Genomic DNA, 55,118 nt, shown 5'->3' with positions numbered 1-55,118 from the left:
CTCCGCCGGCCTGACCTCCGACTCGCGCCTGGTGCGCGCATATAGAGGAGAGCGCTCAGACGCGACGCCCGTGTGGTTCATGCGGCAGGCGGGGCGGTCGCTGCCCGAGTATCGTGACCTGCGCGTCGGCACGCGCATGCTCGACGCGTGCCTCGACCCGGCGATGGCCGCCGAGATCACGCTGCAGCCGGTGCGCCGTCACCAGGTCGACGCGGGCATCTTCTTCAGCGACATCGTCGTGCCGCTCAAGCTCGTGGGCGTCGACGTCGAGATCCAGCCGGGCCGCGGGCCCGTCTTCACGAGGGGCTACGCGGATGCCGCGGGCGTCGCCGACCTCACGGCGATCGACCCTGCGCGGCTCGACGAGGCATCCGCCCCCATCGCCGAAGCGGTCGGGCGCGTGGTCGCCGAGTTGAATACGACGGTGCCCGCGGGGCCGGTTTCGACAGGTTCGACCAGCGGGGGCAGCACCCCGCTCATCGGCTTCGCCGGTGCCCCGTTCACGCTCGCGGCGTACCTCGCCGAGGGTGGCCCGTCGAAGGACCACCTCGCCGCGCGCACGCTCATGCACGCCGATCCCGGCGCTTGGCGCGCACTCATGGACTGGACGGCCGAGCTCACCGGACGCTTCCTGCGCACGCAAGTGCTCGCCGGGGCATCCGCCGCCCAGCTCTTCGACTCGTGGGCCGGCGCGCTCTCGCTCGCCGACTACGAGGCGCACGTCGCACCCGCCTCGGCGAAGGCGCTGAGCTTCGTGCACGACCTCGCCTACGAGACGCCGGATGCCTCGGGCGACGGCGGCGCCGACGCCCGGATGACCCGCAGCGTGCCCGTCGTGCACTTCGGCGTCGGCACCGGCGAGCTGCTCGGTGCGATGCACGGCATCGGGGTCGACACCGTCGGGGTCGACTACCGCATCCCGCTCGATGTCGCCGTCGAGCGCGTCGGCGACGGCGTTCCCCTGCAGGGCAACCTCGACCCGGCGCTGCTCGCCGCCCCGTGGCCCGTGCTCGAGGCCGCGGTGCGCGACGTGCTGCGCCGCGGCCAGGCGGCGCCGGCCCACGTCTTCAACCTCGGCCACGGCGTGCCGCCCGAGACCGATCCGACGGTGCTGACCCGCATCGTCGAGCTCGTGCACGAGGCCTCGGCATGACCGACGCGCCCGACGCTGGTCGAGACCCCGTGAATGGTCTCGATACGCTCGCTTCGCTCACTACTCGGCCAACAGAGTCCACAGCCGACGTCGTCGTGATCGGCGGCGGGGTCGCAGGCCTCGTCGCCGCACTCGAGTGCGCGAAGGTCGGCCTGCGGGTCACCGTGTTCGAGCGGCGCGACGAGCTGGGCGGATGCGTCGGCCGCATCGAACTCGACGGCCTGACGCTCGACAGTGGCGCCGAATCCTTCGCGACCAGGGGCGGCGCGGTCGCCGAACTGCTCGGCTCGCTCGAGCTCGATGGAGAGATCGAGAGCCCGAACCCGGCGGGCGCCTGGCTCGTCATGCCCGGTGCGCACGGCCGCCCCGACGCCGCGCCCCTGCCGAAGACCGGCATGCTCGGCATCCCCGCGAACCCGCTCGGCGACGACGTGCGGCGCATCATCGGCTGGGGTGGGGCGATCCGCGCGTACGGCGACCGCATCATGCCGATCCTCCGCATCGGCCGCGCCCACAGCCTCGGCCAGCTCGTGCGCTCGCGCATGGGCCAGGCCGTGCTCGACCGGCTCGTCACGCCGATCTCCGCCGGCGTCTACTCGACCGACCCGAACGACCTCGACCTCGACGTCGTCGCCCCCGGGCTCAACGAGGCGATGACCCGCATGGGATCGCTCTCGGGCGGAGTCGGGCAACTCGTCGAGGAGCGCAAGGCCGGGGGAGCTGTGCGCGGCATCCGCGGCGGCATGCACCGACTCGTCGACGCGCTCGAACGCGAACTCGGGCGGTTCGGCGTGACGGTCGTGCGCAGGGCCGAGGTCACGGGTCTCGAGCGAGCGGCAGGCGCGGGTGAGCCGTCGTCGACCGGCTCGACGAGCACCGGTGAGTCGGAGGAATCCGAGGCAACCCGATGGCTCGTCACCGCGTCGACCGAGGCCGGCGAACTGATCGTGAGCGCCCCCGAGGTCGTGCTCGCCGCTTCCGGGCACGCCGCACTCGAGCTCGTCGGCGCCGCCCTCGACGGCTGGGCGGGTGCATCGACCGAGGAGTGGCCGGCTGCGGCATCCGTCGAACTCGTCACGCTCGTGCTCGACGCACCCGAACTCGATCGCGCCCCGCGCGGCACCGGGGTGCTCGTCGCCGCCGGCACCCCCGGCGTGCAGGCCAAGGCACTCACCCACTCGACGGCGAAGTGGAATTGGCTCGCCGAGGCGGCGGACGGCCGGCACGTCGTGCGTCTCTCCTATGGTCGCGCCGGCGCGCCGAATCCGCTCGACGGGCTCTCCGACACCGAGGTCGCCGAACTCGCGCTCGCCGATGCATCGCTTCTCCTGGGCGCGACCGTCGATGAGGGGATGCTCCGCGCCTCCGGCCGGACGCAGTGGCGCGACGCGCTCTCGCAAGCCGCCCTCGGCCAGCGCGATCGGGTGCGTGCACTCGAGGACGCGCTCGCCACTGAGCCCGGCATCGAGGCCGCCGGATCATGGGTGGCCGGCACGGGGCTCGCCTCGGTCGTGCCCCACGCACTCGAGGTCGCACGGCGCATCAGGCACCGTCGGGTGCAGCTCGACGGCATCGCATAGCCGGAGCGGAATATTTCAACGCAACCCCCTTGCGCCGATTGGTGCGGGGTCTACGCTGGAAACGTCGCTGTGGTGAACCACAGGGGGAGATGGGGTGCACATGAAAGGCAAGATCCTCTTCGTCGTCGGTCTCGGCATCGGTTACGTGCTCGGTACGCGAGCCGGTCGTGAACGCTACGAGCAGATTCGAAAGGCCGCCGAGGGCGTGTGGAACACGCCGGCCGTGCAGCAGGGCGTCGACACCGTCAAGGGGTTCGCCGCCGAAAAGGTCGGCGATCTCTCCGACACCGTGCTCGACGGTGTGAAGTCGCTCATCGGCAACGCCTCGCGGGGCTCAGGCGCGACCAAGCGCGACGTCGACGGTGCGGCGAAGACAGTGAAGGCGAACGTCTCGAAGACCGCGAAGACGGCGAAGTCCAGCGTCGACGACGCGGCATCCGACGCGAAGGGCACCGCGAAGACCGCCGCGAAACGCACGTCGAGCGGCACCGCCAAGTCGACTCGCACCCCGGCGGCCACCCGTGGCACGGCGGCCGAGGGCACGGCCAAGCCCGCGACATCCGACGACTCGTGAACGTGGAGGTGATCGCGCGATGACCACACCCTCGAACGACGACCGCTCGCTCTTCACGCTCATCGGAGATCTGCCCGAGACGATCTCCTCGCTCGTGCGCGCCGAGATCGACCAGATCAAGGCCGAGGTCTCCTACAAGGTCAAGCACTTCGGCATCGGCTCGGGCCTCGTCGCCGGTGCCGCGGTCGTCGGCATCTTCCTGCTCTTCACACTGATCGTCACCGGCATCTTCGCGCTCGCGCTCGTGATGCCGGCGTGGGCCGCAGCACTCACCGTCTCCGGTGCGTTGCTGCTGATCATCGTCATCCTGCTCTTGATCGCCTACGTCAACTTCAAGCGGGGCTCGGAGCCCCTCGAGTCCGTCGAGAGCCTGAAGGCCGACCTCGACGCCATGAAGGGAACAGGTGACTATGACCGCCGCTCCTGACGCCAACGGACCCCGCCCCTCGAAGCGCGATGCCGCATCCCGCGAACGCAACCTCACGCGTCTGCAGGCGAAGGCCGCGTCGCAGCAGGCGCGTGCCGAGTTCGCCGAGACCCTCAACGCCCTCGAAGACAAGCTCAATGTGCCGAAGCAGGCGGGCATCAAGGCCGAGCAGGCGAAGGTGAGACTGCGCCGGTTCGCCGATGAGCAGCCCGTGGCCGCGATCGCCGCCGCCGTGGGTCTCGTCGCGGTGGTCGGCGTCACCGTGTGGCTCGTCGTGCGTTCGAAGCTCGACTGAGCGCGCCGACGATTCACAGCGAACCAGAGCGAGCGGATGCCCCGGTGCCGACGTCACGACGCGATGCCGGTACTCCGGCTGCAACAGAGACCGCGGTCGATCGGGTCGCCGGTCTCGTGCGCGCCGACATCCTGAGCGGGGTGCTCCCGCCCGACGCCCCGCTTCGGGAAGAAGCCTCGTCTGAGCAATACGGCGTCTCGCGGCACACCGTGCGGGCGGCGTTCCAGCGGTTGGTGGCCGAGCGCCTCGCTGTCGCCGAGGCCTACCGCGGGGTGCGCGTGGCGAGCTTCGACCGCGCCCACGTCATCGCGCTGCAGCAGCTGCGTGCCGCGCTCGAGGTCGAGGCGGTGCGCATCGTGGGCGAGCGCCACGGCGAAGCGTGGCCCGAGCCCGTGCTGGCTCCGGCGCGCGACGCCCTCGACCGACTCGACGCGCTCACCCGGCCGAACGGGCCTGCGACTCCAGACACCGCACCCACCGAGTTGCCCGATTCTGTACGCAGTCGGGCAACTCGGGAAGTGGAGCCGGTCGACTGGCTCGAGGTCGAGCGCATACACGCGGACTTCCATCGGGCGATCGTCGCGGCATCCGCGAGCCCCCGAATCATCGAGGCTCACGCCGCCCTCGGCAGCGAACTGCTGCTGTTCCTCCTGCACGTGCGCCCGCACTACACGCTCGAGAGCCTCATCGCCGAGCATCGCACCCTGCTCGAGGAGCTGCCCACGCGCGGGCCGGCCGCACTGCGCGAGCACCTCGAGCACTCGACGTTGCTGCTCGTGGGCGAGTAGGACTCCGGCTTCGCGCCGGTCGATCGGAAGGATTCGACGATGACGTCGGAACAGAACTCCAAGGCTGCAGCTGCCGATCGTGAAGCAAACGCGGTGACGGCATTCGCCGACCGCATCTTCGCATCGGCTCTCGGCGGCATCGAACTGCTCAGCATCTACCTCGGCGACCGTCTCGGCTGGTATCGCGCCCTCGCCGCGGGCGAGCCGCTCGACGCGCCGACGCTCGCCGCGCGCACCGGCACCCACGAGCGCTATGTGCTCGAATGGCTCGAGCACCAGGCCGTGAGCGGTCTCCTCACCGTCGATGATGCGCACGCTTCGGCATCCGCCCGTCGGTTCACCCTGCCGCCCGCGCACGCCGAGGTGCTCGTCGACGCCGACTCGCTCGACTACCTCGCGCCGCTCGGTCGGTTCCTCGCAGCGACGGCAGGCCAGCTCCCTGCACTGCTCGACGCGTACCGAACGGGCAGCGGGGTCTCGTGGGCGCAGCTCGGCGACGATGCCCGCGACGCGCAGGGCGACATCAACCGCCCGTGGTTCCTGCGGCAGCTCGCGCTCGCGTTCGCCGGGGTTCCCTCAGTGAACTCGGTGCTCTCCCGCCCGGGTGCCCGGATCGCGGATGTCGGCAGTGGGCACGGCTGGTCGGCGATCGGGATCGCGCAAGGGTATCCGGACGCTCGTGTGGAGGGGTTCGACATCGACGAGCCCTCGATCACGGCGGCGCGCGAACATGCGCAGGCGGCGGGAGTCGCCGATCGCGTTCGGTTCCATCACGTCGCCGGCGAGGCGCTCCCCGAGGAAGCCGTCTTCGACGCCGTATTCGTCTTCGAGGCGCTGCACGACATGCCGCGACCGGTCGAGGTGCTCGAGGCGATCCGACGCGCCGCACGCCCCGACGGCGTGGTCGTGATCATGGACGAGGCCGTCGCAACCGAGTTCGCGCCCGACGGCGACGAGACGGAGCGGATCATGTACGGGTACAGCCTCTTCATGTGCCTGCCCGACAGTCTCTCCACGCCCGGGTCGGTCGGCACCGGCACGGTGATGCGGCAGTCGACCCTCGAGCGGTATGCGAGGGAGGCGGGCTTCGCGGGCATCGAAGCGCTGCCGATCGAGGGCTTCGCGTCGTTCCGGTTCACGCGGCTCCTGCGCTGAACGGGCAGTCGCGGCATCCGCGAGCCCTCGAAATCGTCGGAGGCTGACCGGCTCAGGCCATGATGGCGGCGTACCAGATGAGCAGCAACGTCACGAGGAACCCGACGACGTAGTTGATGCCGAGGAATCGCTTCCAGCCGGCGTTCGCGCGCCCCGATGAGGCATCGGTGACGCCCGTGAAGGGTGCTGCCACGGCGAGGTACGGCACCACGAGCAGGGCCGCGAGCGGCCCGGGCCACGACGTCGCGAGCATGAGCAGCCCCGCGAGTGTCCACGCGCCGATCGCGAACTGCACCGTGCGACGGGCGCCGAGCGCCGTGGCGATCGAGGCGATGCCGCCCGCCCGGTCGGGCACCACATCCTGTACCGCTCCGAACGCGTGGCTCGCGACACCCCACGCCAGGAAGGCGAGCAGCAATGCGAGGAGCGGCGGCGTGAACGCCGCGCCGGCAAGCACGAGCCCGTAGACCGCAGGGCTCACGAAGTGCACGCTCGAGGTCAGCGAGTCGAGGAAGGGCACCTCCTTGAACCGCAGCCCCGGCACCGAGTACGCGGCGACCGCGAAGAGACTCACCGCGAGCACCGCCCACGATGCCGGCCCGCCGAGCGCGACGAGCACCACGACGAAGGGCGCGCACGTCGCGATCGCGGCGATGATCGTGAGCCGGTGCCGGTCGGGCACGAGCAGCGCGCCTTCGACGCCGCCCTTGCGTGGGTTCGCGGCATCCGATGCGTAGTCGAAGACATCGTTCACCCCGTACATCGCGAGATTGTAGGGCACGAGGAAGAACAGGGTGCCCACGATGAAGGCGACATCGACCTCGCGGGTCGTGAGCAGGTATGCGGCCGCGAACGGGAACGCGGTGTTCACCCAGCTGAGCGGGCGGGAGGCGGTGAGGAGGTCGGCGACCGCGTGCCGGCGGCGGGTGTCAGTCGGCATCGGTCGGCCGCCTTCCGAGGAGGTTCCACAGTCCGCTGAGGAGCAGGATCCCGGCGACGGGATACGCGAGGTCCTCGATGGGTGCGAGTCCGAGACGAGCCCCCCAGATGTGCGCATCGGAGTAGTCGAACAGGCCCGCCCCGATCATGATCGAGTCGAAGGCGACGGTCAGCACCACGAGTACGAGCGCGGAGATCACGACCGCTCGCCCGTGGCCGCGCGGCGCACGTCGCCACCCGGGCGCCGCGACGACGATGGCCACCGAGAGGAAGACCGCCGAGAGCAGCAGGTAGGTCACCGGCGCACCGCCTCCTTCGCCGCGATCAGGCGCACGACGCCGGTGTAGAGCACGAGCGTGAGATAGCAGAGGAAGGTGAGGAACACGAGCTCCTCGAGAGGCAGTTCCGGTGCGAGCAGGATGCCGGTGCTCACGGTGTTCTCGGCCTTGTGGAAGATGCCGAGGCCGATGCCGGCCAGGTCCCACGCGAGGAAGAACACGAGACCGGCGGCGAGGACGACGGTCGCGCGCCAGCGCCGGCCGGCCGCACCGAACACCAGATGGAAACGCACGTCGAGCAGCACCATGCACGCGATGCCGCCGAGCAGCACACCGAGGTAGGCGAGGTTCATGCCGGCACGCTCCGCACCGCAGGCTCGACGAGCGGCCCTGCACTGGGATCGCCGCGCAGGGCCTTCGCCACGAGCTCGGCGCTGATGAGGCACATGGGCAGCCCGATGCCGGGAACGGTGGTCGCGCCCGCGAAGTAGAGGTCGTGCACCGTCTTCGATGCCGTGCGCCCGCGCAGGAACGCGCTCTGACGGAGCACGTGCGCCGGCCCGAGTGCAGAACCGCGCCACGAGTTGAACTCCGACTCGAAGTCGCCCGGCCCCACGGTGCGGCGCACGATCACGCGTTCGGCGAGCTCGGGGATGTCGGCCCACGCCGAGATCTGCGCGATCGCCGCATCGGCGATGCGCTCGACGGCCTCCTCACCGGCGCCATCGATGCCGCCACGCCCGATGCCGGGGTCGGCCGGAACCGGCACGAGTACGAACAGGTTCTCGTCACCGGTGGGCGCCACCGACGGGTCGGTCGCGCTCGACTTGCACACGTAGAGCGAGGCCGGGTCGGGCACCGACGGGTTTGCACCGAAGATGCGGTCGAAGTTCTCCGCCCAGTCCTCGGTGAAGAGCAGGTTGTGGTGCAGCAGCTGCGGCAATCCGCCCCGCACGCCGAGCATCACGAGTACGGCGCTCGGCCCAGGGTCGGCCCGGCGCCACGAGGCATCCGACCGACTGCGCGACTCGGCCGGCAGCAACGTCGTCTCGGTGTGGTGCAGGTCGGCCGTGGAGACGACCAGATCGGCCTCGACCGAATGCTCGACGCCCTGCGAATCCTGGTAGCGGATGCCGCGAGCCGCCGCCGCTTCGACCTGGATCTGCGTCACCCGAGCTCCCGTCACGATGCGAGCGCCGGATTGCTGCGCCAACCGCGCGACGCTGTCGATGACCTCGCGGAACCCGCCGAGAGGGTAGAAGACGCCGTCGTCGAGGTCGAAGTGGCTCATCAGGTGGTACATGCTCGGTGCCGCCGACGGCGAGGTACCGAGGAAGACGGCGGGATAGCCGAGCACCTGCCGCAAGCGCCCGTCTCGGAAGCGGCGGGCGACGAACCGGTCGAGCGGTTGCAGCAGCAGACGGCCGAGACGGCCCAGCCGCCGCAGCACCGGCGGCACGAGCAACGTGCCCGTCGACGAGAAGTCGTTGTAGAGGAAATGGTCGAGCGCGAGCCGCGTGGTCTCCTCTGCCGAGTCGAGGTAGCGCTCGAGCGCTCTGCCGGCGCCTGGTTCGATCGCCTCGAATGCCGCGGCGGCCCGTGTGCGGTCGGCGACCACGTCGAGGGGGTCGTCATGACGCTCGAAGAACACCCGGTAGCCGGGCTCGAGTCGCTCGAGCTCGAGCTCGGCGGCGGCGCTCGTGCCCATCAGCCGGTAGAAGTGCTCGAACACCTCGGGCATGAGGTACCACGACGGGCCCGTGTCGAAGCGGAAGCCCGCGGCGTCCCACCGCCCGGCTCGACCCCCGACCGAGTCGTGCGTCTCGTAGACGGTCACCTCGTGGCCGTCGCGGGCGAGCAGCGCGGCAGTCGCGAGGCCCGCGATGCCGGCGCCGATGACGGCGACCCGGCTCATGTCCCGGCCTCGGGGGCCGGCGCGTGCACAGCCTCGGGCGACCGCGACCGCGATCTGGAACGCGATCTGGAACGCGATCCGGAACGCGATCCGGACCGCGACCCGGCGGCACCAGCGAGCAGCAGGACCTTCTGCGCAGTCGGCACTCGCACCCGGGTGATGAGAAGCTCCCTCGCCGGCGTGCGACGCAGCCTCTCGGAAAGCGCAGAGAACAGTGCGTGCGCTGCGGCGACGGCCCTGCGGCATCCGCCCGGCAGTTCGGCAACGACCTGGCCGGCGATCGCGAGGTCGCGGTCGATGTCGTCGAGCAGTCTCGTCTTCTCGGCCTCGCCCAGGTGCGCCGGGTCGATGCCGGGGAAGTAGCGACGTCCGAGCGATTCGTAGTCGTCAGCGAGATCGCGCAGGAAGTTGACCTTCTGGAATGCGGCGCCGAGGTGCCGGGCGCCGCGCTGCCAGCGCTGATCCCGGTTCGCATCGACGGGCAGCCCTTCGCTGAACGCGCGCAGGCACATCAGGCCGACCACTTCGGCCGAGCCGTACACGTACTCGCGCATCTCGTCGTCGTCGAAGTCGACGGGGTCGAGGTCGCGTCGCATCGAGGCGAAGAACGGGCGGGTCAGCTCGACGCCGAAGTTCGTGGTGCGCGCGGTCTGCGCGAAGGCGTGCACGATGAGGTTCGAGCTGTACCCGCAGGCGACGGCCTGCTCGGTCTCCGCCTCGAGTGCGTCGAGCATCGCGCGGCGCTCGGCCGGCCCGAGACCCGCCTCTTCGGCCGGGCCGTCGACGATCTCGTCGGCGATGCGCACGAGTGCGTAGATATCGGCCACGTGGGCGCGCACCGGGCGAGAGCACAATCGGCTCGCGAGGCCGAACGAGGTCGAGTAGTGCGAGATCACCTGGGCGGAGCCGAGGCGCGCGGTGCGGTCGTAGAGGGCGAGCCCGCTCGTCGGCGCCGTCATCGGGCGCGCTCCACGCACTCCCGAGCCGTCGCGGTCAGCCCGTCTCGAAGGTGCTGCGGCAGCGGTGCCGCGGCGATGGCGTCGACGGCATCGCCGCAGCGCGCGTCGATGAGCCGTTCGACCTTCTCGCGGGCGCCGCTCGTCTCGATCGCCGTGCGCAGTCTCGCCGCGGCCTCCTCATCGAGCTCGGGGCGGCCGAAGTCATCTGCGACGGCCGCCCAGCTCGCGTGCTCGCGCGCGTACGCGACGAGCAGGGTCTCTTTACCCTCCCGCAGGTCGCCGAGGGTCGTCTTGCCGGTCATCGCCATGGTGCCGTAGACGCCGAGCACGTCGTCGCGCAACTGGAAGGCGACGCCGAGGTGCCGACCGATCTCGCCGAGCCGAGCGACGGCGGCTGCGGAGGCGCCGCCGAGCACCGCCCCGGCCTGCAAGGGCGCGCTGAACGAGTACGACGCCGTCTTGTTCTCGATCATCGCAAGGATGTCGCGCTCGCCGGGTGCAGCGCCGGCATGGCGCACATCGGCGTGCTCGCCGGCCGCGGCGAGGAAGACGCCCTCGTCGATGATCTCGAGCAGGGAGCTGCGTACGTTGCGCGGTGCATCGAGCTCGGCGATCAAGCGGTGTGCGCCGCTGATGAGCAGGTCGCCGGCGAGAATCGCGGATGCCTCTCCGTATTCGTGTGCACGGGCGTTCGTCAGTCCTCGGCCGACGCCGTCGAGCGCGAAGAGACCCGCGACGTTCGGCGCCCCTCGGCGCACGAGGTCGTGGTCGATGACGTCGTCGTGCATGAGGAAGGCGGTGTGCAGGAGCTCGAAGGCGGCGGCGAGACGCACGGCCTCCGTCGTGGGAGTGCCGGCGAACGCCGCGTGGGCGGCGAGCACGAGATCCGGCCGGATGCGCTTGCCGCCGGTCGCCCCATCGCGCGCGGCCTCCCACAGGCGCACGTAGGCGTCACCGTGCGCTCCCGCACGCGCGAGGCGGGCGGCGAAGAACTCGTCGAGGACACCATCGAGCTCGACGGACGTGCCGCCGCTGCGTTCCAGCGGCCGGTCGAGGGTCGTGCCGATCATGAGGCGATCGCCCCGCGCTGCTCGAGCGAGCCGCCCAAGAAGGGCAGCAACTGCGCCTGCAGCACGAGCCACGGGCTGAACGCCCACGGCGCGTGCTCGATCGCCGGCGCGAGCTGTCGGGGATGCACCCATGCGTAGTCCATGACCTCGCCCGGGTGCGGCTCGGGCACTGAGCTCGTGTACGCCGTGTAGACGGGGCACAGCTCGTTCTCCACGACACCCGAGGCATCCGTCGCCCGGTAGTGGAAGAAGGGGAGCACCGGCTCGATGCGGTCGAGGGGCAGGCCGAGTTCGAAGTCGCCGCGGCGGCGGATCGCGTGCACGAGTGTCTCGGCGGGTGCCGGGTGGCCGCAGAACGAGTTGGTCCAGACGCCGGGCCACGCCTGCTTCGTGAGGGCGCGCCGCGTGACGAGGAGCTCATCACGCTCGTTGAACACATGGCAGGAGAACGCGAGATGTCGTGCGGTGTCGGCGCCGTGCACGCTCGACTTGGGCGCCCGGCCGATGGGCCGATCGTCGACGTCGAGCAGCACAACCTCTTCGATGTCGCTGAGGGTCATGCTGGTCTCCAATCTTTGCTGCTTCGGCTAGTAGGTTGCTTAGCGAGAAATATACATGACTGGCTAGAATTACTCCATGGCAACTGAGCGGGAGTCCCGGCACGACATCGCCGCCGCGATGCACGACCCCCGCATCTCCGACCGCGACGAGCAGCTCGTCAGCCGCGCCGGCCTCGACGACGAGCAGGTCGACCAGATCGTCCGCGTCATGCAGGGCCTGCGAGGCTGGCACGAGACCGAACGCCGCATGAGCGAGGCCTCGCGCCGGTACATGAAGCTCAATGCCACCGACATGCGCGCCCTGCGGTTCCTCATCGCCGCGCGGAACCAGGGCGAGATCGTCACTCCCGGGGCGCTCAGCGAGTACCTCGGTATTTCGAGCGCGTCGACGACGAAGCTCCTCGATCGGCTCGAGCGCGGCGATCACGTGGTGCGGGCGCCGCATCCGACCGATCGACGGGCGCTCGCCATCTCGGTCACGGACGCCACGCGCATCGTCGCCCGCGAGTCGGTCGGACGGCAGCACGCACGACGATTCGCGGCGGCCGCCGAGCTCACCTCGGATGAACGCGAGATCGTGATCCGCTTCCTCGAAGCGCTCAGCGCGACCGAGTTCGATCAGGTCTGAACAGGTGCGTCCCCGGAGGCAACGGAGGCGCGCTCCCACGATGCGACCGGCCCATCGACGACGCTGAAGAGCGGATGCGGGTCGGGCGCCTCGACTCCGGCGCAGCGCAACGCGAGCTCGGGGGATCGGGTCGTCAGCTTCTGCACGAGGTGGTGCCACTCGAGGTCCAGCTGCCCACTCGTGACGGCGATCAGCACCGGCACCTCGCTGCGCCGGTGCACCTTGCTCGCGTCGAAGCGATAGCCGCGGGCCGTCGCCTCATCGGCCACGCCTGCGAGGTAGTCGCCGATCGCCCCGAGCGCATCGGGTGCCGCACGGAACCGCTCGAGCTGCGGATGCCTCGTGTACCCGCGGGTCGCACCCTCGAGCACCGCCTGGGCGAGCAGCGCCTCGCGCCAGCACGCCGTGAGCCCCTGGCGATCGAGGTAGCGCGGATGCAACGACCAGATCCTCATCCGTCGAGGGTACGTCGCGCACACGCAAGCCCGTACGTCCACCCCGTCTGCCGCTTTTGGCCGTTCAGGAGGAAAGAGGGAGACTGGAGGCATGTCTTCCCCCGCTGCCCGAGCGGCAGCCGACGCACTCCGTCCCGAATCCGAAGCCGGCGAGTCTCCTGAGGGGTTCACGGTGTTCGCCGTGCTCCGCCGGGACCCGGCGAAGCCCGATGACTACGACGGCCACGACGTGCGCCGCATCGTCGACGAGCTCGACGGCGTCATCTCGCTCGTCGAGAACGAGGGCGTCACTCTGCGCGGCATCTACGACGTCTCCGGCCTGCGCGCCGACGCCGACGTCATGCTGTGGCTGCACGGCCCGACCGCCGAGGGGCTGCAGTGGGCGCTCCGCGAGCTGCGCCGTGCGCGCATCCTGAAGCACCTCCTGCCGACGTGGAACGCCATGGGCGTGCACCGCGACGCCGAGTTCAACAAGTCGCACGTGCCGGGGTTCCTGCGCGGTATCGAGCCGAAGGCCTGGCTCACGATCTACCCGTTCGTGCGCAGCTACGAGTGGTACCTCCTTCCGGAGGAGGAGCGCAGCCGCATGCTCGCCGACCACGGCCGTAAGGGCGCGGCGTTCCGCGGCGCGATCGCCAACACCGTCAGCGCCTTCGCCCTCGGCGACTACGAGTGGCTGCTGCCGATCGAATCCGACGAGCTCACCGAGCTCGTCGACCTGATGCGCGAGCTGCGCGCCACCGACGCGCGGCGCCACGTGCGCGAAGAGGTGCCGTTCTACACCGGCCGCCGTATCACCACCGCCGAGCTCATCGAGGTATTGCAGTAATGGCACACTACGACGCGATCCTGCTCTCATCGTTCGGCGGCCCCGAGGGCCAAGACGACGTCATCCCGTTCCTCCGCAACGTCACCGCCGGTCGCGGCATCCCCGACGAACGGCTCGAAGAGGTCGCCCACCACTACCGCCACTTCGGCGGGGTGAGCCCCATCAACGAGCAGAACCGCCGGCTGAAGGCTGCGCTCGAGGTCGAGCTCGCCGCTCGCGGCGTCGAGCTGCCCGTGTACTGGGGCAACCGCAACTGGGCGCCGTACTTCGGCGACGTCGTGCGCGAGGCGTCGGCGGCCGGGCACACCGAGCTGCTCGGCCTCGTCACGAGCGCCTACACGAGCTATTCGGGCGTCGGCCAGTACCGTGAAGACTTCGTGAAGGCGACCGCGGGCACGGATGTCGCGATCGACCGCGTCCGCGAGTACTTCGACCACCCGGGCTTCGTGCAGCCGTTCACCGAGGGCGTGACGGATGCCGCAGCGTCGCTCGCTGCCGAAGGCGTCGCGCCCGAACGCATCCACGTGCTCTTCGTCACCCACTCCATTCCGACCAGCGCAGCGGATGCCTCGGGGCCGTCGTTCGGCGCGGGCGGCGCGTACGTCGCGCAGCACTTGGCCGTGGCATCCGTCGTCGGCGAAGCCGCCGCGCCGGCTTCGCCGTGGTCGCTCGTCTACCAGTCGCGCTCGGGCAGCCCCAGCACGCCGTGGCTCGAGCCCGACATCAACGACGCGATCGGCGAGCTCGCCGTGGGCGGCCTCGCCGACGCGATCGTGATCGTGCCGTTCGGGTTCGTCAGCGACCACATGGAGGTCATGTGGGACCTCGACAACGAGGCCGTCGAGTCCGCCGGTGAGCATGGGCTGAAGGTTCGCCGTGTGCCGACCCCCGGCGTGCACCCCGCATACGTGTCGGGTCTCGTCGACCTCGTGCTCGAGCGCCTGAACGACGTGCCCGACGCGGAGCGACCGCACCTCACGACCCTCGGGCCGTGGCCCGACCACGCCCGCATCGCCGGCGGTGCCGTCGTCTCGTCGGCCCCTGAGCCCGTTGCGGGCTCGCAGGGGGCGACCTCGCGATGACCGCCGTCATCCGCGTCGGCACCAGGGGCAGTGCGCTCGCGATGGCCCAGACCCGCCAGATCACGGAGCGGCTCGCCAAGGCCGCCGAGGCCGAGATCGAACTCGTGCCGATCACGACGCAGGGCGACACCTCGCGGGCGTCGCTCGCGACGATCGGCGGCACGGGCGTGTTCGCGGCCGCCCTTCGCGAGGCGCTCCTCGCCGGCGAGTGCGACCTCGTCGTGCACTCGCTGAAAGACCTGCCGACCGCCGAGCACGAGGGCTTGCGGCTCGGTGCCGTGCCGAAGCGCGCCGATGCGCGCGACGCCCTGTGCGCGCGCGACGGACTCACGCTCGCGACGCTGCCCGAGGGCGCACGCGTCGGCACCGGGTCGCCCCGACGGATCGCGCAGCTCGCCGCCGCCCGCCCTGACGTCGTCGCCGTCGACCTGCGCGGCAACGTCGACACGCGCCTCGGCAAGGTCGAGTCGGGTGAGCTCGACGCAGTGATCTTGGCCGCCGCGGGTCTCGGTCGCCTCGGGCGATCGGATGCCGCGACCGACCTCCTCCCGCTCGGCGTCTGGCCGACCGCCCCGGGCCAAGGCGCCCTCGCCCTCGAGGTGCGGCGCGAGCTCGGTGACCATGCGCTCGAGCGTGCGCTCGAGGCGATCGACCACCAGACGACGCGGGCGACTGTGCTCGCCGAGCGTCTGGTGCTCGCGGGCCTCGAGGCGGGTTGTTCTGCCCCCATCGGTGCCACAGCGTTCATGGAGGACGAACTTCTGTTCCTGACGGCGACCGTGTACAGTGCCGACGGGACCCGGCAGCTCGCGAGCTCGCACGCGGCCACCCCCGACAGCCGCTCGGCCGCCGACTTGGCGGATGCGGCGCGCGAGGTCGCTGAACGCGTCGTCGCGGAACTCCTCGGCAACGGCGCCGCCGAACTTGCACCACCTGAGGAGTCGCTGTGAGCGAATTCGAATCGATGACGGGTGCCATCAACCTGCCTGCTTCGGCCGGCAAGCCTCTCGCCGGCTGGCGAGTGCTCGTGCCGCGCGGCGGGCCCTGGGGCGATGGTGTCGCCGCGGCATTGCGTGTGCGTGGCGCTTCGCCCGTGATCGCGCCGATGATCAACTTCGCGCCGACCGACGACCAGCCCGCTCTCGAAGCCGCACTCGCGAAGCTCGCCGCCGGAGATTTCGATTGGGTCACGATCACGAGCGCGACGACCGTCGACGTGCTCTCGACCTACAACGCGGTCATCCCCGAGACGACGAAAGTCGCAGCGGTCGGCGAGACCACCGCTGCCGCTCTCGTCGCAGCCGGGTACCACGCCGACATCGTGCCGTCCGAAGACAACTCTGCTCGCGGTCTGCTCGAGGAGTGGGAGGCGGCGACCGAGGGCCGACTGGGTCTTCGCGTGCTCGCGTTGCGTTCGGCGATCGCCAAGCAGGTGCTCTCGATCGGGCTCGCCCGCGCCGGCCACCACGTCGAGGCCGTCGTGGCGTACCGCACCGTTGGCGTGCCGGTGTCGGCGAAGGTCGCCGACGACGTGCGCTCCGGCCGCGTCAATGCCGTGCTCGTGACATCCGGCAGTGTGGCAGAACAGGTGCAGCAGCAGCTCGGGCCGATCCCCGAGTCGATCCTCGTCGCGGCCATCGGCCCGCAGACCAAGAAGGACGCCGCCCAGGTCGGCCTCCGCGTCGACGTCGTGGCGCGCGAGCGCACCGCCGACTCCCTCATCGACGCGGTCGTCGACGCGGCGACCGCGAAGGCCTGACGCGCACGCGCGTCCGCCGGCGTGCCCGCCCGCCCGCGTGCCCGCTCCGCCCCGCCCGCCCGCGTGCTCGCGTGCGTTCCCGGGGTCACTTTCCGCCAGAATCATGCGCCCGCACGCTCGTGGATGTCCGAAAAGCACCCCCGTGGCACGTCGGCGACCGCCTGACGCGCACACCCCCCGGCTCTCGCACAGGGCCCGCAACGTAGGCTGATCGGGTGAGTTCCACGCCCGTTCCCCGTGTCCGCCCGCGCCGTCTGCGTGAGACACCGGCCCTGCGCCGGCTCGTCTCCGAGACCCGGTTGCATCCCGCCGAGCTCGTGCTCCCGATCTTCGTGCGCGAGGGCGCGAGCGCCCCGGTGCCGATCGGCTCGATGCCGGGCGTCGTGCAGCACTCGCTCGAGAGCCTGCCCGACGCCATCGAGCAGGCCGCGGCCGCGGGCGTCGGCGGCGTGATGCTCTTCGGCGTGCCAGAGGTGCGCGACGCGCGCGGCTCGGGTGCCACCGACCCCGACGGCATTCTCAACGTTGCGACGAGGGTCGCCGCCGAAGCATCCGCCGGCCGCCTCGTCGTGCAGACCGATCTCTGCCTCGACGAGTTCACCGACCACGGCCACTGCGGTGTGCTCGACGAGCAGGGCAGGGTCGACAACGACGCGACGCTCGAGCGATACACGGCGATGGCGCTCGAGCAGTCGCGCGCCGGCTCGGAGATGCTCGGTCTGAGCGGCATGATGGACGGCCAGGTCGCCGCCGTGCGCGAGGCGCTCGACGAGGGCGGCCACCAGCACACGGCGATCCTCGCGTACTCGGCGAAGTACGCGAGCGCCTACTACGGCCCGTTCCGGGAAGCGGTCGAGTCGACGCTCGAAGGCGACCGTCGCTCGTACCAGCTCGACCCCGGCAACCGTCGTGAGGGGCTGCGCGAGGCGATGATCGACATCGACGAGGGCGCCGACGTCGTCATGGTGAAGCCCGCAGGCAGCTACCTCGACGTGCTCGCCGACGTCGCCGCGGCATCCGAGGTGCCGGTCTGGGCGTACCAGGTGTCGGGGGAGTACGCGATGATCGAGGCCGCCGCCGCGCACGGCTGGATCGGTCGCAAGCGCGCCGTCATCGAGTCGGTGCGGGGCATCCGCCGTGCCGGCGCCGACGCCGTGCTCACCTACTGGGCCGTCGAACTCGCCGAGTGGATCCGCGACGGAGACGCCGCATGACCGCGATCGCCACCGCGCACACGAACGACGAGCTCTTCGCGCGCGCCCAGGCTGCGATCCCCGGCGGGGTGAACTCGCCGGTGCGCGCGTTCCGCTCGGTCGGAGGCACGCCGCGCTTCCTCGTGTCGGCCCGCGGCCCGTACGTCACCGACGTCGAGGGGCGCGAGTACGTCGACCTCGTCGCCGGTTGGGGTCCCGCGATCCTCGGGCACGCAGACCCGCGAGTCGTCGAGGCGGTGACGGATGCTGCGGCCCGCGGCCTCTCGTTCGGCGCCTCGACCCCCGCGGAGACCGAGCTCGCCGAGCTCGTCGAGCAACGCGTCGGCCCCGTCGAGAAGCTGCGCCTCGTCTCCACCGGCACCGAGGCGACGATGAGCGCCATCCGTCTCGCTCGCGGCTTCACCGGTCGCGACCTGCTCGTGAAGTTCGCAGGTCACTACCACGGTCATTCCGACGGCCTCCTCGCCGAGGCCGGCTCGGGCCTCGCGACCTTCGCACTGCCGGGTTCCGCCGGCGTGCCCGCCGACATCGCAGCGCTCACGCTCGTGGTGCCGTACAACGACCTCGAAGCGCTCCGCGCAGTGTTCGCCCAGCACGGCGACCGCATCGCCGCCGTCATCACCGAGGCGGCCGCGGCGAACATGGGCGTCGTTCCGCCGGCGCCGGGGTTCAACCGCGCGGTCGTCGAACTCGCGCATGCCAACGGCGCACTCGTCATCTCCGACGAGGTGCTGACCGGCTTCCGCGTGTCGGCCGCGGGCTGGTGGGGGCTCGAGGCGGCGAGCGCTTCGACGAGCTCAGCGGACACCGACTACACACCCGACCTCATGACGTTCGGCAAGGTCATCGGCGGCGGCATGCCGGTCGCCGCGCTCGGCGGTCGCGCCGAGATCATGGATCAACTCGCCCCCCTCGGCCCCGTCTACCAGGCCGGCACGCTCTCGGGAAACCCGGTCGCGGTCGCAGCGGGCGTCGCGACGCTCAGGGCAGCGGATGCCTCGGTGTACCGCCGGCTCGATGAGACCGCCGAGACGATCAGCGACGCGGTCGCCGCCGCGCTCGACGCCGAAGGGGTCGCCCACCGCGTGCAGCGCGCAGGCAACCTCTTCAGCTTCGTGTTCGGAGACCTCGGCGAGGTGCGCGATTACGCCACCGTGCTTCGGCAGGAGTCGTGGCGCTACGCCCCGTTCTTCCACGCCATGCTCGATGCGGGAGTCTCGCTGCCGCCGTCGGTCTTCGAGGCGTGGTTCGTCACTGCGGCGCACGACGACACGGCGATCGCACGGGTGCTCGATGCGCTGCCGGCCGCGGCGCGCGCTGCGGCATCCGCTCGCCACGCATAACCAGCCATGGGAGTTACGCGCGGATTCCTGCACGAAACCGTTCTCCGTTTGTGGGGCGTCGACACGCCGTGAGCCGGGTGTCTCGGGCAGGATGGAAGCATGGCGAAGCTCCGCATGCACACCGACCGGATCGAGGTTCATCTCACCACGGCCGAGAAGTCACTCGCGCTCCGTGCCGATGACCTCGTGGTGCAGCGCGACGACATCCGTTCGGCGACCGTCACCGATGACCCGTGGATCTGGATCCGTGGCATCCGTCGTCGCGGCACCGAGATCCCGCTCGTCGTCGCGGTCGGCGTGTGGAAGTACCACGGTGGCACCGACTTCGTCATCGTCAAGGGCAAGCGCCAGGCCGTCGTGCTCGAACTCGCCGCGGGCGAGTTCACACGCATCATCCTGAGCACCAATCACGCAGGCGAGCTCATGGACCGCCTGAAGCTCTCCGTGCCGCCTGAGGGCAACGGACCAGACGCCGACTGAGGCCGATAGGGCCGGCCGCTGCTCAGGCGAACGCGAAGAGCACGAAACCGACGAGCGGCAGCGTGCCCTGCACGAGCGCCGGCTTCAGGTAGGCGCGGCCCGTGGTCGTGAGCACGGCGGCGGCGAGCACCATGCACGCGGTCGTGAAGAGCACGAGCGTCTTGCCGACCGGCATCGCGCCCGCCCAGTAGAGCGCGAGGCCGAGGGCCGCGCCGATGCCGAGGAACAGATTGTAGAAGCCCTGGTTGTAGGCCATCGGCTTCGTCGTGTCGGCGGCGGCCTGGTCGGCGACGCCGAAGCGCTTCCACGTCGAGGGGCGGGTCCACCAGACACTCTCCATGAGGAAGATGTACCCGTGCAGCAGTGCTGCCAGGGCGACGAACACGCTTCCGATGACGGCCATGCCGCGATCGTATCGGCCGTGAACGCGTCTGCGGGGCGTCTCAGCCCGGCGGGTCTTCGCGTTCGACGGTCACGGGCACGCCGAGAAAGCGTTCGACCTCGGTGACGGATGCCGCGAGCGACCGTTCCTCGCGAGCGGAGAACGACCGCCAGGGCTGCAGCTTGACGACCGCGCGTCGGCCGGCGGTCACGGGCGCCCAGCGACCGACCATCACACCGTCGATCATCAGCGCGTGCAGCGGGAACTCGGGGTGCACGGGATCGGAGCGCCCGGGGGGTTGCAGGTACGCGCGGGGCGCCGCGTGCCCCATGATGTACTCGTCATACGCCTGCAGCAGGTCGACGACACCGGCACGCGGCGGCGCGGCCGAACTCGCCTCTGCCGTCACCTCGACGTCGTGCCAGTGCGTCGCCCCGTCGACCTCGAGCGTCTGGACCCGCCCGCCACTGGCGTCGATGACAGCCGCGAATGCCTGCCGGGTATCGCCGAGCGTGAACCCCGACCAGGCGGAGAAGTCACGATCGGTCGCGGGCCCGCGCGAGCCGATGAATCGTGCGGCGAGTTCGACGAGCGCGGCATCGCGCGTCTTCGGGGCCGACGCCGGCACCCGCTCGTCGAACGCCGCATACGTGCGCTGCTTGCCGACATTGGCGCCGCTGATCGCGACCCGTTCGAGCTCGGCGAGCATGAGCACGTAGGTGAAGCCGAGACCGGACGACGGCTGCCCCGCTGCGTCGAGCGCCGCGGCGAGCTCGGCGCGGGTGCGATGCCCACCCGCGAGCGACGAGGCCATCACGTCGAGGGCGCGGGCGGCGGCTTCGCCGTCGACGCCCGTGCGCCGGTAGTACGTGGCATTCGCCCGATGCACGCGTTCGGCCGAGAGCTCCATCAGCCACCGAGCATCCGTCGGGTCGACGAAGTGCCACGTCGGCCGCAGCACATGCGTGCGCAGGATCTCGCCGCGGTCGAGCGCGGCGGTGACGGCCGCGAGGTCGGGCCGCTGCGCGACGGGAACCCGCATTGCGAGACCCCACTGCGCCGGCACGAACTCCTGCGACTGCACCGCGACGAAGCTTCGCACGACGTCGGCCTCCGACGCCGCGCGCTCATCGCGCAGCCCCTGCACGTGCAGGCGAACGCGGCGCAACTCGTCGAGTTCCACCCTCACACCACCGCTACGCCACGTCGCGCCGCCACGTCGTCGCGCCACCGATCACAGTGGCGACGACCGCGATGCCGAGCAGCACGAGCCCGCCCTGCCACCATTCGAGTGCCTCACTCGATCCGAGCGAGGCGATGTTGTAGAAGGATGCCCCGACGAGCGCGTCGCTCGCGGCGCCCGGCAGGAACCGGCCGATCGAGGCCGTCACATCGCTCAGCGACGCGACGAGTCGCAGGATCGGCTCGACGAACTGGGTGAATGCGATGACGATGACGATCGCCGCGACCTGGTTCGTCACGAGTACGCCGAGCCCCACGCCGATCGCGCCCCAGAGTGCCATCGCCAGCACGCCGCGGCCCACGAGCGCCCACGTGTCGCTCGAATCGAGGCCCGTGTCGAGCCCGAAGCCGGCGAGCGCCGCTGCGCCCGCGCCGACGGAGACCGCGAACGCGATGACACCGAGGCCCGCGCCGATGACGAGCTGCGACACGAACTTCGCCGCGAGCACGACGGTGCGGTGCGGTTCGGCGAGGAAGGTCGGGGTGAGCGTCTTGTGCCGGAACTCGCCGGTGACGGCGAGGGCTCCGAGCAGCACCGGGAAGACGTAGCCGATCGACGACGCGAAGCTGTAGAGCAACGGCGCGAGGTCCATGTCGGCGGGCAGCGCGGTGTTGCCACCGGCGGATGCCGCGGCATCCGGATTCTCGGTCGCCCAACCGAGGAATGCACCGAACCCGCCCGACATGAGCGCGACGTACGCGGCGAGGAGGATCGCGAGAAGCCACCAGATGCGGGTCGTGAAGACCTTCTGGAACTCGGCGCCGATGGCGCGAACGAAGTTCACGACTCCTCACCTCCACCGACGAGCGAGAGGAAGGACTCTTCGAGCCCCGATTTCAGTCGGTGGAGGGCGGCCAGCTCGACACCGCCGACGAATGCGGCATGGCCGACACGGGCGGGGTCGGGGTCGGCGACGATGAACCCGTTGCGGCCTTCGGTGTACTCGAGCCCAGCGGCGTCGAGCGCGGCGGCGAGCGCGGGCCGGTCGGGGGAATCTGCGATCGTGCGCGGCGCCGACTCGAGTTCGAGGCTCGCGAGGGTGCCGCTCTTCATGAGTCGGCCCTTCGCGATGATCACGACCTCGTCGACGCTCTGCTGCACCTCGCTGAGGAGGTGGGAGGAGACGAGCACCGTTCGCCCTTCACGGGCGAGGCTCTGCAGGAACCCGCGGATCCACTTGATGCCCTCGGGGTCGAGGCCGTTGATCGGCTCGTCGAGCACGAAGACTCCAGGGTCGCCGAGCAGCGTGTACGCGAGTGCGAGCCGTTGCCGCATGCCGAGCGAGTACCCGCCGACGCGTCGGTCGGCGTATTCGGCGATGCCGACCTGCTCGAGCACCGCCTGCACGCGGGTCGTCGGCAGACCGGAGGCCGTCGCGTACACCTTGAGGTGATTGCGTGCGGTGCGGCCGGGGTGGAAGTTCGCATCGAGCGCGGCGCCGACCGTTTCGAGCGGCTTCGGCAGGGCGCTGTACGGGGTGCCGCCGAACGTCGCTGTGCCGGCGCTGGGATGCTCCAGCCCGAGCAGCAGCCGCAGGGTGGTCGTCTTTCCCGCGCCGTTCGGGCCGAGGAATCCGGTGACCTTGCCCGGTTCGACCGTGAAGCTCAGATCGTCGACCGCGGTCACGGGGCCGAAGTGCTTGCTCAGCCCCGAGATCTCGATGGGGATGCCGCTTGCCATGCGTTCTCCTCACGTGGGGGCGAGCTCGGTGGCTCTCAGGCCGCGCCCCCGCACGCCCCGGGCGGTCAGGCCCCTCGTCTTCACCCTAGCGAGCGAACGGGAGCAGCGGCATCCGTCGCGCGGGGGATTCGCGGATTGCGTTCGACGCTCGCTCAGTTCAGCGGACGGATGCCATGCGGCAGCACGCCGCCGGCGTAGAGCGCCGTGGCGGCGTCTTGCAGCGCGCCGAGTGCGATGCGCTGGGTGGATGGGCCGTAGGAGACGCGCGCGACGCCGAGCTCTTCGAGTCGGGCCGGCGCGGGCACGCCGGGCACGCCGATGACGCTCACCCGCTGGCGGCCGATACCGGCCGTGAGCTCCTCGACGTCGTGGTCGTCGAGCTTGCCCGGCACGAACACGCACGTCGCACCGGCGTCGAGAAAGGCGAGTCCGCGCTCGATGACGTCGGCCATCCAGATGTCGCGGGGTCGCTCGTTGCCGCGGAGCCAGGCATCGGTGCGGGCGTTCAGCGCGAACGGCACGCCCTCGGCCTCGGCTGCGGCGACCGCGGCGGCGACCGCCGCGACGGACTCGGCGAGCGGCTTGAACTGGTCTTCGAGGTTCGCGCCGACGATGCCCTCGCCGATGGCCAGCCGGATCGTCTCGCCCGGGTCGCCGTAGCCGGCCTCGAGATCGGCGCTGACCGGCACTTCGACGGCTCGCGCGATGCGCCCGCACATGTCGAGCATGAGCTCGACCGGGATCTGCTCGCCGTCGGGGTAGCCGAACGTCGCGGCGATCGAGTGGCTCGCGGTGGCGAGCGCCCTGGTCTCTGGGAGGGCGGCGACCGCCTTGGCGCTCACGACGTCCCACACGTTCACCACTTGAAGCAGCTCGGGGTCGGTGTGCAGGCGGCGGAGTTCGGTGGCGGTCTCGACGAGGGTCATGACCTCAGCGTAGGCGGCGGGCAGACGCCGGAGCCCGACCGTCGTCGGTGAGGTCCGATTCCTGCCGGGATGCTCAGCGGAGCGCCGCGACGAGCCCGGCGAGCAGCCGCTCGACATCGCTCGCGTCGGTGTACGGCGCGAGCCCGACGCGCAGCCCGCCGGCATCGCCGAGACCGAGACGTCGTGAAGCCTCGAGGGCGTAGAAGTTGCTGCTCGGCGCGAGCACCTCGCCCTCGGCGAGGCGCTTCGTGATGTCGGATGCCTCGTGGCCGGCGAACGTCATGAGCAGCGTGGGCGTGCGACGCGACGCCCGAGACCACAGGGTGACCCCGGGGAGCTCTGCGAGCCCCGACTCGATGCGGGCGCGGAGCCCGTCCTCGTGCTCGTGCAGTGCCGCATACGACTCGGCGAGCTTCGTGCGGCGGGAACTCGCGGCATCCGTCGTCCCGGCGAGGCCGGCCAGAGCGTCGACCGCGGCGGTGGCGCCGGCGAGCAGCTCATAGGGGAGGGTGCCGAACTCGAAGCGCTCGGGAACGACATTCGTCGACGGCACGAGCTTGTCGGGCTCGATGGTCTCGAGCAGCTCGGGCGCCGCCGCGAGCACGCCGAAGTGCGGTCCGAGGAACTTGTACGGCGAGCACATGAAGAAGTCGGCGCCGAGCGCCTCGATGTCGGGCAGCTCGTGCGCCGTGTAGTGCACGCCGTCGACGTAGACGAGTGCGCCGGCCGCGTGAGCGGCAGCGGTGATCGCCGGGATGTCGGGCATCGTGCCGATCAGGTTCGACGCCGCGGTCACCGCCACGAGCCGGGTGCGGCCGGAGAGCACCGAGGCGACCGCTTCGACGGGCAGCTCGCCGGTCGCCGGGTCGAAGTCGGCCCAGCGCACGCTCGCACCGACGCGCTCGGCGGCCTGCACCCACGGCCGCACGTTGGAGTCGTGGTCGAGTCGGGTGACGACGACCTCGTCGCCCGGGCCCCACTGCTTCGAGAGGTGACGGGAGAAGTCGTACGTGAGCTGCGTGGCGCTGCGCCCCTGCACGATGCCGCGCGGATGCCCGTTGACGAGATCGGCCATGGCGAGCCGGAATCCGTGCACCGCGGTCTCGGCGCGCTCCTCCGAGACGCCGATCGTGCCGCGGTTCGAGAGCGGGCCGGTGAGCACGGATGCCACGGCCTCACCCACCGACCTCGGCGTCTGCGTCCCTCCGGGGCCGTCGAACTGGGCCCAGCCGCTCTCGAGCGAGGGGAACTCCGAGCGGATGCGCGCGATGTCGTAGACCATGGAGCGAGACTAGCGAGTTCGCGGCCTCGCTAGCATTGGGGCATGTCGGAGGTGGGGGCCGGGGCATCCGGTGATGTGATCGTCGGTGCAGCGATCGAACCGGTGCGGGCGCGCCCGTTCTCGGGCAACGCGCTGCTCGACGGCTTCTTCTTCGTGTACGCGGGCATCGCCGCGGTCTGGCTGGCCTGGCTCGTGCTGACCGAGTCCTTCGCGTTCGGCTGGTTCGGCATCGCCTTCTTCGTGGTGTTCTGGCTCGTGCTCGCCTATCTCGTGCTGCCCCGACTGCATCGCATCCTCACGACGATCTACGTGCCCGACTACTTCATCGGGCGCGCGCGCACGAGCGACGGGCTGCTCGGTGACCCTGTCAACCTCGCGTTCGACGGTGATGAGGGGTCGTTGCACGCTGCACTGCACGCGGCCGGCTGGACCCGCGCCGACAACGTGACGGGAGCGTCGAGTTGGCGCATCATCGCGTCGACGATCACTCGCCGCAGCTACGACGAGGCGCCCGTCAGCCCGCTCTTCCTGTTCGGGCGGCAGCAGGACTTCGCGTACCAGCAGGAGGTCGAGGGCAATCCGGCGCGCCGACACCATGTGCGGTTCTGGCGCACGCCCGACGGGTGGCTCCTGCCGGGCGGGCGCCGGGTCGATTGGCTCGCGGCCGGCACCTTCGACCGGGCCGTGGGCTTCTCGTTGTTCACCCTGCAGGTGACGCACAAGATCGACGCCGACATCGACATCGAGCGCGACCACATCGTCTCCACCGTCATCGCGGCGAATCCGGCGGCGCGCGTCGACGTGCTCGCCGACTTCTCGACGGGGTACCACTCCCGAAACGGCGGCGGTGACTCGATCCGCACCGATGGCGACCTCCCGGTCGTCGACGTCAGCGCGGTGCCGGTCGTCGCGATCGAGACAGCGGATGCCGCTGGGCGCGCGCTTCCCGTCGGGAGACCTTCGCCGAGCGAGACGGAGGCGGAGCGTTGAGCGTCGAGAAGCGCCCGGCATTCGAGTCGCCGGCGCAGCTCGTCAGTCCGCGACCGGTGCCGCCGTCGATGCAGCGTCCGACCGCAACGGTGTTCGGCGCGATCCTCGTCGTCTGCCGGGTGCTCGCGGGCATCGTCTGGCTCATCTCGCTCGCGGTGCTGTGGCGACGCGTGCTCGTGGAGGATCTCGGGGTGCCGCTCGATTCCGACGAAGCGGCCGAGGCGGCCTCGAGTCTCGCGCTCACGGTGGTGCTCGTCATCGGCGGCATCGTGCTCGCGGTCGAGCTGGCGCTCGCCCTGTTGATCTTCCGCGGCAGCAACTCGGCGCGCATCACGGTGATGATCTTCGCGACGATCAGCATCACGTGGTCGGCGTTCGACTACTTCGGGGCCGACACCGAGATCACCCTGCGCACGACGCTCATCACGCTCGCGCTCGACATCCTCGTGCTGCTCGCACTGTCGAGTCGCAATGCGCGGGCGTACGCACGGCGGCCCCGACCGCGACCGCGGCCGCGTCGCGCGTGAAGCGAGCGATCCTCGAAAAACACTTGGCTCGGCGGCGTGCCCGGGAGTAGCCTGAGCGCCAGCGACGGGCGAGCGTCCGGCCGGAGGAGGTCGCCGTGACGCGTGCGGTGGAGATCACGATGTGGGCGGCGATCTTCCTGCTGATTGCGATCGTGCTCGTCTTCGCGGGCATCAGGTTCGGTACGGATGGGCCGCTGATCGTCACCGGCACTCCGGCCGAGGGCGACAGTTTCGAACTGCGCTACGTCGTGAGCCCTTGGCTCGCCTACCTGCACATCGTGCCGGGCGTGATCTACCTGTTGGGCGCGCCGCTGCAGCTCTGGCGGCGGTTCCGCGAGCGGCACTTCACGTTCCACCGCCGATTCGGCCGCGTGCTGCTCGCCTTCGGACTCGTGAGCGGGGTCTTCGCGCTCGCCTTCGGGGTGCCGTTCTCGTACGGAGGGGCGTGGCAGTCGCTCGCGGCAGCGGTGTTCGGCTCGTGGTTCCTGGTCTCGCTCGGGCTCGCCTTCCGGGCGATCAGGGCGGGCAACGTGCGGATGCATCGGCGCTGGATGATCCGGGCCTTCGCGGTGGGCCTCGGCGTCGGCATGATCCGCGTGTGGGTCGGCATCTTCGCGGGGTTCCAGATCCTCTCGCTGGAGCAGAGCTTCGCGCCCGCGTTCTGGCTCGGGCTCTCGATGCACGTGATCGCCGGCGAGCTCTGGCTCTGGTGGAGGCCGAACGAAGACGGGTTGCCGCGGACTGCGCGTGTGCGCGCGGCGACGTGACGCGAAGCGACCCGCCGCCTCAACGCGCCCCATCAGCCACGGCCGCGAGGGCGGGCGCCGGCGCCGTGACGGGCAGGGGGAGTTCGACCTGGTTCGCGGCGAACATCTTCTTCACGATCGGCCGGGCCGCCTTGGAGAGCATGAGGCCTGTCATCGCTCGCGACATCACGGCCTCGAACCGATTGGTGGGCACCATCCGCTCGATGCCACCGCCCATGACCTTCTTGCCGGCCTCGGCGAACGGCAGGATGTCGGTCGCGTAGCGTCGTGCTGCGGCGACGACGTCGCCCGGTGTCTCGGCGATGCGGGCGGCGAGCAGGTAAGCGCCGATAAGTGCGGTCGCAGTGCCCATGCCCGACATCGGCGAGCCGCACGAGCCGGCGTCGCCGATGAGTGCGATGCGGCCGTTCGCGGCCTCGGGCACGTCGATGCGCGCGAGTTCATCGAAATAGAAGTCGGATGCCCCGGGCATGGCCTCGAGCACCGTGGGGGCGTGCCACCCGGCACCCTCGAGGGCTCGGCGGATCAGCGCCTCCTGCGCGGCCCGATCGCCGCGCAACGCGGGGTCGCGGTCGATGCGCAGCGTGACGATCGCCATGGAGGTCGAGGGGTCGAAGTCGGGGCGGATGCCGAAGGTCGCGCCCGGCACGAACCGCATCGAGAACCAGCCCGGCTGCACGTCGGCGGGGGTCGGGAGCGTGAAGAACGCCGTATAGCCGCCGAGATATGTCGAGTACTCCTCCTCGGGGCCGAAGGCGAGGCGGCGGGTCGCGGAGTGCACGCCGTCGGCGCCCACGACGAGGTCGAATCGCTCGGCCGGGGCGTGTTCGAAGGCGACGTCGACGCCATCGGCGTCTTGCGTGAGGGCGGTGATGCGGTCCCCGTAGCGGAGGTCGAGCAGGCCCGGGGCGATGTCGCTCGCGACGGTGAGTTCATCACGCAGCACCTCGTCGAGGTCGCCGCGGGCGATCTCGATCTCGGCGACCGCGCCCTTGCCGTCGAAGTCCTCCATCGACATGCGGCCGAATACACGGCCGGCGCCGTCGACGTAGGAGAGCCCGAGCTCGTGCAGCTGCCGCGCCTGGATGCCGGGCAGGAGTCCCATGCGCTCGGCGACCTCGCGGCTCGCGCCGCGGAGGTCGACGGCTTGGCCGCCGGCGCGCGGTGCGGCGGCTCGCTCGACGACGGTGGCGCGGATGCCGCTGCGCACGAGCTGCAGGGCGAGGGCATGCCCGGCGATGCCGCCGCCGGAGATCAGGATGCTGGGTGTGCGGTTCATGGTCGTGTCCTTCGAGAGAGTTGCACGCTTGTCTTGGACATATGTCTAACACCTGTTTGGACGAATGTCTAGCACATATGTCTCAGACGATCGAATATGCTGTGGGCATGGGAAATCGTGAAGACCTGCTCGCCGGTGCTCGCAAGGTGATCGAGGAGCGCGGTGTCGCGAAGACCACGGCGCGCGACATCGCCACCGAGGCGGGGGTGAGCCTCGCCGCGATCGGGTACCACTTCGGCTCGAAGGAGCAGCTCATCACCGAGTCGCTCATCGATACGCTCGACACCTCGATCGGCGACAGCATGGGCGAGCTCATCCGCGAGGGGAGCGGACTCTCGCTCAACGACGCGTTCGCGCACCTCTGGAACGGCATGCCGGCCGTCTTCGCGGACAACCGTGGTGCACTGCTCGCGAGCCTCGAGAACACGCTGCGCATCGTGCGCGACCCAGACAGCGGGGGGCAGATGCGCGGTGCGGTCGATGGTGCGTTCGCGGACATCGCCGAGGAGTTCGCCTCTGCCCACCCCGACCTCGACGAGGAACAGGCCCGAGCCCTCTCGGAGCTCAGCTTCGTGATCGTGCAGGGGCTCGCCCTGATCTGGCTCCTGAACCCCGAGGGCACCCCGACCGGTGACCGAATGGCCGCGGCGGTCCGGCTGCTCGGGGGTGCGTCGGTCGAGTAGCCCAGCGTATCGAGACCCGCGTGGTGGTCTCGATACGCTCCTGCGTCGCTACTCGACCGGCGGAGATGCGTCGCTACTCGACCGGCGGAGATGCGTCGCTACTCGACCGGCGCGGCGGCGTGTGCCGGGCAGGCGCTCGTGCCGCACGACTCGCACAGCACGAACTCGGCGTCGCACGCGGCATCCGTGCAGTTCACGGTGCGGTTCGTCGATTCACCGCACGCCGCGCACGAGCCGATGACCGCAGCGTGGTCGCTGAAGTCGATCGAGCCGCGCCCGTCGAAGACGTAGAGCGAACCCTGCCAGAGCCCGTCGTCGCCGTAGCGCTCGCCGTAGCGGGCGATGCCGCCGTCGAGTTGGTAGACCTCGCCGAAGCCGCGGCTCGTCATGAGGCTCGAGAGCACTTCGCAGCGGATGCCGCCGGTGCAGTACGTGACGACCGGCCGCCCCTTGAGCTCGTCGTACTCGCCCGAGTCGAGCAGGTCGACGAAGTCGCGCGTGGTGTCGACGTCGGGCACGACCGCGCCGGCGAAGCGGCCGATGGCGGCCTCGAGCGAGTTGCGTCCGTCGAAGAACACGACGTCGTCGCCGCGCTCGGCCACGAGCTCGTGCAGCGCATCGGGGCTCAGCTTCGTGCCGCCGCCGACGACGCCGTGCTCGTCGACCGCGAGCTCGCCCGGCGCGCCGAACGAGACGACCTCATCGCGCACCTTCACGCTGAGCTTCGGGAAGTCGAGGCTCGCGCCCGTATCGTCGAGGCCGGTACCGGCGCTCCACTTGAAGTCGATGTGCTTGAACGCGGGATAGTCGCGGGTCTTGCGCACGTAGCGCTTGAGTGCGTTCATCTCGCCGCCGAGGGTGCCGTTCAGGCCGTGCTCCGAGATGAGGATGCGGCCGCGCAGCCCGAGCGACTCGGCAAGCTCGCGCTGCCACAACCGCACCGCGTCGGGGTCGGCGAGCGGGGTGAAGGCGTAGTAGAGAAGGATCTTGGCGACGGCCACCCCGAGATCATACGGGCGCTCGCCGGATGGCCGCCGTGTGCGCAACTCCGGAGTCGTGGCGCGCCACGCGGTTCGACGACGCCGGTCCATCGGCGTTCCGCGTGGGATCTCCGGAGTTCTGTACGCGTGCTCAGTGCTTGTTGCCGCTGAACGCGAGCACGCCGCCGAGTCCGATCATCATGACGCCGCCGGTGGCGGAGAGGTGGGCGATACGCTTCGGCGAGCGCGCGAACCAGCCGCGTGCCGCGCTCGCGGCGAGCGCCCACACCGAGTCGCAGGCCAGCGCGAGCACGATGAAGACCACGCCGAGCTCGAAGAGCTGCAGCGGGATCGACCCGGCCGAGAACGAGACGAACTGCGGCAGCACCGCCACGAAGAACGCGATCGTCTTCGGGTTCGTCACGCCGACGACGAAGCCCTCGCCGAGCTGGCGCCAGTGCGAGCGCGGGGCGGTCTTTCGATCGGCGGATGCCGCGGCATCCGCTCGATGCCTGATCGCCTGCACCCCGAGGTAGACGAGGTAGGCCGCGCCCGCGAACTTGATGATCGAGAAGAGCACGACCGACTGCGCGACGATCGCGCCGACGCCGAGCGCGACGGCGGCGATGAGCGGCACCATGCCGAGGGCGTTGCCGACCACGCTGAGCAGCCCGCCCACGCGCCCGAGCGCGAGCGAACGCCCGATGACGAACAGCACGCTCGGGCCGGGGATCACGATGAGCACGACCGACGCGACGACGAACGCCCAGAGGTTCTCGACGGGGACCATGAACGGATGCTACCCGCTGGCCGCTCCGAGGCGCACGCGCGTTCCGAACGGGTCTTCGACGAGTGCGGTCCGCTCACCCCACGGCTGGTCGACGGGCTGCTCGAGCACCGGTGCACCGCCGGCCGCGAGCTTCGCGGTGGCGTGGTCGACGTCGTCGACGTAGAACCACAGCAGGATGTTCCCCGGCGGCAGCGGGGACTCGGCGACGCCGATGCCGAGCGTCGTCGATCCGGTCTCGAGCGAGACGTAGACGGGGTCGCCCTCGGGCGGGAACCGGTAGCGCACCACGCCGCCGAGTCCGTCGCCGTAGAACGCCAGCGCGGCATCGAGGTCGGGTACCTCCAGAATCGGGAATACGGAGTCGATCATCATGCCTCCTGCGGCAGAGGCTACGCCGCCGCCCGGGATGCCGCTACGGTGGCACTCGTGAGCGACCATATCTCCGCGAGCGTCGCCGACGGTGTCGGCCACGTGACGCTCGACCGCCCGCAGGCGCTGAATGCGCTGAGCTTCGAAATGATCCGCGCGCTCGCGGCCGTGTTCGACGCGTGGCGCGACGACACCGAGGTCGGGCTCGTCGTGCTCGATGGTGCGGGGGAGCGCGGCTTCTGCGCGGGCGGCGACATCCGTGAGCTCTACGAGTACGCGGCCAACGACGACCACGCCGAGGCCCGGCAGTTCTTCCGCGCCGAATACCGGCTCGACGCGATGATCGCGCGCTACCCGAAACCCGTCGTCGCGATCATGGACGGCATCACGATGGGCGGCGGCATCGGCCTCGCCGGGCACGCATCGATCCGCGTCGTCACCGAGCGCTCGCGCATCGCCATGCCCGAGACCCGCATCGGCTTCACCCCCGACGTCGGCGGCTCTTGGCTGCTCGCGAAGGCCCCCGGCGAACTCGGCGTTCACTTGGCGCTCAACTCGCGCACGATGGATGCCGCCGACGCCCTGCACGCGGGATTCGCCGACTCGTTCGTGCCCTCCGAGCGGCTGCCGCACCTGTTGCAGGCGCTCGCCGAACGCGCGGACCCCGGCAGCCCGGCCGAGATCGTGATGCTCTTCGACGAGACACCCGGCCCGTCGGCGCTCGCCCTCGCGCGCGACTGGGTCGACGCCTGCTATTCCGCGCCGAGCGTCGACGAGATCATCCGGCGCCTCAGGGCCTTCGCCGAGGGGCGGGCCGACGAAGCGTCGAGCTCGTTCCCGATGCATCCGCTCGACCCGGCGGCCTTCGCCTATGCAGCCGCAGCCGCCGACGAACTCGAGACGCTCTCGCCGACCGCGCTCACCATCACGCTCGAGTCGGTGCGACGTGCTCGCACGCTGCCGCGGCTCGAGGATGCGCTCGAGCAGGAGTTCCGGCTCGTGTCGTGGTTCATCGAGCAGCACGACCTGCGGGAGGGAATCCGGGCACAGGTCATCGACAAGGATCGTCAGCCGAAGTGGCACCCGCCCGAGCTGCAGGACATCCCGCCAGGTCTCGCCGCCCACGTGCTCGATGAGGCCCGCTTCGAGCCGGTCTGGTCGGCGCAGACCGACACTGTGGAGTAGAACGCCCCAAAACGTATACACACCGCCTGCACAACGGCATTTCTTGCACTTCAACACCGCTCAGTGTATACATGAAGCATGGCGGCTGAAGCGGGGCGTGCAGGGGAGCGCGCCTATCGCACGCTCCGTGCCGAGATCGTCGACGGCGAGCTCGCGCCCGGCACGGTGCTCGCCGAGGTCGAGCAGGCCGTCCGCCTCGGAGTCTCTCGCACGCCCGTGCGCGAGGCACTCGCCCGGCTCGTCGGTGACGGACTCGTCGCTGCGCAGTCCGCACGGACCCTCGTCGTCGCCGAGCTCTCGCCGTCGAGCATCACGGGCCTCTACGAGCTGCGCGAAGCGCTCGAAGAGCAGGCCGTGCGGCTGGCGGCGATGCGCCGCGACCCCACGCGGTTCGAGCCGCTCGGCGAACGCTTCGAGCAGGCGCCGGCCCTCGTCGACGAAGGCGAATCCGGACTCGCCGCGTACTACGCGCTCGTCGCCGAGTTCGACGCCGCCGTCGACGAGACGGTCGCGAACCCCTACCTCACCGCCGCGCTGCGGAGCGTGCGGCTGCATTCGGCGCGCGTGCGGCGGCTCGCACGCCACAATCCCGAGCGGCTCCGCGCCGCGGCATCCGAGCACCTCCTCATCCTGCAGGCGATCATCGCGGGCGATGCGTCCCTCGCGGCGCACGCCACTCACGTGCACCTGCACATGAGCCTTCGTCATGCACTCGCCTCGATCGAGGCTCGTCAGCCCGGCGGGCACCGCGTAGCCTGACCGATGGAACAGTTCAGAAAGGTCCACTCCATGCAGCTCCACCACCTTCGCACGCATCGCAGCGACGAGAACCTCGCTCGCGAGGGCCAGCTCGCCTGGAAGCTCGCGAGCATTGCGACCGACCCGGTCGAGCTCGACGACGACGTCGTCGACATGGTGGTCAACCGCGTCATCGACAACGCGGCCGTGGCAGCCGCCGCGATCGCCAGGGGCCCCGTCGTCTCGGCCCGCAGCCAGGCGCTCGCCCACCCCGTCTCGATCGGCGGCGACGGCGCGACCGTCTTCGGTGCGGATGCCGCGCGCCGCACCTCGCCCGAATGGGCGGCATGGGCCAACGGGGTCGCCGTACGCGAGCTCGACTTCCACGACACCTTCCTCGCGGCCGAGTACTCGCACCCCGGCGACAACATCCCGCCGATCGTCGCCGTCGCCCAGCACCTCGCGGCGCACCGGGGCCTCACCGGGCGCGACGTCCTGCGCGGCATCGCCACGGGCTACGAGATCCAGATCGACCTCGCGAAGGCGATCTCCCTGCACCAGCACAAGATCGATCACGTCGCCCACCTCGGGCCCTCGGCAGCGGCCGGCATCGGCACGCTGCTCGGCCTCGATCAGGAGACGATCTTCCAGGCCATCGGCCAGGCGCTGCACACGACCACCGCGACCCGGCAGTCCCGCAAGGGCGAGATCTCCACGTGGAAGGCGCACGCGCCCGCATTCGCAGGCAAGATGGCCGTCGAAGCGGTCGACCGTGCGATGCGCGGCCAGACGAGCCCCGTGCCGATCTACGAGGGCGAAGACGGCGTCATCGCGTGGCTCCTCGACGGTCCGGATGCCTCGTACGAGGTTCCGGTGCCCGACGCAGGGGAGGCCAAGCGCGCCATCCTCGACTCGTACACGAAGGAGCACTCGGCCGAGTACCAGGCGCAGGCATGGATCGACCTCGCACGCAAGCTGCACGAGGAGTACCCGCTGATCCTCGACGACCCCGATCGCATCGAGTCGATCACGCTGCACACCTCGCACCACACGCATTACGTGATCGGCTCCGGCGCGAACGACCCGCAGAAGTACGATCCGGATGCCTCGCGCGAGACGCTCGACCACTCGATTCCGTACATCTTCACCGTCGCGCTGCAAGACGGCTCGTGGGACCACGCGGAGTCGTACTCGCCCGAGCGCGCTCACCGGCCCGACACGGTCGCGCTCTGGAAGAAGGTCTCGACCGTCGAAGACGAGGAGTGGACGCGGCGCTACCACTCGAACGACATCGCCGAGAAGGCGTTCGGCGGCCGCGTGGTCATCAAGCTCGCCGACGGCGGAGAGATCGTCGACGAGATCGCCGTGGCCGACGCGCATCCGCTCGGCGCCCGGCCGTTCGCGCGCGCGCAGTACGTGCAGAAGTTCCGCACGCTCGCCGAGTGGGCGCTCACGCCCGATGAGATCGAGCGGTTCCTCGACGTCGCGCAGCGTCTGCCCGAGCTCGGCCCCGACGAGCTCGGCGGCCTCACCTTCACCGTCGCGCCCGGTGCGCTCGTGGGCGTCGAGATCCCTGAAGGGCTGTTCTGATGCTGTACGCCACGACGACACCCGCTGGTCGAGTAGTCGCGCCAGCGACACCCGTTGGTCGAGTAGTCGCGCCAGCGCTCCCCGCTGGTCGAGTAGCGAAGCGTATCGAGACCCCAGAAGAGGACCACTGATGCTGTACGCCACGACGACCCCCGCCGAGAAGCGCCGGCTCTTCCGCGAGCGGCTCGCGAGCGGCGAGCTGCTGCGCTTCCCGGGCGCCTTCAACCCGCTCTCAGCGCGGCTCATCGAGCAGAAGGGCTTCGAGGGCGTCTACATCTCGGGCGCCGTGCTGTCGGCCGACCTCGGCTTGCCCGACATCGGCCTGACGACGCTCACCGAGGTCGCGGGTCGTGGCAAGCAGATCGCCCGCATGACCGAGCTGCCCGCGATCATCGACGCCGACACCGGGTTCGGCGAGCCGATGAATGTCGCCCGCACCGTGCAAGAGATGGAGGACGCCGGGCTCGCCGGCCTCCACATCGAAGACCAGGTCAACCCGAAGCGCTGCGGCCACCTCGACGGCAAGCAGGTGGTCGACGAGTCCACCGCCCTGCAGCGCATCCGTGCCGCCGTCGACGCGCGACGCGACCCGAACTTCCTCGTCATGGCGCGCACCGACATCGCCGCGGTCGACGGCCTCCACGCCGCAGTCGACCGCGCGAAGGCGCTCGTCGACGCGGGCGCCGACGCGATCTTCCCCGAGGCGATGCGTTCGCTCGCGGAGTTCGAGGCGGTGCGCAAGGCCGTCGACGTGCCGCTCCTCGCGAACATGACCGAGTTCGGCAAGAGCGAGCTCTTCACCGCGGCGCAGCTCGCCGACGTCGGCATGAACATCGTCATCTGGCCCGTTTCGCTGCTGCGCCTCGCGATGGGCGCCGCGGCGCGCGGTCTCGACGAATTGACGGATGCCGGTGCGCTCACCGGCAAGCTCGGCGAGATGCAGCATCGCGCCGACCTCTACGAGCTCATCGACTACGAGGGCTACAACCACTTCGACACGAGTATCTTCAACTTCACCGTCACCAGGACGCCGGTCGAGTAGGCGCACCAGCGCCGTATCGAGATCAGCGAAAGCAAAAAGGAGCACGCATGGCAGAGCAGGAGATCTACAAGGGCTTGGCCGGCGTGCCGGTCGACTATACGGCGGTTTCGAAGGTGAACCCCGAGTCGAACTCGCTGCTGTACCGCGGTTATCCGGTGCAGGAGCTCGCGGCATCCGTCACGTTCGAAGAGGTCGCCTACCTGCTCTGGTACGGCGAGCTGCCGGATGACGCGCAGCTTGCCGCGTTCGAAGAACGCGAGCGCTCGCTTCGCGGTCTCGATCACGAGGTCAAGCGCATCATCGACGAGCTGCCCCTCACCGCCCACCCGATGGACGTCGTGCGCACGGCCGTCTCGGTCATCGGTGCGAGCGACCCGGCGACGCCCGACGACAGTGTCGAGGCGAACCTCGACAAGGCGATCCGGCTGTTCGCGAAGTTGCCCTCGATCGTCGCCTACGACCAGCGCCGCCGGCACGAGCTCGAGTTCGTCGAGCCCCGTGACGACCTCGGTTTCTCGGCGAACTTCCTCTGGCAGACCTTCGGCGAGGCCCCCGAGCTCGCGGTGGTCAACGCCTTCGACGTGTCGATGATCCTCTACGCCGAACACTCATTCAACGCCTCGACGTTCACGGCCCGGGTGATCACGAGCACCCTCTCCGACCTGTACTCGGCGGTCACCGGCGCGATCGGCGCCCTGAAGGGCCCCTTGCACGGCGGTGCCAACGAAGCGGTCATGCACGCCTTCGATGCGATCGGCACGGCGGATGCCGCGGCTGCCTGGCTCGACGAAGCGCTTGCCGAGAAGCGCAAGATCATGGGGTTCGGCCACCGCGTCTACAAGAACGGCGACTCGCGTGTGCCGACGATGCGCGACGCGCTCGAGCGCATGGTCGAGCACTACGATCGGCCCGACCTGTTCGAGCTGTACCTCGCTCTCGAGACCGCGATGGGCGCGCGCAAGGGCATCAAGCCGAATCTCGACTACCCGGCCGGCCCGGTGTACCACCTCATGGGGTTCGACACGCTCACGTTCACGCCGCTGTTCGTCGCGAGTCGCATCACCGGTTGGACCGCGCACATCATGGAGCAGGCCGCGTCGAACGCGCTCATCCGCCCGCTGTCCGTCTACAACGGCGTGGACGAACGGCACGTTCCCGCGAAGGGATGACCCCGTGACCCACGTCTTCCTCGAGATGACGATGACGCTCGACGGCTTCACCGCCGCACCGGGCGTGAGCCTCGAGCATCCGCTCGGCCTCGACGGCGAGCGTGTGCACGAGTGGAGGCGCGTCCCGATCTTCGATGGCGCTGTTCCGCTCGACGACAGCAACGGCATCACGAGTGTCGCGCCAGACCAGATCGATCGCAATGCCGCATCGCGCATGTTCGAGACGACGGGCGCGTTCGTGCTCGGGCGTCGCACGTTCGACGTGGGCGAGTGGCCGTGGGGCGATGAGCCGGTGTTCGGGCGGCGCCCCTGCTTCGTCGTCACGAGCCGCGAGCGCGAGCCGTTCGAACGCGGCGGCTCGCGCTTCGAGTTCGTCACAGGCGGGGTCGCCGAGGCGGTCGCACGGGCGAGCGAGGTCGCGAGCGCTGCATCCGTCTGCATCGTGGGCGGCGCGGAGGTCGCGAGACAGGCGCTCGCCGCAGGGCTCGTCGATGAGGCGCGGCTCCACCTCGTGCCGGTGCTGCTCGGCGGCGGCAGCCGGCTCTTTCCCGACGCTGCTTCGCAGCGGGTGGAGCTCGAGCCGATCAGTGTCGAGCAGGGCGCGCGTGCCACGCACTTGCGATATCGGCTCTTGCGGCCCCCGCTGGTCGAGTAGCGCCCGACGGAGGAGAACGCGTATCGAGACCACGCACCGGGTCTCGATACGCTCGCTTCGCTCGCTACTCGACCAGCGGAAAAGCTCGCTACTCGACCAGCGGAAAAGCTCGCTACTCGACCAGCAGGCGCGGGAGATCGTGGTTCAGATTGTGGCTTCCACCAACGATGGATGATCGACCACGATTCGGGCATACAGTCGTGGACTATGCACATGTTCTTCCGCACCCTGCTCCACGTGCTGTTCCTCTCGCGGCGCAAGCCCGGTCTCGGGCATTTCGAGGTCGCCCGCACGAACTTCATCACGCTGCCGACCGACCTCGACATCAATCGGCACATGAACAACGGCGTGTACTTCTCGATCATGGATGTCGCCCGCTTCGACATGCTCGTGCGAAACGGCGTCTGGGACATGATGCGCGACAAGGGATGGTATCCGGTCGTCGCGAGCGAGACGATCACGTTCCGCAAGTCGCTGCAGCTCTGGGATCGGTTCACGATCGAGTCCCGACTCGTCGGCCACGACGACAAGGCCGTCTACATGGAGCAGCGCTACGTGCGCCCTTCGAAGGGCGCAGGGGGCAAGCACGGCGAGCCCGAGGTGTACGCGCAGGGCTTCATCCGCGCGCGGTTCCTCAAGAAGGCGGGCGGCACGGTGCCGATGTCCGAGATCGTCGAGGCGCTCGGCGTCTCGGGCGCCGACGAGATTCCCGACTGGATCGAGCGGTGGGGTGCGGATGTCGCGCTGCCCCCCACTCGCGCTGCTGCGCCGTCGGTCTGGCGCTGAGAGCTGCGGGTCTCGATACGCTCGCTGCGCTCGCTACTCGACCGGCGGGTCTCGATACGCTCGCTGCGCTCGCTACTCGACCGGCGGCTCTCGTTGGTCGAGTAGCGCCCGACGAAGGAGGACGCGTATCGAGACCCCGCATAAGGTCCCACTACTCGACAAGCAGGATCACGACCGGGCCTTCTGAGGGATCACGACCTCGCGGATGATGAGCAGGATGCCCGCCGAGATCGGGATCGCCACGAGCGCACCGAGCAGTCCGAGCAGGGTGCCGCCGGCGAGCGCCGAGATGAGCACGATCGTGCCCGGCACCTGCACGGCCTTGCCCATGACTCTCGGGGTCAGAATGTACGCCTCGATCTGCATGTACACGAGCATCACGATGAGCACGATGAGCCCCGCGAGCGGTGAGGTGAACAGGGCGATGATCGTCATGAGTGTGGTGGTCAGCACAGTACCGATGAGCGGGATGAGTGTCACGAACAGGGCGATCACACCGATGATGAGTGCGTACGGCACTCCGACGAGGTACAGCAGGATCGTCGAGAAGACGGCGTTGAAGAAGGCCAGCACGACCATGCCGCTGAGGTAGCGGCCGACGGACTCCATGATGCGCTCGGCGTAGCCGACGACGCGGTCCCGATGCGACGCCGAGATCAGCAGGTAGCAGGCCCGCTTCGTGGTGTCGAGGGTCGCGATGAAGTAGATCGAGAGCACGACGACGAACACGCCGGTCGAGACGGCGTTCAGCACCGAGACGCCGAACTTGAGCGCGCCACCCCCGATCGTCGCCCAGGTGTTCGGGTCGCCGAGGAGGTCGCCGGCCGACGCAACGATGGACGAGGCGACGCCGTTCGTCGCAGTATCGATCTGCTCGAACCACTCGGAGTTCTGCAGGTCTTTCACCTGGGCCGGGATGTTCCGCACGAGCGCCGCCGCCTGCTCGAGGACCGGCGGCAGTACGACCCAGAAGATGCCGACGACCACCGCGATGAAGAGGATGATGACGACCACGATCGCGGTCGGACGCGAGAGCCCGTGGCGCTGGAACCAGCGGATCAGCGGGTCGAGCCCGAGCGAGACGAAGGCTGCGATGAACACCGACAGCAGCACGCTCTGCAGGTTCACGATCATGAGCGCGAGCACGGCGGCGAGCAGCACGCCGAGGGTGACGATGAAGCCCCATCGGAACGGATGATTCGCGAAGAGGCTCGTGCGCGGAGCAGGTTCTGCGGAACGTCGCCGCAGTCGGTCAGCCGTGTTCACGGCCACAGTCTAGGGTTCGAGATACCCAGGGCTCGGGATGCCACGGTCAATGCACCGGCCCCGGAACGGCCAGTTCACGGTAGTGGGGCGAGAACGACGGGTAGTACGTCTCCCACGCGGGCAGCGGTGCCCCGGCACGCGACGCGGCGAGCCGATCGAGGTAGTAGTCCCAGCCAGGGCCGATGCTCGAGGCATCCGCTGCACTGTGCAGTCGCTGGCCGAGTGTGAGGGTCGTCATGCCGCCGCCCTCGACGAGGTGGCAGAAGACCCGGATGCCGGTCGGGCCGGGGCCGGAGTCGGCGAGGAACCGATGGGGGGCAGCGCATTCGAGGATGCTGACGTTCTGCCACTCGGCTTCCTCGCCCTCGGCGCCCATGCGGAAGCGCACCCCGCCGGTCGCCGGGCTGCCGGTGTACGTGCCGATCCAGGCGCGCATGGCGTTCGGATTCGTGAGGCTGAACCAGACGTCTTCGATGGGTGCGTAGAAGAGGCGGTCGAACTGCAGGTAGAGGCCGTCGTCTTTCAGCACGTAGTGCCCGGTCGGTTTCGCGGTCATCTTCGGCCCCCGTTCGCTCGTTCCCTCAGGCTAATGCCGTCGGTGTGGATCTACCAGAGCGCCACTGGCCGACACTAGAGTGAGCGCATGAGTTCCAAGGGTGCGGGGCGCGAAGAGGCGATGGACATCACCGAGGGCAAGTCGGGGCTGTGGGGCGGGCTCGCCGGCCTCATCGTCGCGGCGCTCATCGCAGTGCCGCTCTCAGCCTCGTTCGCCTTCGCGACCCACCCCGCCACGAGCCAGTTGTTCGGCGGGCGTCTGGGTGATGCGTCGGCCGCCGGCTACTCGACGTTCTGGTGGATCGTGACGATCTTCCTCGTGGCACTGCCCTTCCTCGTGGGCTTCGGCGTCGCGAAGCTCTCGGTGAAGTCGTTGACGATCGTCGGCGCGGTCGTCGTGCTGTTCATCATCGCGATCATGGTGCTCGGGCAGCTCTTCGTGTTCTGACGCTCGTTGCTCTACAGCTTCGTGTTCTGAGCTCGTGCTCTGGGGTTCGTGCTGTGGGGCCCGTCAGACCGAGCGGGCCTCGAGCACCGCCATTGCCGCGTTGTGGCCGCCGATGCCGCTGACCGCGCCGCCGCGCACCGCTCCCGAACCGCACAGCAGCACCTGCGGATACGCCGTTGCGACGCCCCAGCGTTCGGCGGCGCTGGTGAGCGGGGCGCCCGGCTCCGCCCACGGCCACGACAGCGGCGCGTGGAAGATGTTGCCGCCCGGCATCGCGAGCGCCTCCTCGATGTCGCGCGTCGTCTTCGTCTCGACGCACGGGCGGCCCGCGGCATCCGTGGCGATGACGCCCTCGATGGGTTCGGCGAGCACCGAATTCAAGGAGGCGAGCACCTCGTGCTGCAGGCGCTCACGCAACTCGTCGTCGCCGAAGCGCTCGAGCAGCCGGTGCGGCACGTGCAGGCCGAAGACGGTCAGGGTGTGGGCGCCGGATGCCGCGAGCTCGGGTGAGAGGATCGACGGATCGCTGAGCGTGTGGCAGTAGACCTCGCACGGCAACGGCGAGGGGATCCGGCCACGGGCCGCCTCGCCGTACGCCGTCGCGAGCTGCGACTCGAGCTCGTTGATGTGGAACGTGCCGGCGAACGCCGCCTCGGGCGAGACCTCGGCGTCACGCAGCCGCGGCAGTCGCGTGAGCAGCAGGTTCACCTTGACCTGTGCGCCCTCGGGTGCGGTGAGGTGGCGCAGGCGCTCCCGCACGACCGGGGGCACGTCGAGCGGCGCCTGCGGCGGGAAGGGATGTTGGTCGCGTGGCGCGATCGGTGCGGCACCCGTGGCCGCCGAGACGTTCGCCGCGGCATCCGGGACATGCCGTCGACTGCGGGCGGTCGCAGCCGCCGTCGCGATGAGACGATCGAGCACCGCCGGCGCGACGTTGGCGAGCATCGTGGGTGCAGCGACCTCGTGCTCGACGCCGTCGAGCCGGTACCGCACGCTGCCGTTCGGGTCGACCGCGAGTACCTCGGCGCCCGTGACGAGCTCGGCGCCGGCTTCACGCGCAGCACGAGCGAGCTCGCCGCTGATGGCGCCCATGCCGCCGACCGGCACATCCCAATCGCCCGTGCCGCCGCCGATCACGTGGTACAGGAAGCACCGGTTCGCATCGAGTGCGGGGTTGTTGAGGTCGGTGAAGGTGCCGATGAGGCCGTCGGTCGCGACGACCCCGCGAACGAGGTCGCTCGTGAAGCGAGCATCGATCGTGCCGCCGAGAGGCTGCTCCACGAAGTCGTGCCACACACCCTCGTCGCCGACGAGGGCGCGTGCTTCATCGCGGGTGGGCAGCGGCTCGGTCAGGGTCGGGAAGAGCCGTTCGGCCAGTCGCGCGGTGTCGGCGGAGAAGGAGTTCCAAGCGGCGACGTCGCCCTCGGCGCCGATGCGGGCGAAGGCAGCGGCGGAATCGCTCCCTGAGCCTGTCGAAGGTGTTCCAGGCCCGGCCTCCCGGTCGATGAGCAGCCCGCGCTCGGGGTCGCCGGGGTCGGGCGTGTACGACGAATAGCACCGGCGCACGAGTCGCACGTCGAGGCCGAGTTCATCGATGATCCGCTGGGGGAGCAGGCTCACGAGGTACGAGTAGCGCGAGAGGCGGGCGTCGACGCCGTCGAACACCTCGGCCGAGACGGCCGCTCCGCCGAGGTGGTCGTCGCGTTCGAGGAGCAGCACTCGCTTGCCGGCGCGAGCGAGGTAGGCGGCTGCGGTGAGGCCGTTGTGGCCACCGCCGAGAATCACGACGTCGTGGGGCATCCCTCGAGCGTAATCGAACCGCAAAGGCGCCCCGGGGGTGCATTCCCGCCAGCCGGAGTGCCGATCGGCCCTACATCTGGCGGGAATGCACCCCCGGAGCGGTGTGGTGCGTGCGCGTGGGTGCGTGCGCGCGGGTGCGTGCGCGCGGGCTGTGGGTGCGTGCGCGCGGGTGGGTGCGCGCGGTGTGGTGCGTGCGCTGGGTGGGTGCGTGCGCGTGGGTGGGTGCGCGCGGGGTGCGCGCGGGAGCGCGGGGTCAGCGAGCGCGACGCATCGCCCGCACGCCGACCACGATGCCGATCGCACAGGTCGCGGCCGCGGCGATGATGCCACCGATGACCACGGGTGCTCCGAGGTCGCCGGCGAGCAGCGCGCGCTCGGCTGCGACGAGGTAACTGAGCGGGTTCACGGCCGCGGCGACCTGCATCCACTCGGGGCCGTCGTCGAGCGGCAGCAGCATGCCCGAGAGGATCATGAGCGGGAACAGCAGCGTCTGGTGCACCATCCAGAACATCCAGTCGCGGTTGCGGCAGCCGAGCGCGAGCGTGTAGCTCAACGCCCCGAACCCGATGCCGAACACGGCGAGCACCACGAGGCCCGCGATGAGGCCGGGCACGTTGAGGCTGAAGCCGAACGGCACCGCGACGAGCACCACGATCGTGCCCTGGATGACGAGCGGCACGACCTCCTTGAGGGCGCGGCCGACGAGGAGCGCGCTTCGCGAGAGGGGGGCGACGAGCGTGCGCTCGTGCGAACCGGTCTGCATTTCGACGAGCAGATTCGCGCCGGTCGACGCCGTGCCGAAGAGCGCGACCATCACGAGAATGCCGGGTACGAACCACTGCAGCGTGCCCGCGACATCCCCACCGGCCGCGCCGACGAGCAGTGGGCCGAACAGGCCGAGGAAGACGAGTGGCTGCACGAGTGAGAAGACGACGCTGAACGGGTCGCGCACGAGCGGCCGCGACTCGCGCACGAAGACCGCGGCAGTGTCGTGGAAGAAGCCGGTAGGCCGGGCGGTGGTGTCGAGAGTGGTCATGAGGAGTTCCTTCGTGTCGTGAGAACTGGAGTTCTCGGTCGTGGAGTGCAGTTGGCGCCTGTCGCTGAATCGGATGCGGCGTGTCTGCCTGCTTCCGAATGGCCGAACACCGGTCAGGCGGCGACGGGTGCCGAGGCCGGCACGGGGTCGGAGTCGGTGTCGGCGTCGGCCTGCGCGGCGTGCGCCGCCTCCTCGCGGAGGCTGCGACCCGTGAGGGCGAGGAACACGTCGTCGAGGGTCGGCTGGCGGTGGGTCGCGGCGACGACGTCGAGACCGGCGTCGCCGAGCGAACGGATGTAGCGGGGCAACGCCCGATCGCCGCCGGGAGCGGTGACCGTGACGACCGGCCCCGAGGCCTCGCCGCCGATGCGGGCCGCGGCTGCCGCGGCATCCGTCGCCGAATCGAAGGTGAGGCTCACCCGATCGCCCGCGAGCGATTCCTTGAGCGCCCACGCCGTGTCATCGGCGATGACCTGGCCGTGATCCATCACCATGACGCGCTCGGCGAGCTGGTCGGCCTCGTCGAGGTAGTGCGTCGTGAGGAAGATCGTCGTGCCCGTCTCGCGGCGCAGCTCGACGATGTGCTCCCACAGGTTCGCCCGGCTGTGCGGGTCGAGGCCCGTCGACGGCTCGTCGAGGAAGAGCAGCTCGGGCCGGTGGATGAGCCCGAGCGCGATGTCGAGCCGGCGCTTCTGGCCGCCCGAGAGCGCCTGCACCTGACGGCTCGCGACCTGCCCGAGCTCGAGCGACTCGATGAGCTCGTCGGCGCGCGCCCGCGTCTCGCGGCGGCCCAAGCCGTAGAAGGCGCCCTGGGCGTGCAGCTCGTCGCGCACCCGCTGGCTGTGCCCGCCGGAATTGCCCTGGCCGACGTAGCCGATGCGGCGGCGCACGCCGGCGGGATCGCGGCGGATGTCGCAACCGGCGACGACGGCCTCGCCGCTCGTCGGCGGCAGCAGGGTGGTGAGCATGCGAAGCGTCGTCGACTTGCCGGCGCCGTTCGGGCCGAGGAAGGCGACGAGCTCGCCGGCGTCGACCGCGAGGTCGACGGAACGGACGGCCTCGACGGACTTTCCCTTGGCGGGGAACGTCTTCGTGAGGCCCTGAGCGGAGATCATCTGATTCGTCATATCCACAGTCTCCCGAGGCATCCGGACAGTTTCTGTCCTGATAGATGAGAAACTTGAGACATGGCCGCAACGACCTCGAGAACCCTCGAACTCCTCTCCCTGCTGCAGAGTCACCGGCACTGGTCGGCGCAAGAACTCGTCGACCGGCTCGGCGTCTCCGACCGCACGCTGCGCCGTGACGTCGATCGGCTGCGCGAGCTCGGCTACGGTATCGAGTCGGCGCGCGGCAGCACCGGAGGTTACCGGCTGGAGGCAGGGACGGGGTTGCCGCCGCTGCTGCTCACCGACGACGAGGGCGTCGCGATCGCCGTCGGACTGCGCTCGCAGGCCACCGCGGGGCTGCGCGGCGCCGAGCACACGACGATCAGCGCGCTCGCGAAGATCGAGCAAGTGCTGCCGCCCGCGTTGCGTCGGCGCATCGAAGCCCTGCAGTCGCATGCCGCCGTCGGCACGGGCGGGCCCGGCTCGGCCGGCTCACGCCGACCGGCCCCCGAGATCGACTCCCAACTGCTGGGCCTCCTCGCGCTCGGATGCCGCGATTCCGAACGGCTGCGATTCACGTACACGGATGCCGCGGGCACGGCGTCCGCCCGCGTCATCGAGCCGTACCGGCTCGTGCCGGTCGCCCGCCGCTGGTACCTCCTCGCTTGGGATCGCCAGCGCGAGGACTGGCGCACCTTCCGGCTCGACCGCATCAGCGAGGTGTTCCCGACGCGGGTGCAGTTCGAACCGCGGCCCATGACCGATGAGGCCGCGCGGGCACGAGTCGAGGCTGCGGTGCGCTGGCGCGACCGCACGGTGAAGGCCCGCGTCATCGTCGAGCTGCCGCAGGCCGTGTTCGCCGAGCACCTCGGCTGGTACGGGCGCGATGTCGTCGCGATCGACGCCGAGCACTGCGCGTGGCCACTCGAGGCCGACGCCGTGCAGAACCTGCTGATGGCGCTCATGTGGATCCCGAGTGGTGTGGGCTACCGCGTCGAGGGGCCGCCCGAGGTGATGGAGTTCCTCGCCGCCCAGGCCGAACGGTTCGCCGCGGCATCCGCTCGAGAGTGACGTGCGCGTGCGCGCGTGCGTGCACGCGCTGCAGGCTGCGATCGTCGGCGGATACCGGTCGCACTTCGAACGTCACGCGCGGCTTGCGCGATGGCACTGATGCCTACGCCGTGCGCAGCAGCGTGCCGATCTCGGCGCCCGACTCGTCGAAGAAGGTCATCGTGTCGCCGTCGACGGTCGCGGTCGCCGGGGTGTTCAGCCACTGATCGATGCCCTCGCAGGCCATGAGCGTGGTGATGCCGGCCGTGAACGTGATCGTCTCGCCGTCGACGGCCCAGGTGGAGCCGCCGAAGAAGTTGCACCCGTCGCTGCCGCCCGCGGTGCCGTCGGCGGCGATGACGATGAACGGCTCGCCCGAGGCGGTGCCGGTCGACTCCGTGCCCCAGGTGCCGACGACGAGGGCAGGATCAAGCGCGGCGTCGTCCGTGGCCGGCTCGACGGAGGCTTCGGGCGTCGGCACGTCGTGGCTCGATCGCTCGAGCGTGCCGATCTCGGCGCCGTCGGCATCGAAGACGGTGAGCGTCTCGCCGTCGATCGTTCCCGTCGCGATCGACGAGAGCCAGGTGTCGACGCCCTCGCAGGCCATGCGCGTCGACGCGACATCGGTGAAGGTGATTGCGTCTTCGTCGGCGCTCCAGCTGCCGATGAGGCGGTTGCAACCGTCGGTGCCGGTCAGCTTGCCATCGTCGGCGAGGGCGAGCGACGGTTCGCTCGACGACGTCGCGTCGCCCCACGTGCCGACGGGGTCGGCGGTCGCCCCTGATCCGTCGCCGGCGTTGCCGGCGCAGGCGGTCAGCGCCGCCGCCGCGAGCAGGATCGTTCCGGACAGTGCCCAACGCTGCATCGTTCGCGACATGCGCACAGCGTATCGAGGGTGCCGGTCAATGCCCGGCAGGCGTCGCCGTCGCGCGTGCCGCACGGGCCAGCGCATCGCGGCAGGCGACGACCGCCGGGCGGGCGGCGGCCGCGAGTCGGGTCGAGGTGAAGACCTCGCGTTCGGGATGCCCCGGCAGGTCGATGAGCGTCACGCTCGGCGTCTCCCCGGCCCACACGAGGTCGGGGAGCAGGCCCACCGCATTGCCCGAGCGGATCAGCCGGATGTGCGCCATCAGGTCGGCCGTCTCGAAGCGAACGTCGGGTTCGAACCCGGCCTCGCGGCAGAGCTGCTCGGCCCAGTCGCGCGACGCCGTGCCCACGGGTTCGAGCACCCAGGGCATGTCGGATGCCGCGGCGAGCGCCGATGGCGCCCCCATCTCCCGTCGCTCCCGTCCCTCCCGTTCCCCTCGCCCTCCACGGCGTCGAGAGTGCGCGTCGTGTCCCTTCGGCCCGTCGTTTCCGACGTTTCGCGCACTCTCGATGATCGTGGTCGCCGCAGCGGTGGCGGCGGCGGCCGTGGTGGGGCGGGCACGTCGCGACGACGGGTGCGGCGGCAACGCCAAGCGGATCGTGTCGGCGACGAGGTGCACGCGGTCGAGATCCTCGCGATGTGCGCGGGTGTGCCCTGGGTATTGTTCGGCGATGACGAGATCGAAGTCGCGGGCCGACACTTCGAAGAGGCCGACGTCGGGCTCGCGTTCGGTGACCTCGACCCGAAGTGCGGGATGCTCGGCGCGCAGGAGGGTGAGCGCTTGCGGCACCACGGCGTGCGCCGCCGATTGGAACACCGCGATGCGCACCGTGCCGCCGACGGCCGTGAGCGAGCGCGCGACATCCGATTCGGCCTCTTCGAGCCGGTCGAGCACACCGCGCGCGTGGCCGACGAGCAGCTCGGCTTGGGGGGTCAATTGCACACGTCGACCGACCTGCACGAGCAATTGCACGCCCGCCTCGCGTTCGAGCTGGCTGAGCTGCTGCGACACCGAAGACGGGCTGTACGAGAGAGCGTCGGCGACCGCCGAGAGGGTGCCGCGGTCGGCGAGCTCCACGAGCAGTCGCAGGCGTCGCACGTCGAGCATGGGTTCCTCCGCGCGCTGGAGCTGAAAGCGAAGGCCATTTCTGGCCTTCGCCGCGACGCCAGCGCCGACGGCCGTCTCGGTCGTCGGTTGAATTAGTCGGTTCTACTGAACAGTATCGTTCAGATTCATTCGCTTTACCGAATGGATGCCGCGGCGCATACTGAACCCGACAGGCGCGTGATCCCGGCGCGCCCGAAGAAAAGGACACTACCCTCGTGACCATGTCGAACGCCGCCACAGACGCACGGCCGAACACCGATCACGTCGTCGCCCTCGTGCGCCGCTGGCTCGCTGAGAGCGCCGAGCACCCCGCCGATCCTGCCGCCGAACGCCTCGCCGGCGTGCTGAAAGACCCCAGGGGTCTCGACTTCACCGTCGGCTTCGTCGACGGCGTCATGCGGCCCGAAGACCTCGGCGTCGCCGGCCGCAACCTCGAGCAGGTCGCGAAGATCACGCCGAAATTCCTGCCGTGGTACCTGAAGGCCGCGATCAGGGCCGGCGGCGTCATCGCCCCGGTGTTCCCGTGGATCGTGATTCCGATCGCACGCCGCGTGCTGCGCGCCATGGTCGGCCACCTCGTGCTCGACGCGACCCCCGACAAGCTCGGCCCGGCCATCGCGGCGCTGCGCGAGTCGGGCAACGGCCTGAACCTGAATCTCCTCGGCGAGGCCGTGCTCGGTGAAGAGGAGGCCGACCGCCGGCTGGCCGGCACCTTCGAGTTCCTCGCCCGCGACGACGTCGACTACGTGTCGATCAAGGTCTCGAGCGTCGTCAGCCAACTCTCGATGTGGTCGTTCGACGAAGCCGTCGCCAAGGTCGTCGCGAAGCTCACCCCGCTCTACGAGCTCGCCGCCGCGAGCGCGGCGCGCGGCAAGGGCAAGTTCATCAACCTCGACATGGAGGAGTACCGCGACCTCGACCTGACGATCGCGGTCTTCACGACCCTGCTCGACCAGCCGCAGCTGCGCGGCCTCGAGGCGGGTATCGTGCTGCAGACCTACCTGCCCGACGCGCTCGGCGCGATGCAGGAACTCACGGCGTGGGCGAAGAACCGCCGCGCCGAGGGCGGCGCCCCCATCAAGGTGCGCGTCGTCAAGGGCGCGAACCTCGCGATGGAGCACGTCGACGCGGCCGTGCACGGCTGGCCGCTCGCGACCTACGACACCAAGCAGGACACCGACACGAACTACAAGCGCGTGCTCGACTGGTCGATGACCCCCGAGCGCACCGACGCGGTCAAACTCGGCGTCGCCGGCCACAACCTCTTCGACGTCGCCCACGCGTGGCTCACCGCCCGCGAGCGCGGCGTCGACTCGCGCGTCGAGTTCGAGATGCTGCTCGGCATGGCGACCGGCCAGGTCGAGGCCGTGCGCCGCGATGTCGGCAACCTGCTGCTCTACACGCCCGTCGTGAACCCGAGCGAGTTCGACGTTGCGATCGCGTACTTGATCCGCCGCCTCGAAGAGAACGCGAGTCACGACAACTTCATGTCGGCGGTGTTCGAACTCACCTCGAACGAGACGCTGTTCCAGCGCGAGCAGGCCCGCTACCGCGCCTCGCTCGCAGCGCTCGAGCCGTCGGTCGGGGCGGCGCCTTCGCCGAACCGCACCCAGAACCGGCGCACCGAGTGGACCGACGAGACCCTCGCCGCCGCGATGACCGTTCCCGAGGCTCCGGCGCCCGGCACCGAGCACGAGCACGACCCGTCGCTCACGAGCGTCGTGCTCGGCATCACGCGCGGGTCCGACGGCTCCGGCGGCATCGACGGCTCCGAACTGGCGGATGCCGCGGCATCCGCGGGGCTCGATGCCGCCGGCCCCGGGGCCACGCCGGGCTTCCGCAACGAACCCGACACCGACCCGGCACTCGCGCCGAACCGAGAGTGGGGCCGCCGCATCCTCGAGCGGGTGGCCACCTCCCGGCTCGGCCTCGACACGATCGCGGCAGCGCGCATCGACGACGCGGGCACCCTCGAGCGGGTCGTCCAGACCGTCGCCGCCCGCGGCCGCGCCTGGGGCGAGCTGCCCGGCGCGGAACGTGCGGCGGTGCTGCACCGTGCCGGCTACGCGCTCGCCGCGAACCGCGACCGCCTCATCGAGGTCATGGCCGCCGAGACCGGCAAGACCATCGCCGAGTCCGACCCCGAGATCAGCGAGGCGATCGACTTCGCGCACTACTACGCCGAGCGCGCCCGGGAGCTCGACCACGTGCAGGGCGCGATCTTCGTGCCGTCCCGGCTGACGGTCATCACCCCGCCGTGGAACTTCCCGGTCGCGATCCCCGCGGGCGGTGTGCTCTCCGCGCTCGCCGCGGGCTCGGGCGTCATCATCAAACCCGCGAAGCTCGCGCAGCGCTCGGGCGCGGTCATGGTCGAGGCGCTGTGGGAGGCCGGAATCCCTCGCGAACTGCTCACCCTCGTCGACATCGGCGAACGGGAGCTCGGCAAGGAGCTCATCTCCCACCCGGCGGTCGACCGGGTCATTCTCACCGGCGCCTACGAGACCGCACAGCTGTTCCGCTCGTTCCGGGCCGACCTGCCCCTGCTCGCCGAGACGAGCGGCAAGAATGCGATCATCGTGACGCCCTCGGCGGACCTCGACCTCGCGGCATCCGATGTCGTGAAGAGCGCCTTCGGACATGCGGGCCAGAAGTGCTCGGCCGCCTCGCTCGTGATCCTCGTCGGCTCCGTCGCGAAGTCGGAGCGGTTCCGCCGCCAGCTCGTCGACGCGACGAAGTCGCTGCGGGTCGGCTGGCCCGAGCAGGCGACGAGCCAGATGGGCCCGATCGTCGAGCCCGCGAACGGCAAGCTGCTGCACGCGCTCACCCAGCTCGGCATCGGCGAGGAGTGGCTCGTCGAGCCGGAGCAGCTCGACGCCACCGGGCGGCTCTGGTCGCCCGGCATCCGCACGGGCGTCGCGGCCGGCTCGTACTTCCACCTCACCGAGTTCTTCGGCCCCGTGCTCGGCGTCATGCATGCGAAGAACCTCGACGAGGCGATCCGCCTGCAGAATGCCGTCGACTACGGTCTGACGGCGGGCTTGCACTCGCTCGATTCCGTCGAACTCGCAACCTGGTTCGACCGTGTCGAGGCGGGCAACCTCTACGTCAACCGGGGCATCACCGGTGCGATCGTCGAGCGCCAGCCGTTCGGCGGCTGGAAGCGCTCGGCGGTCGGTGCCGGGGCGAAGGCCGGCGGCCCGAACTACCTCTTCGGCCTCGGCGAGTGGCTGCCGCAGCACGGCACGTCGTCGAGCACCCTGCACCTGCGGGGGCTCGAGAAGCGCGTCGCCGAGCTCATCGAGGCGTCGCAGTCGGCGCTCGATTACGACGCGTTCGACCTGTTGCGTCGCTCGGCGCTCTCCGACGAGCTCGCCTGGGCCGAGGAGTACGGCGTCGTGAAGGATGTCTCCGGTGTCGGCGTCGAGCGCAACCTCTTCCGCTACCGGCCGCTGCCCGTGACGGTGCGCATCGGCGAGCACGCAACCCTCGCCGAAGGGCTCCGCGTCATCGCGGCCGGCCTGCTCGCGAAGTCGAAGCTCTCGGTGTCGACCGCGGTCGAGCTGCCGAAGGGCGTGCGCACGCTGCTCGCCGCGCGCGAGGTGAAGGTTGTGCGCGAGGGCGACGCGGACTGGCTCGGCCGGGCGGCGAAGCGCGGCATCGCGACCCCGCGTGTGCGGCTCGTCGGCGGCGGGGCATCCGCTCTCGCCGAGGCGCTCGGCGGCACTCCGGATGTCGCGGTGTGGGCGCACCCCGTGACGCCGTCGGGCCGCGTCGAAATGCTGCCGTTCCTGCACGAACAGGCGATCTCGATCACGAACCACCGGTTCGGCAACCCGACGACCATCAGCGCCGGCGTCATCTAGGCGCGATCCGAACGGATGCACAAGGGCGCTGTCGCGCCGGCGCCGTGCACCTCACGCTGGTCGAGTAGGCGCGCCAGCGCCGCATCGAGACCCTCGACCGGGCAGGTCTCGATACGCTCGCTTCGCTCGCTACTCGACCGGCGGAGGCTCGCTACTCGACCGGCGGAGGCTCGCTACTCGACCGGCGGAGGCTCGCTACTCGACCGGCGGAGGCTCGCTACTCGACCAGCGGAGGCTCGCTACTCGACCAGCGGAGGCTCGCTACTCGACCAGCGGAGGCTCGCTACTCGACCGGCGGAGGCTCGCTACTCGACCGGCGGGGTGGTCGCATCGCGCCCGCGATTGCGGCGACGGATGCGACGTGGTGCGCGCCCGCCCACGAATGAGCGTGCCGCGTCGACGACGAAGCCCTGCCGCAGTGCTTCGCGGCCGATGAGCATGCGGAAGCCCATCTCATCGCGATTGGTGAGCGTCACCTCGGCGGTCACAGCGCGATCGAGGAGCACCACGTCCATGAGCACGACGATGCGCTCTTCGGTGTGACCCGACGAGCTTCGCACCGAGCGTCGGTCGTGCACCGGGCACTCCACGACGACGGCGTCTGCATCGGTGTTCTGCCACGGATGCACCCCGAACCGCACGATCGCCGTCTCGCCGCGTCGAACCTCTTCGACGTCGAAGGCGTGCAGGGAAGAGGTGCGCGCACCCGTGTCGAGCTTCGCTTTGATCCACGGCACTTCGGCGCCAGGCAGGCTCACCCATTCGCGCCATCCCGCGATGGTGTTTGAATAGACGGGCTCTCTCACCCGAACATCTTCGCAGGGGTACACGATGAAACTGGCGATCCTCTCGCGCGCCCCGCAGGCGTACTCGACCCAGCGCCTCCGCACGGCCGCGCAGCAGCGTGGGCACGAGGTCAAGGTACTCGACACCCTGCGGTTCGCGATCGACCTCGCGGGGCCCGAACCCGACCTGCAGTACCGCGGGCGGCGCCTCTCCGACTACGACGCCGTGCTGCCGCGCATCGGCAACTCGGTGACGTACTTCGGCACCGCGGTGGTACGCCAGTTCGAGCAGATGGACGTCTACACGCCCAACACCGCCAACGGCATCACGAACTCGCGTGACAAGCTGCGAGCCAACCAGATCCTCTCCCGTCACAACATCGGGATGCCGGCGACGGCGTTCGTGCGCAATCGCGCCGACGTGCGCCCTGCGATCGAGCGGGTCGGCGGCGCGCCCGTCGTCATCAAGCTGCTCGAGGGCACGCAGGGCATCGGCGTCATCCTCGCCCCCGAGGTCAAGGTCGCCGAGGCGATCATCGAGACCCTGCACTCGACGAAGCAGAACGTGCTGATCCAGCGGTTCATCAAAGAGAGCCGGGGCCGCGACATCCGTGCCCTCGTCGTCGGCGACCGGGTGGTCGCGGCGATGCGGCGCAGCGCGAGCGGCGACGAGTTCCGCTCGAACGTGCACCGCGGTGGCACCGTCGAAGCCGTCGAGCTGACGCCGGAGTACGAGCTGGCGGCCGTGCGTTCGGCCCAGATCATGGGCCTGCGGGTCGCAGGTGTCGACATGCTCGAGGGCGACGAGGGGCCGCTCGTGATGGAGGTCAACTCCTCGCCCGGCCTCGAGGGCATCGAGTCGGCCACGAAGCTCGACGTTGCCGGCGCCATCATCGACCACATCGCGAACCAGGTCGGATTTCCCGAGGTCGACGTGCGTCAGCGTCTCACCGTCTCGACCGGCTACGGCGTCGCCGAGCTCGTCGTGCGCGGCGGCGCCGATCTCGTCGGCACCACCCTCGGCGATTCCGGACTCTGGGAGCGCGACATCACCGTGCTCACCCTGCACCGTGGCACGAACGTCATTCCGAACCCGCGCAAGGGCGTCGAGCTGCAGGCCGAAGACCGGCTGCTCTGCTTCGGCAAGCTCGAGGAGATGCGCTCGATGATCCCCGAGCGTCGTCGCCGCGGCGCGAAGGTGCGCAAGCTCCCGAAGCGGCCGATCCCGGAAGACTGATTCCTCGCGTTCCGCGGAATCCGGCGGGTCTGGCGGAATCGAATGGGCGCAGACGGATGCCTCGGTGTGCGGGCGGTGGGCACGCGCGGGTCGCGCTCAGTGCTGGAGGGCGGCACGCACGATCGCGAGGGCCCGCTCGGCATCGAGGCCGAGTTGCGCGATGCGGTCGGCGTAGGCAGATGCCGCGAGCTGCGCCTGCTGCTCGGTCGGGTCTCCGGTCGCCGAGACGAACGAGCCGTTGCGGCCGCGCGTCTCGATGACATGGTCGCGCTCGAGCTCCCGATACGCGCGGGCGACCGTGTTGGCCGCGAGGCCGAGTTCGGTGGCGAGCGTGCGCACCGGCGGCAGCCGCATGCCGGCGACCAGGGTGCCGTCGCGCACGCCGTCGATGACCGCCCGGCGCAATTGTTCGTACGGTGGTACGGATGACTCGGGGTCGAGCTCGAGCAGCATCAGAGGTTCTCGACGGTCGGCGCCGACGATCCGTAGGCACTGGGCTGCGTTTCGGCGAACTGCGCGGGCCAGAGCCGCTTGAGGTAGTAGCGGGCGGGGCGAAGCGCGATCGAGAAGGCGCCGACGACCAGCAGCGCGAGCAGCAGTGCATACGTGATGACGCTGCCGATGACCTGGCCGGTCTCCGCCGCAGACCCGGTCCATTCGGGCCGGGCGGTGATCGAGGCCAGGACGACGACCCCTCCTGCCATCAGGGGTACCGAGACGATGTCGCGGAGCGTCTGGGCGCGGAGCGCATCGTCCCAGCGCAGCAACTCTTCGCTCACAGCCGGCTGCGGTCGTGACACGAGTGCCGCGGAGGCCCACTCGGCCACGGCGAGCGCCGCGATGGCGGCGAGGGCGGTGGCGCCGGCGAGCAGTCGAGATTCGACAGGAGTGGGCAGGATGGCGACGGTGACCGTCAGCAGGCTGCCGACCGCCACCAGGATGCGAGCCCCCACGTGTTCGATGGGAGCGACGTAGTCGGCAACCGAGGGGCGGGGGACTCGCGCAACGCGTGGGCCGTGGCGACGTACCTCGGGCGGCGCAGGCAGAATCGAGATCGCCGTGCCGATTCCGTGCCCCGTGAGGACGAGACCGGCGAGCACGAGCCCGGCGACCGGAGAGAGGCCCGCGCCCCACTCGTCGTGCGTGGTCAACACACCACTCACGGCGACGAGCGCTCCGACGCCGGTTCCGGCCACCGTGCCGACGGCGCCCCAGCGTGCGCGGAGCCGGAGTCGTTCGCCGATGGTGCGTTCGAGCTCGACGTCTCCGTCGAGCGGAAGCCCGACCGTTCGAGCGAAACGACCGATCGCCGGTGGCCGAGACATCCACATCGGGGAGATCGCTGCCACCACCGCGACGAGCGCGAGAACGCTGAGCATGAACCATTCGGACGAGTCGAGAGACATGCCGTTAATGTATTACTACAAACCCCCATCGTCAAGCCTCG

The 55,118-nt window shown here is 70.2% G+C and carries 59 protein-coding genes (2 of these 59 cut by a window edge); 30 read left to right on the top strand and 29 right to left on the bottom strand.

The features are described 5' to 3' along the window. The 7 genes from hemE to AC1C2S_RS07215 all read left to right on the top strand — a co-directional run. On the top strand, positions 1-1,153 hold the 3' portion of the coding sequence (hemE, locus tag AC1C2S_RS07245) for a uroporphyrinogen decarboxylase (protein ID WP_495351852.1). 35 nt of this gene lie to the left of the window's left edge; the window shows 1,153 of its 1,188 coding nt (coding positions 36-1,188); the start codon falls outside the window, past its left edge; it ends in the stop codon at positions 1,151-1,153. Then, the gene (locus AC1C2S_RS07240) at positions 1,150-2,733 is read left to right on the top strand and encodes a protoporphyrinogen/coproporphyrinogen oxidase (RefSeq protein ID WP_495351851.1); all 1,584 of its coding nucleotides are present in this window, start codon (positions 1,150-1,152) and stop codon (positions 2,731-2,733) included. Before hemE ends, AC1C2S_RS07240 begins: the two co-directional genes overlap by 4 nt. Positions 2,734-2,833: 100 nt before the next feature. Next, positions 2,834-3,307 (top strand): hypothetical protein, encoded by a 474-nt coding sequence (locus tag AC1C2S_RS07235; protein ID WP_495351850.1) that lies wholly within the window; start codon positions 2,834-2,836, stop codon positions 3,305-3,307. A gap of 19 nt (positions 3,308-3,326) precedes the next feature. Then, positions 3,327-3,734: a phage holin family protein gene (locus AC1C2S_RS07230; protein WP_495351849.1), complete on the top strand. Its 408-nt coding sequence runs from the start codon at positions 3,327-3,329 to the stop codon at positions 3,732-3,734. Further along, positions 3,718-4,029, top strand: a complete 312-nt coding sequence (locus tag AC1C2S_RS07225; protein ID WP_495351848.1) for a DUF3618 domain-containing protein — start codon at positions 3,718-3,720, stop codon at positions 4,027-4,029. The genes AC1C2S_RS07230 and AC1C2S_RS07225 overlap by 17 nt, the downstream gene beginning before the upstream one ends. Before the next feature lie 44 nt (positions 4,030-4,073). Continuing rightward, complete coding sequence (locus AC1C2S_RS07220) at positions 4,074-4,817, top strand: GntR family transcriptional regulator (protein WP_495351847.1); 744 nt, start codon at positions 4,074-4,076, stop codon at positions 4,815-4,817. 39 nt (positions 4,818-4,856) lie between these two features. Next, positions 4,857-5,972, top strand: a complete 1,116-nt coding sequence (locus tag AC1C2S_RS07215) for a class I SAM-dependent methyltransferase (protein ID WP_495351846.1) — start codon at positions 4,857-4,859, stop codon at positions 5,970-5,972. Between the two features lie 52 nt (positions 5,973-6,024). Here the strand turns inward: AC1C2S_RS07215 and AC1C2S_RS07210 are convergent, their stop codons facing one another. Genes AC1C2S_RS07210 through idi form a run of 7 tightly spaced genes read right to left on the bottom strand, consistent with a single transcriptional unit; the run spans position 6,025 to position 11,693 of the window. Next, entirely contained in the window at positions 6,025-6,912 is an 888-nt protein-coding gene (locus AC1C2S_RS07210; RefSeq protein WP_495351845.1) for a prenyltransferase, read from the bottom strand. Next, on the bottom strand, positions 6,902-7,210 hold the full coding sequence (locus AC1C2S_RS07205; RefSeq protein ID WP_495351844.1) for a lycopene cyclase domain-containing protein: 309 nt from the start codon (positions 7,208-7,210) through the stop codon (positions 6,902-6,904). The genes AC1C2S_RS07210 and AC1C2S_RS07205 overlap by 11 nt, the downstream gene beginning before the upstream one ends. After that, a complete protein-coding gene (locus AC1C2S_RS07200; RefSeq protein ID WP_495351843.1) occupies positions 7,207-7,542 on the bottom strand; it encodes a lycopene cyclase domain-containing protein in 336 nt (111 codons plus the stop codon). The genes AC1C2S_RS07205 and AC1C2S_RS07200 overlap by 4 nt, the downstream gene beginning before the upstream one ends. Next, positions 7,539-9,104 (bottom strand): phytoene desaturase family protein, encoded by a 1,566-nt coding sequence (gene crtI / locus AC1C2S_RS07195; protein ID WP_495351842.1) that lies wholly within the window; start codon positions 9,102-9,104, stop codon positions 7,539-7,541. The genes AC1C2S_RS07200 and crtI overlap by 4 nt, the downstream gene beginning before the upstream one ends. Beyond that, positions 9,101-10,063, bottom strand: coding sequence for a phytoene/squalene synthase family protein (locus AC1C2S_RS07190; protein ID WP_495351841.1), 963 nt, complete (start codon positions 10,061-10,063; stop codon positions 9,101-9,103). Before AC1C2S_RS07190 ends, crtI begins: the two co-directional genes overlap by 4 nt. Continuing rightward, on the bottom strand, positions 10,060-11,133 hold the full coding sequence (locus AC1C2S_RS07185; protein ID WP_495351840.1) for a polyprenyl synthetase family protein: 1,074 nt from the start codon (positions 11,131-11,133) through the stop codon (positions 10,060-10,062). Before AC1C2S_RS07185 ends, AC1C2S_RS07190 begins: the two co-directional genes overlap by 4 nt. Further along, positions 11,130-11,693 (bottom strand): isopentenyl-diphosphate Delta-isomerase, encoded by a 564-nt coding sequence (gene idi, locus AC1C2S_RS07180; protein ID WP_495351839.1) that lies wholly within the window; start codon positions 11,691-11,693, stop codon positions 11,130-11,132. Before idi ends, AC1C2S_RS07185 begins: the two co-directional genes overlap by 4 nt. A gap of 76 nt (positions 11,694-11,769) precedes the next feature. On the opposite strand from idi, the gene AC1C2S_RS07175 reads away from it, so the two are divergent. Next, positions 11,770-12,321 carry a MarR family winged helix-turn-helix transcriptional regulator gene (locus AC1C2S_RS07175; RefSeq protein WP_495351838.1) on the top strand — a complete coding sequence of 184 codons (552 nt, stop codon included), beginning with the start codon at positions 11,770-11,772 and terminating at the stop codon, positions 12,319-12,321. Here AC1C2S_RS07175 and AC1C2S_RS07170 read toward each other — a convergent pair. Then, positions 12,312-12,776: a pyrimidine dimer DNA glycosylase/endonuclease V gene (locus AC1C2S_RS07170; protein WP_495351837.1), complete on the bottom strand. Its 465-nt coding sequence runs from the start codon at positions 12,774-12,776 to the stop codon at positions 12,312-12,314. The genes AC1C2S_RS07175 and AC1C2S_RS07170 overlap by 10 nt on opposite strands. A 91-nt stretch (positions 12,777-12,867) precedes the next feature. Here AC1C2S_RS07170 and hemQ point away from each other — a divergent pair, with 91 nt between their 5' ends. From hemQ to AC1C2S_RS07135, 7 genes are all read left to right on the top strand, one after another. Further along, a complete protein-coding gene (gene hemQ, locus AC1C2S_RS07165; protein WP_495351836.1) occupies positions 12,868-13,605 on the top strand; it encodes a hydrogen peroxide-dependent heme synthase in 738 nt (245 codons plus the stop codon). Beyond that, entirely contained in the window at positions 13,605-14,687 is a 1,083-nt protein-coding gene (locus AC1C2S_RS07160; RefSeq protein WP_495351835.1) for a ferrochelatase, read from the top strand. The genes hemQ and AC1C2S_RS07160 overlap by 1 nt, the downstream gene beginning before the upstream one ends. Further along, a complete protein-coding gene (gene hemC, locus AC1C2S_RS07155; RefSeq protein ID WP_495351834.1) occupies positions 14,684-15,637 on the top strand; it encodes a hydroxymethylbilane synthase in 954 nt (317 codons plus the stop codon). The genes AC1C2S_RS07160 and hemC overlap by 4 nt, the downstream gene beginning before the upstream one ends. Positions 15,638-15,651: 14 nt before the next feature. Then, the gene (locus tag AC1C2S_RS07150) at positions 15,652-16,446 is read left to right on the top strand and encodes a uroporphyrinogen-III synthase (RefSeq protein WP_495353211.1); all 795 of its coding nucleotides are present in this window, start codon (positions 15,652-15,654) and stop codon (positions 16,444-16,446) included. Positions 16,447-16,661: 215 nt separating this feature from the next. Further along, positions 16,662-17,660: a porphobilinogen synthase gene (hemB, locus tag AC1C2S_RS07145; protein ID WP_495351833.1), complete on the top strand. Its 999-nt coding sequence runs from the start codon at positions 16,662-16,664 to the stop codon at positions 17,658-17,660. After that, positions 17,657-19,003, top strand: a complete 1,347-nt coding sequence (gene hemL / locus AC1C2S_RS07140; protein ID WP_495351832.1) for a glutamate-1-semialdehyde 2,1-aminomutase — start codon at positions 17,657-17,659, stop codon at positions 19,001-19,003. Before hemB ends, hemL begins: the two co-directional genes overlap by 4 nt. Positions 19,004-19,102: 99 nt before the next feature. Beyond that, complete coding sequence (locus AC1C2S_RS07135) at positions 19,103-19,483, top strand: hypothetical protein (protein WP_495351831.1); 381 nt, start codon at positions 19,103-19,105, stop codon at positions 19,481-19,483. Between the two features lie 22 nt (positions 19,484-19,505). On the opposite strand, the gene AC1C2S_RS07130 is transcribed toward AC1C2S_RS07135, so the two are convergent. The 6 genes from AC1C2S_RS07130 to AC1C2S_RS07105 form a co-directional block, all read right to left on the bottom strand. Then, positions 19,506-19,886, bottom strand: coding sequence for a DUF1304 domain-containing protein (locus tag AC1C2S_RS07130; RefSeq protein ID WP_495351830.1), 381 nt, complete (start codon positions 19,884-19,886; stop codon positions 19,506-19,508). Between the two features lie 40 nt (positions 19,887-19,926). Further along, entirely contained in the window at positions 19,927-21,054 is a 1,128-nt protein-coding gene (locus AC1C2S_RS07125) for a winged helix DNA-binding domain-containing protein (RefSeq protein ID WP_495351829.1), read from the bottom strand. Between the two features lie 7 nt (positions 21,055-21,061). Next, positions 21,062-21,892 carry an ABC transporter permease gene (locus AC1C2S_RS07120; RefSeq protein WP_495351828.1) on the bottom strand — a complete coding sequence of 277 codons (831 nt, stop codon included), beginning with the start codon at positions 21,890-21,892 and terminating at the stop codon, positions 21,062-21,064. Further along, positions 21,889-22,788 carry an ATP-binding cassette domain-containing protein gene (locus tag AC1C2S_RS07115; RefSeq protein ID WP_495351827.1) on the bottom strand — a complete coding sequence of 300 codons (900 nt, stop codon included), beginning with the start codon at positions 22,786-22,788 and terminating at the stop codon, positions 21,889-21,891. The genes AC1C2S_RS07120 and AC1C2S_RS07115 overlap by 4 nt, the downstream gene beginning before the upstream one ends. 152 nt (positions 22,789-22,940) lie before the next feature. Beyond that, the gene (locus AC1C2S_RS07110) at positions 22,941-23,714 is read right to left on the bottom strand and encodes an isocitrate lyase/PEP mutase family protein (protein WP_495351826.1); all 774 of its coding nucleotides are present in this window, start codon (positions 23,712-23,714) and stop codon (positions 22,941-22,943) included. A gap of 73 nt (positions 23,715-23,787) precedes the next feature. Further along, complete coding sequence (locus AC1C2S_RS07105) at positions 23,788-24,996, bottom strand: cysteine desulfurase-like protein (protein ID WP_495351825.1); 1,209 nt, start codon at positions 24,994-24,996, stop codon at positions 23,788-23,790. A 42-nt stretch (positions 24,997-25,038) separates the two neighbouring features. Here AC1C2S_RS07105 and AC1C2S_RS07100 point away from each other — a divergent pair, with 42 nt between their 5' ends. From AC1C2S_RS07100 to AC1C2S_RS07090, 3 genes are all read left to right on the top strand, one after another. Continuing rightward, positions 25,039-25,986 (top strand): LssY C-terminal domain-containing protein, encoded by a 948-nt coding sequence (locus tag AC1C2S_RS07100; RefSeq protein WP_495351824.1) that lies wholly within the window; start codon positions 25,039-25,041, stop codon positions 25,984-25,986. Further along, complete coding sequence (locus AC1C2S_RS07095; protein ID WP_495351823.1) at positions 25,983-26,513, top strand: hypothetical protein; 531 nt, start codon at positions 25,983-25,985, stop codon at positions 26,511-26,513. Before AC1C2S_RS07100 ends, AC1C2S_RS07095 begins: the two co-directional genes overlap by 4 nt. Positions 26,514-26,608: 95 nt before the next feature. After that, entirely contained in the window at positions 26,609-27,280 is a 672-nt protein-coding gene (locus tag AC1C2S_RS07090; RefSeq protein WP_495351822.1) for a DUF2306 domain-containing protein, read from the top strand. Between the two features lie 19 nt (positions 27,281-27,299). Here the strand turns inward: AC1C2S_RS07090 and AC1C2S_RS07085 are convergent, their stop codons facing one another. Beyond that, the gene (locus tag AC1C2S_RS07085; RefSeq protein ID WP_495351821.1) at positions 27,300-28,559 is read right to left on the bottom strand and encodes an FAD-dependent monooxygenase; all 1,260 of its coding nucleotides are present in this window, start codon (positions 28,557-28,559) and stop codon (positions 27,300-27,302) included. Positions 28,560-28,666: 107 nt separating this feature from the next. Between AC1C2S_RS07085 and AC1C2S_RS07080 the strand changes: the two genes are divergently transcribed. Beyond that, positions 28,667-29,242, top strand: coding sequence for a TetR/AcrR family transcriptional regulator (locus AC1C2S_RS07080; protein ID WP_495351820.1), 576 nt, complete (start codon positions 28,667-28,669; stop codon positions 29,240-29,242). A gap of 98 nt (positions 29,243-29,340) precedes the next feature. Here AC1C2S_RS07080 and trhO read toward each other — a convergent pair whose 3' ends face one another. The 3 genes from trhO to AC1C2S_RS07065 form a co-directional block, all read right to left on the bottom strand. Then, positions 29,341-30,243 (bottom strand): oxygen-dependent tRNA uridine(34) hydroxylase TrhO, encoded by a 903-nt coding sequence (gene trhO, locus AC1C2S_RS07075; RefSeq protein ID WP_495351819.1) that lies wholly within the window; start codon positions 30,241-30,243, stop codon positions 29,341-29,343. Between the two features lie 130 nt (positions 30,244-30,373). Further along, positions 30,374-31,012 (bottom strand): LysE family translocator, encoded by a 639-nt coding sequence (locus AC1C2S_RS07070; protein WP_495351818.1) that lies wholly within the window; start codon positions 31,010-31,012, stop codon positions 30,374-30,376. Between the two features lie 9 nt (positions 31,013-31,021). Further along, on the bottom strand, positions 31,022-31,381 hold the full coding sequence (locus tag AC1C2S_RS07065; protein WP_495351817.1) for a VOC family protein: 360 nt from the start codon (positions 31,379-31,381) through the stop codon (positions 31,022-31,024). Positions 31,382-31,438: 57 nt separating this feature from the next. Here AC1C2S_RS07065 and AC1C2S_RS07060 point away from each other — a divergent pair, with 57 nt between their 5' ends. From AC1C2S_RS07060 to AC1C2S_RS07030, 7 genes are all read left to right on the top strand, one after another. Beyond that, the gene (locus tag AC1C2S_RS07060; protein ID WP_495351816.1) at positions 31,439-32,566 is read left to right on the top strand and encodes an enoyl-CoA hydratase/isomerase family protein; all 1,128 of its coding nucleotides are present in this window, start codon (positions 31,439-31,441) and stop codon (positions 32,564-32,566) included. A gap of 78 nt (positions 32,567-32,644) precedes the next feature. Continuing rightward, positions 32,645-33,325 carry a GntR family transcriptional regulator gene (locus AC1C2S_RS07055; protein WP_495351815.1) on the top strand — a complete coding sequence of 227 codons (681 nt, stop codon included), beginning with the start codon at positions 32,645-32,647 and terminating at the stop codon, positions 33,323-33,325. 30 nt (positions 33,326-33,355) lie between these two features. Continuing rightward, a complete protein-coding gene (locus AC1C2S_RS07050) occupies positions 33,356-34,894 on the top strand; it encodes an MmgE/PrpD family protein (RefSeq protein WP_495353210.1) in 1,539 nt (512 codons plus the stop codon). 130 nt (positions 34,895-35,024) lie between these two features. Next, positions 35,025-35,936, top strand: a complete 912-nt coding sequence (gene prpB / locus AC1C2S_RS07045) for a methylisocitrate lyase (RefSeq protein WP_495351814.1) — start codon at positions 35,025-35,027, stop codon at positions 35,934-35,936. 47 nt (positions 35,937-35,983) lie between these two features. Continuing rightward, the gene (locus tag AC1C2S_RS07040; protein ID WP_495351813.1) at positions 35,984-37,105 is read left to right on the top strand and encodes a bifunctional 2-methylcitrate synthase/citrate synthase; all 1,122 of its coding nucleotides are present in this window, start codon (positions 35,984-35,986) and stop codon (positions 37,103-37,105) included. A gap of 4 nt (positions 37,106-37,109) precedes the next feature. Beyond that, positions 37,110-37,760, top strand: a complete 651-nt coding sequence (locus AC1C2S_RS07035) for a dihydrofolate reductase family protein (RefSeq protein ID WP_495351812.1) — start codon at positions 37,110-37,112, stop codon at positions 37,758-37,760. 213 nt (positions 37,761-37,973) lie between these two features. Next, positions 37,974-38,546, top strand: coding sequence for an acyl-CoA thioesterase (locus AC1C2S_RS07030; protein WP_495351811.1), 573 nt, complete (start codon positions 37,974-37,976; stop codon positions 38,544-38,546). Positions 38,547-38,714: 168 nt separating this feature from the next. On the opposite strand, the gene AC1C2S_RS07025 is transcribed toward AC1C2S_RS07030, so the two are convergent. Then, the gene (locus tag AC1C2S_RS07025) at positions 38,715-39,812 is read right to left on the bottom strand and encodes an AI-2E family transporter (protein ID WP_495351810.1); all 1,098 of its coding nucleotides are present in this window, start codon (positions 39,810-39,812) and stop codon (positions 38,715-38,717) included. A gap of 46 nt (positions 39,813-39,858) precedes the next feature. Continuing rightward, the gene (locus AC1C2S_RS07020; protein ID WP_495351809.1) at positions 39,859-40,368 is read right to left on the bottom strand and encodes an SRPBCC domain-containing protein; all 510 of its coding nucleotides are present in this window, start codon (positions 40,366-40,368) and stop codon (positions 39,859-39,861) included. Between the two features lie 87 nt (positions 40,369-40,455). On the opposite strand from AC1C2S_RS07020, the gene AC1C2S_RS07015 reads away from it, so the two are divergent. Beyond that, positions 40,456-40,815, top strand: a complete 360-nt coding sequence (locus tag AC1C2S_RS07015; protein ID WP_495351808.1) for a hypothetical protein — start codon at positions 40,456-40,458, stop codon at positions 40,813-40,815. Between the two features lie 63 nt (positions 40,816-40,878). On the opposite strand, the gene AC1C2S_RS07010 is transcribed toward AC1C2S_RS07015, so the two are convergent. From AC1C2S_RS07010 to AC1C2S_RS07000, 3 genes are all read right to left on the bottom strand, one after another. Further along, on the bottom strand, positions 40,879-42,615 hold the full coding sequence (locus AC1C2S_RS07010; protein ID WP_495351807.1) for a phytoene desaturase family protein: 1,737 nt from the start codon (positions 42,613-42,615) through the stop codon (positions 40,879-40,881). A gap of 253 nt (positions 42,616-42,868) precedes the next feature. Then, entirely contained in the window at positions 42,869-43,651 is a 783-nt protein-coding gene (locus AC1C2S_RS07005; RefSeq protein WP_495351806.1) for an ABC transporter permease, read from the bottom strand. A 113-nt stretch (positions 43,652-43,764) separates the two neighbouring features. Beyond that, on the bottom strand, positions 43,765-44,778 hold the full coding sequence (locus tag AC1C2S_RS07000; RefSeq protein ID WP_495351805.1) for an ATP-binding cassette domain-containing protein: 1,014 nt from the start codon (positions 44,776-44,778) through the stop codon (positions 43,765-43,767). Positions 44,779-44,838: 60 nt separating this feature from the next. Between AC1C2S_RS07000 and AC1C2S_RS06995 the strand changes: the two genes are divergently transcribed. Further along, complete coding sequence (locus tag AC1C2S_RS06995; protein ID WP_495351804.1) at positions 44,839-45,831, top strand: helix-turn-helix transcriptional regulator; 993 nt, start codon at positions 44,839-44,841, stop codon at positions 45,829-45,831. A gap of 103 nt (positions 45,832-45,934) precedes the next feature. Here AC1C2S_RS06995 and AC1C2S_RS06990 read toward each other — a convergent pair whose 3' ends face one another. Together AC1C2S_RS06990 and AC1C2S_RS06985 are read right to left on the bottom strand one after the other, a co-directional pair. Further along, positions 45,935-46,687 carry an META domain-containing protein gene (locus AC1C2S_RS06990; protein ID WP_495351803.1) on the bottom strand — a complete coding sequence of 251 codons (753 nt, stop codon included), beginning with the start codon at positions 46,685-46,687 and terminating at the stop codon, positions 45,935-45,937. A 25-nt stretch (positions 46,688-46,712) separates the two neighbouring features. Beyond that, positions 46,713-47,786 (bottom strand): LysR family transcriptional regulator, encoded by a 1,074-nt coding sequence (locus tag AC1C2S_RS06985; protein ID WP_495351802.1) that lies wholly within the window; start codon positions 47,784-47,786, stop codon positions 46,713-46,715. Positions 47,787-48,007: 221 nt separating this feature from the next. Here AC1C2S_RS06985 and AC1C2S_RS06980 point away from each other — a divergent pair, with 221 nt between their 5' ends. Continuing rightward, a complete protein-coding gene (locus AC1C2S_RS06980; protein ID WP_495353209.1) occupies positions 48,008-51,649 on the top strand; it encodes a proline dehydrogenase family protein in 3,642 nt (1,213 codons plus the stop codon). Positions 51,650-51,954: 305 nt separating this feature from the next. Here AC1C2S_RS06980 and AC1C2S_RS06975 read toward each other — a convergent pair whose 3' ends face one another. Next, positions 51,955-52,455 (bottom strand): ATP-dependent zinc protease family protein, encoded by a 501-nt coding sequence (locus AC1C2S_RS06975; protein ID WP_495351801.1) that lies wholly within the window; start codon positions 52,453-52,455, stop codon positions 51,955-51,957. Positions 52,456-52,480: 25 nt separating this feature from the next. On the opposite strand from AC1C2S_RS06975, the gene AC1C2S_RS06970 reads away from it, so the two are divergent. Next, complete coding sequence (locus AC1C2S_RS06970; RefSeq protein ID WP_495351800.1) at positions 52,481-53,671, top strand: RimK family alpha-L-glutamate ligase; 1,191 nt, start codon at positions 52,481-52,483, stop codon at positions 53,669-53,671. A gap of 96 nt (positions 53,672-53,767) precedes the next feature. Here the strand turns inward: AC1C2S_RS06970 and AC1C2S_RS06965 are convergent, their stop codons facing one another. The 3 genes in view from AC1C2S_RS06965 to AC1C2S_RS06955 are tightly spaced (at most 15 nt apart) and all read right to left on the bottom strand, a layout consistent with a single transcriptional unit that may run on beyond the window. Further along, positions 53,768-54,124 carry a GntR family transcriptional regulator gene (locus AC1C2S_RS06965; protein WP_495351799.1) on the bottom strand — a complete coding sequence of 119 codons (357 nt, stop codon included), beginning with the start codon at positions 54,122-54,124 and terminating at the stop codon, positions 53,768-53,770. Next, on the bottom strand, positions 54,124-55,077 hold the full coding sequence (locus AC1C2S_RS06960) for a hypothetical protein (protein ID WP_495351798.1): 954 nt from the start codon (positions 55,075-55,077) through the stop codon (positions 54,124-54,126). Before AC1C2S_RS06960 ends, AC1C2S_RS06965 begins: the two co-directional genes overlap by 1 nt. A gap of 15 nt (positions 55,078-55,092) precedes the next feature. After that, a protein-coding gene (locus AC1C2S_RS06955; RefSeq protein WP_495351797.1) for a toxin-antitoxin system YwqK family antitoxin crosses the window boundary here: on the bottom strand, positions 55,093-55,118 show its 3' portion. Its footprint extends 457 nt past the window's final position; the window shows 26 of its 483 coding nt (coding positions 458-483); the start codon falls outside the window, past its right edge; it ends in the stop codon at positions 55,093-55,095.

The organism is Agromyces sp. Y782 (assembly GCF_059445405.1).
The sequence above is the reverse complement of the archived record's forward strand: the minus strand, read 5'-3'. Positions and strand labels throughout refer to the sequence as shown.

Coding starts and splice junctions, on each gene's coding strand:
- hemL (WP_495351832.1), top strand. CDS start 17,657: ATGACCGCGATCGCCACCGCGCACACGAACGACGAGCTCTTCGCGCGC.
- AC1C2S_RS07150 (WP_495353211.1), top strand. CDS start 15,652: ATGACGGGTGCCATCAACCTGCCTGCTTCGGCCGGCAAGCCTCTCGCC.
- AC1C2S_RS06980 (WP_495353209.1), top strand. CDS start 48,008: ATGTCGAACGCCGCCACAGACGCACGGCCGAACACCGATCACGTCGTC.
- AC1C2S_RS07010 (WP_495351807.1), bottom strand. CDS start 42,615: ATGCCCCACGACGTCGTGATTCTCGGCGGTGGCCACAACGGCCTCACC.
- AC1C2S_RS07200 (WP_495351843.1), bottom strand. CDS start 7,542: ATGAACCTCGCCTACCTCGGTGTGCTGCTCGGCGGCATCGCGTGCATG.
- AC1C2S_RS06995 (WP_495351804.1), top strand. CDS start 44,839: ATGGCCGCAACGACCTCGAGAACCCTCGAACTCCTCTCCCTGCTGCAG.
- AC1C2S_RS07005 (WP_495351806.1), bottom strand. CDS start 43,651: ATGACCACTCTCGACACCACCGCCCGGCCTACCGGCTTCTTCCACGAC.
- hemQ (WP_495351836.1), top strand. CDS start 12,868: ATGTCTTCCCCCGCTGCCCGAGCGGCAGCCGACGCACTCCGTCCCGAA.
- AC1C2S_RS07110 (WP_495351826.1), bottom strand. CDS start 23,714: ATGACCCTCGTCGAGACCGCCACCGAACTCCGCCGCCTGCACACCGAC.
- AC1C2S_RS06985 (WP_495351802.1), bottom strand. CDS start 47,786: ATGCTCGACGTGCGACGCCTGCGACTGCTCGTGGAGCTCGCCGACCGC.
- AC1C2S_RS07070 (WP_495351818.1), bottom strand. CDS start 31,012: ATGGTCCCCGTCGAGAACCTCTGGGCGTTCGTCGTCGCGTCGGTCGTG.
- AC1C2S_RS07050 (WP_495353210.1), top strand. CDS start 33,356: ATGCAGCTCCACCACCTTCGCACGCATCGCAGCGACGAGAACCTCGCT.
- AC1C2S_RS07015 (WP_495351808.1), top strand. CDS start 40,456: ATGAGTTCCAAGGGTGCGGGGCGCGAAGAGGCGATGGACATCACCGAG.
- AC1C2S_RS07040 (WP_495351813.1), top strand. CDS start 35,984: ATGGCAGAGCAGGAGATCTACAAGGGCTTGGCCGGCGTGCCGGTCGAC.
- hemC (WP_495351834.1), top strand. CDS start 14,684: ATGACCGCCGTCATCCGCGTCGGCACCAGGGGCAGTGCGCTCGCGATG.
- AC1C2S_RS07240 (WP_495351851.1), top strand. CDS start 1,150: ATGACCGACGCGCCCGACGCTGGTCGAGACCCCGTGAATGGTCTCGAT.
- AC1C2S_RS06960 (WP_495351798.1), bottom strand. CDS start 55,077: ATGTCTCTCGACTCGTCCGAATGGTTCATGCTCAGCGTTCTCGCGCTC.
- AC1C2S_RS07185 (WP_495351840.1), bottom strand. CDS start 11,133: ATGATCGGCACGACCCTCGACCGGCCGCTGGAACGCAGCGGCGGCACG.
- AC1C2S_RS07135 (WP_495351831.1), top strand. CDS start 19,103: ATGGCGAAGCTCCGCATGCACACCGACCGGATCGAGGTTCATCTCACC.
- crtI (WP_495351842.1), bottom strand. CDS start 9,104: ATGAGCCGGGTCGCCGTCATCGGCGCCGGCATCGCGGGCCTCGCGACT.
- AC1C2S_RS07055 (WP_495351815.1), top strand. CDS start 32,645: ATGGCGGCTGAAGCGGGGCGTGCAGGGGAGCGCGCCTATCGCACGCTC.
- AC1C2S_RS07030 (WP_495351811.1), top strand. CDS start 37,974: ATGTTCTTCCGCACCCTGCTCCACGTGCTGTTCCTCTCGCGGCGCAAG.
- AC1C2S_RS07100 (WP_495351824.1), top strand. CDS start 25,039: ATGTCGGAGGTGGGGGCCGGGGCATCCGGTGATGTGATCGTCGGTGCA.
- AC1C2S_RS07225 (WP_495351848.1), top strand. CDS start 3,718: ATGACCGCCGCTCCTGACGCCAACGGACCCCGCCCCTCGAAGCGCGAT.
- AC1C2S_RS07085 (WP_495351821.1), bottom strand. CDS start 28,559: ATGAACCGCACACCCAGCATCCTGATCTCCGGCGGCGGCATCGCCGGG.
- AC1C2S_RS07160 (WP_495351835.1), top strand. CDS start 13,605: ATGGCACACTACGACGCGATCCTGCTCTCATCGTTCGGCGGCCCCGAG.
- AC1C2S_RS07065 (WP_495351817.1), bottom strand. CDS start 31,381: ATGATCGACTCCGTATTCCCGATTCTGGAGGTACCCGACCTCGATGCC.
- AC1C2S_RS07230 (WP_495351849.1), top strand. CDS start 3,327: ATGACCACACCCTCGAACGACGACCGCTCGCTCTTCACGCTCATCGGA.
- AC1C2S_RS06965 (WP_495351799.1), bottom strand. CDS start 54,124: ATGCTGCTCGAGCTCGACCCCGAGTCATCCGTACCACCGTACGAACAA.
- AC1C2S_RS07235 (WP_495351850.1), top strand. CDS start 2,834: ATGAAAGGCAAGATCCTCTTCGTCGTCGGTCTCGGCATCGGTTACGTG.
- AC1C2S_RS07190 (WP_495351841.1), bottom strand. CDS start 10,063: ATGACGGCGCCGACGAGCGGGCTCGCCCTCTACGACCGCACCGCGCGC.
- AC1C2S_RS07215 (WP_495351846.1), top strand. CDS start 4,857: ATGACGTCGGAACAGAACTCCAAGGCTGCAGCTGCCGATCGTGAAGCA.
- AC1C2S_RS07210 (WP_495351845.1), bottom strand. CDS start 6,912: ATGCCGACTGACACCCGCCGCCGGCACGCGGTCGCCGACCTCCTCACC.
- AC1C2S_RS07130 (WP_495351830.1), bottom strand. CDS start 19,886: ATGGCCGTCATCGGAAGCGTGTTCGTCGCCCTGGCAGCACTGCTGCAC.
- AC1C2S_RS07105 (WP_495351825.1), bottom strand. CDS start 24,996: ATGGTCTACGACATCGCGCGCATCCGCTCGGAGTTCCCCTCGCTCGAG.
- AC1C2S_RS07000 (WP_495351805.1), bottom strand. CDS start 44,778: ATGACGAATCAGATGATCTCCGCTCAGGGCCTCACGAAGACGTTCCCC.
- idi (WP_495351839.1), bottom strand. CDS start 11,693: ATGACCCTCAGCGACATCGAAGAGGTTGTGCTGCTCGACGTCGACGAT.
- prpB (WP_495351814.1), top strand. CDS start 35,025: ATGCTGTACGCCACGACGACCCCCGCCGAGAAGCGCCGGCTCTTCCGC.
- AC1C2S_RS07175 (WP_495351838.1), top strand. CDS start 11,770: ATGGCAACTGAGCGGGAGTCCCGGCACGACATCGCCGCCGCGATGCAC.
- AC1C2S_RS07170 (WP_495351837.1), bottom strand. CDS start 12,776: ATGAGGATCTGGTCGTTGCATCCGCGCTACCTCGATCGCCAGGGGCTC.
- AC1C2S_RS07115 (WP_495351827.1), bottom strand. CDS start 22,788: ATGGCAAGCGGCATCCCCATCGAGATCTCGGGGCTGAGCAAGCACTTC.
- AC1C2S_RS06970 (WP_495351800.1), top strand. CDS start 52,481: ATGAAACTGGCGATCCTCTCGCGCGCCCCGCAGGCGTACTCGACCCAG.
- AC1C2S_RS06990 (WP_495351803.1), bottom strand. CDS start 46,687: ATGTCGCGAACGATGCAGCGTTGGGCACTGTCCGGAACGATCCTGCTC.
- AC1C2S_RS07020 (WP_495351809.1), bottom strand. CDS start 40,368: ATGACCGCGAAACCGACCGGGCACTACGTGCTGAAAGACGACGGCCTC.
- AC1C2S_RS07080 (WP_495351820.1), top strand. CDS start 28,667: ATGGGAAATCGTGAAGACCTGCTCGCCGGTGCTCGCAAGGTGATCGAG.